General features: G+C 61.3%; 42 protein-coding genes, 1 tRNA gene and 1 riboswitch (2 of these 44 only partly in view). Of the genes, 26 read left to right on the top strand and 17 right to left on the bottom strand.

Annotated features, from left to right (window positions below; all coding sequences use genetic code 11):
* From HND55_13830 to HND55_13820, 3 genes are all read right to left on the bottom strand, one after another.
* Positions 1-478: the 5' end (the start) of a hypothetical protein gene (locus tag HND55_13830; GenBank protein ID QKK03646.1), read on the bottom strand. It extends 1,562 nt beyond the left edge of the window; only the first 478 of its 2,040 coding nucleotides appear in the window; the start codon lies at positions 476-478; the stop codon falls past the left edge of the window.
* 123 nt (positions 479-601) lie between these two features.
* On the bottom strand, positions 602-1,180 hold the full coding sequence (locus tag HND55_13825; GenBank protein QKK03645.1) for a purine-binding chemotaxis protein CheW: 579 nt from the start codon (positions 1,178-1,180) through the stop codon (positions 602-604).
* Positions 1,181-1,211: 31 nt separating this feature from the next.
* Positions 1,212-1,643, bottom strand: a complete 432-nt coding sequence (locus HND55_13820; GenBank protein ID QKK03644.1) for a response regulator — start codon at positions 1,641-1,643, stop codon at positions 1,212-1,214.
* Positions 1,644-1,826: 183 nt separating this feature from the next.
* Here HND55_13820 and gshB point away from each other — a divergent pair, with 183 nt between their 5' ends.
* From gshB to HND55_13795, 5 genes are read left to right on the top strand one after another with little or no spacing between them, the layout of a single operon-like run.
* Positions 1,827-2,765, top strand: coding sequence for a glutathione synthase (gshB, locus tag HND55_13815; GenBank protein ID QKK03643.1), 939 nt, complete (start codon positions 1,827-1,829; stop codon positions 2,763-2,765).
* Complete coding sequence (locus HND55_13810) at positions 2,762-3,640, top strand: energy transducer TonB (GenBank protein ID QKK03642.1); 879 nt, start codon at positions 2,762-2,764, stop codon at positions 3,638-3,640. Before gshB ends, HND55_13810 begins: the two co-directional genes overlap by 4 nt.
* Positions 3,641-3,676: 36 nt before the next feature.
* Positions 3,677-4,231, top strand: coding sequence for a YqgE/AlgH family protein (locus HND55_13805; protein ID QKK03641.1), 555 nt, complete (start codon positions 3,677-3,679; stop codon positions 4,229-4,231).
* Positions 4,224-4,667 (top strand): Holliday junction resolvase RuvX, encoded by a 444-nt coding sequence (gene ruvX, locus HND55_13800; GenBank protein ID QKK03640.1) that lies wholly within the window; start codon positions 4,224-4,226, stop codon positions 4,665-4,667. The genes HND55_13805 and ruvX overlap by 8 nt, the downstream gene beginning before the upstream one ends.
* Positions 4,660-5,556 (top strand): aspartate carbamoyltransferase catalytic subunit, encoded by an 897-nt coding sequence (locus HND55_13795; GenBank protein QKK03639.1) that lies wholly within the window; start codon positions 4,660-4,662, stop codon positions 5,554-5,556. The genes ruvX and HND55_13795 overlap by 8 nt, the downstream gene beginning before the upstream one ends.
* A gap of 3 nt (positions 5,557-5,559) precedes the next feature.
* Here HND55_13795 and HND55_13790 read toward each other — a convergent pair whose 3' ends face one another.
* A complete protein-coding gene (locus HND55_13790) occupies positions 5,560-5,796 on the bottom strand; it encodes an accessory factor UbiK family protein (protein QKK03638.1) in 237 nt (78 codons plus the stop codon).
* A gap of 116 nt (positions 5,797-5,912) precedes the next feature.
* On the opposite strand from HND55_13790, the gene HND55_13785 reads away from it, so the two are divergent.
* From HND55_13785 to HND55_13770, 4 genes are all read left to right on the top strand, one after another.
* Positions 5,913-6,251: a P-II family nitrogen regulator gene (locus HND55_13785; GenBank protein ID QKK03637.1), complete on the top strand. Its 339-nt coding sequence runs from the start codon at positions 5,913-5,915 to the stop codon at positions 6,249-6,251.
* A 62-nt stretch (positions 6,252-6,313) separates the two neighbouring features.
* Entirely contained in the window at positions 6,314-8,215 is a 1,902-nt protein-coding gene (locus tag HND55_13780; GenBank protein ID QKK03636.1) for a M1 family metallopeptidase, read from the top strand.
* A 103-nt stretch (positions 8,216-8,318) separates the two neighbouring features.
* Positions 8,319-8,870 (top strand): putative Fe-S cluster assembly protein SufT, encoded by a 552-nt coding sequence (sufT, locus tag HND55_13775; GenBank protein QKK03635.1) that lies wholly within the window; start codon positions 8,319-8,321, stop codon positions 8,868-8,870.
* Positions 8,871-8,971: 101 nt separating this feature from the next.
* Complete coding sequence (locus HND55_13770) at positions 8,972-10,822, top strand: hypothetical protein (GenBank protein ID QKK03634.1); 1,851 nt, start codon at positions 8,972-8,974, stop codon at positions 10,820-10,822.
* On the opposite strand, the gene HND55_13765 is transcribed toward HND55_13770, so the two are convergent.
* The 3 genes from HND55_13765 to HND55_13755 form a co-directional block, all read right to left on the bottom strand.
* Positions 10,823-12,601 carry a TonB-dependent receptor gene (locus HND55_13765; GenBank protein QKK03633.1) on the bottom strand — a complete coding sequence of 593 codons (1,779 nt, stop codon included), beginning with the start codon at positions 12,599-12,601 and terminating at the stop codon, positions 10,823-10,825.
* Between the two features lie 110 nt (positions 12,602-12,711).
* Positions 12,712-12,945: riboswitch (cobalamin riboswitch) on the bottom strand.
* Between the two features lie 24 nt (positions 12,946-12,969).
* Positions 12,970-15,453 carry an acyl-CoA dehydrogenase gene (locus tag HND55_13760; protein ID QKK03632.1) on the bottom strand — a complete coding sequence of 828 codons (2,484 nt, stop codon included), beginning with the start codon at positions 15,451-15,453 and terminating at the stop codon, positions 12,970-12,972.
* Complete coding sequence (locus HND55_13755; protein ID QKK03631.1) at positions 15,450-16,334, bottom strand: alpha/beta fold hydrolase; 885 nt, start codon at positions 16,332-16,334, stop codon at positions 15,450-15,452. Before HND55_13755 ends, HND55_13760 begins: the two co-directional genes overlap by 4 nt.
* A gap of 125 nt (positions 16,335-16,459) precedes the next feature.
* Between HND55_13755 and HND55_13750 the strand changes: the two genes are divergently transcribed.
* Complete coding sequence (locus HND55_13750; protein ID QKK03630.1) at positions 16,460-17,059, top strand: TetR/AcrR family transcriptional regulator; 600 nt, start codon at positions 16,460-16,462, stop codon at positions 17,057-17,059.
* 205 nt (positions 17,060-17,264) lie between these two features.
* On the opposite strand, the gene HND55_13745 is transcribed toward HND55_13750, so the two are convergent.
* Genes HND55_13745 through HND55_13735 form a run of 3 tightly spaced genes read right to left on the bottom strand, consistent with a single transcriptional unit; the run spans position 17,265 to position 19,500 of the window.
* Positions 17,265-18,803: an IS66 family transposase gene (locus HND55_13745; protein QKK03629.1), complete on the bottom strand. Its 1,539-nt coding sequence runs from the start codon at positions 18,801-18,803 to the stop codon at positions 17,265-17,267.
* Between the two features lie 18 nt (positions 18,804-18,821).
* The gene (gene tnpB, locus HND55_13740; GenBank protein ID QKK03628.1) at positions 18,822-19,205 is read right to left on the bottom strand and encodes an IS66 family insertion sequence element accessory protein TnpB; all 384 of its coding nucleotides are present in this window, start codon (positions 19,203-19,205) and stop codon (positions 18,822-18,824) included.
* Entirely contained in the window at positions 19,189-19,500 is a 312-nt protein-coding gene (locus tag HND55_13735) for a hypothetical protein (GenBank protein QKK03627.1), read from the bottom strand. The genes tnpB and HND55_13735 overlap by 17 nt, the downstream gene beginning before the upstream one ends.
* 132 nt (positions 19,501-19,632) lie before the next feature.
* Between HND55_13735 and HND55_13730 the strand changes: the two genes are divergently transcribed.
* Positions 19,633-23,061, top strand: a complete 3,429-nt coding sequence (locus tag HND55_13730) for a CHRD domain-containing protein (GenBank protein ID QKK03626.1) — start codon at positions 19,633-19,635, stop codon at positions 23,059-23,061.
* Between the two features lie 197 nt (positions 23,062-23,258).
* On the opposite strand, the gene HND55_13725 is transcribed toward HND55_13730, so the two are convergent.
* Together HND55_13725 and HND55_13720 are read right to left on the bottom strand one after the other, a co-directional pair.
* The gene (locus tag HND55_13725; protein ID QKK03625.1) at positions 23,259-24,353 is read right to left on the bottom strand and encodes a cell division protein ZapE; all 1,095 of its coding nucleotides are present in this window, start codon (positions 24,351-24,353) and stop codon (positions 23,259-23,261) included.
* The gene (locus HND55_13720; protein ID QKK03624.1) at positions 24,350-25,009 is read right to left on the bottom strand and encodes an alpha/beta fold hydrolase; all 660 of its coding nucleotides are present in this window, start codon (positions 25,007-25,009) and stop codon (positions 24,350-24,352) included. The genes HND55_13725 and HND55_13720 overlap by 4 nt, the downstream gene beginning before the upstream one ends.
* An 86-nt stretch (positions 25,010-25,095) precedes the next feature.
* Between HND55_13720 and HND55_13715 the strand changes: the two genes are divergently transcribed.
* Positions 25,096-25,692: a DUF479 domain-containing protein gene (locus tag HND55_13715; protein ID QKK03623.1), complete on the top strand. Its 597-nt coding sequence runs from the start codon at positions 25,096-25,098 to the stop codon at positions 25,690-25,692.
* Here the strand turns inward: HND55_13715 and HND55_13710 are convergent.
* Complete coding sequence (locus HND55_13710; protein QKK04119.1) at positions 25,680-26,147, bottom strand: cytochrome c5 family protein; 468 nt, start codon at positions 26,145-26,147, stop codon at positions 25,680-25,682. The genes HND55_13715 and HND55_13710 overlap by 13 nt on opposite strands.
* 104 nt (positions 26,148-26,251) lie before the next feature.
* Positions 26,252-26,656, bottom strand: coding sequence for a hypothetical protein (locus tag HND55_13705; GenBank protein ID QKK03622.1), 405 nt, complete (start codon positions 26,654-26,656; stop codon positions 26,252-26,254).
* Positions 26,657-26,872: 216 nt separating this feature from the next.
* On the opposite strand from HND55_13705, the gene HND55_13700 reads away from it, so the two are divergent.
* The 13 genes from HND55_13700 (at position 26,873) to HND55_13640 (ending at position 49,852) form a co-directional block, all read left to right on the top strand.
* A complete protein-coding gene (locus HND55_13700; protein QKK03621.1) occupies positions 26,873-29,149 on the top strand; it encodes an EAL domain-containing protein in 2,277 nt (758 codons plus the stop codon).
* Between the two features lie 118 nt (positions 29,150-29,267).
* A tRNA-Arg gene (locus HND55_13695) sits at positions 29,268-29,344 on the top strand.
* A 401-nt stretch (positions 29,345-29,745) separates the two neighbouring features.
* Positions 29,746-32,598 (top strand): DEAD/DEAH box helicase, encoded by a 2,853-nt coding sequence (locus tag HND55_13690; protein ID QKK04118.1) that lies wholly within the window; start codon positions 29,746-29,748, stop codon positions 32,596-32,598.
* Between the two features lie 146 nt (positions 32,599-32,744).
* Positions 32,745-33,467: an NYN domain-containing protein gene (locus tag HND55_13685; GenBank protein ID QKK04117.1), complete on the top strand. Its 723-nt coding sequence runs from the start codon at positions 32,745-32,747 to the stop codon at positions 33,465-33,467.
* Entirely contained in the window at positions 33,464-38,284 is a 4,821-nt protein-coding gene (locus HND55_13680; GenBank protein QKK03620.1) for a hypothetical protein, read from the top strand. Before HND55_13685 ends, HND55_13680 begins: the two co-directional genes overlap by 4 nt.
* Positions 38,285-38,384: 100 nt before the next feature.
* Positions 38,385-41,600, top strand: a complete 3,216-nt coding sequence (locus HND55_13675) for a helicase (protein QKK03619.1) — start codon at positions 38,385-38,387, stop codon at positions 41,598-41,600.
* Positions 41,597-43,414, top strand: a complete 1,818-nt coding sequence (locus HND55_13670) for a DUF1998 domain-containing protein (GenBank protein QKK03618.1) — start codon at positions 41,597-41,599, stop codon at positions 43,412-43,414. Before HND55_13675 ends, HND55_13670 begins: the two co-directional genes overlap by 4 nt.
* A gap of 14 nt (positions 43,415-43,428) precedes the next feature.
* Complete coding sequence (locus HND55_13665; GenBank protein ID QKK03617.1) at positions 43,429-44,601, top strand: hypothetical protein; 1,173 nt, start codon at positions 43,429-43,431, stop codon at positions 44,599-44,601.
* Positions 44,598-46,130 (top strand): hypothetical protein, encoded by a 1,533-nt coding sequence (locus HND55_13660; protein ID QKK03616.1) that lies wholly within the window; start codon positions 44,598-44,600, stop codon positions 46,128-46,130. The genes HND55_13665 and HND55_13660 overlap by 4 nt, the downstream gene beginning before the upstream one ends.
* A gap of 5 nt (positions 46,131-46,135) precedes the next feature.
* Complete coding sequence (locus HND55_13655; GenBank protein ID QKK03615.1) at positions 46,136-47,728, top strand: nuclease; 1,593 nt, start codon at positions 46,136-46,138, stop codon at positions 47,726-47,728.
* A 66-nt stretch (positions 47,729-47,794) separates the two neighbouring features.
* A complete protein-coding gene (ssb, locus tag HND55_13650) occupies positions 47,795-48,202 on the top strand; it encodes a single-stranded DNA-binding protein (GenBank protein QKK04116.1) in 408 nt (135 codons plus the stop codon).
* A 36-nt stretch (positions 48,203-48,238) separates the two neighbouring features.
* On the top strand, positions 48,239-48,553 hold the full coding sequence (locus HND55_13645) for a hypothetical protein (GenBank protein QKK03614.1): 315 nt from the start codon (positions 48,239-48,241) through the stop codon (positions 48,551-48,553).
* Between the two features lie 24 nt (positions 48,554-48,577).
* A complete protein-coding gene (locus HND55_13640; GenBank protein ID QKK03613.1) occupies positions 48,578-49,852 on the top strand; it encodes a DNA-protecting protein DprA in 1,275 nt (424 codons plus the stop codon).
* 56 nt (positions 49,853-49,908) lie between these two features.
* On the opposite strand, the gene HND55_13635 is transcribed toward HND55_13640, so the two are convergent.
* From HND55_13635 to HND55_13625, 3 genes are all read right to left on the bottom strand, one after another.
* Complete coding sequence (locus HND55_13635) at positions 49,909-50,601, bottom strand: hypothetical protein (GenBank protein QKK03612.1); 693 nt, start codon at positions 50,599-50,601, stop codon at positions 49,909-49,911.
* Between the two features lie 132 nt (positions 50,602-50,733).
* Entirely contained in the window at positions 50,734-51,294 is a 561-nt protein-coding gene (locus tag HND55_13630) for a helix-turn-helix transcriptional regulator (GenBank protein ID QKK03611.1), read from the bottom strand.
* On the bottom strand, positions 51,285-52,088 hold the full coding sequence (locus HND55_13625; protein ID QKK03610.1) for a TIGR04255 family protein: 804 nt from the start codon (positions 52,086-52,088) through the stop codon (positions 51,285-51,287). Before HND55_13625 ends, HND55_13630 begins: the two co-directional genes overlap by 10 nt.
* 235 nt (positions 52,089-52,323) lie before the next feature.
* On the opposite strand from HND55_13625, the gene HND55_13620 reads away from it, so the two are divergent.
* On the top strand, positions 52,324-57,671 hold the 5' portion of the coding sequence (locus HND55_13620; protein ID QKK03609.1) for a DEAD/DEAH box helicase. The gene runs 1,021 nt beyond the window's last position; only the first 5,348 of its 6,369 coding nucleotides appear in the window; the start codon lies at positions 52,324-52,326; its stop codon lies off the right edge, out of view.

Below are 57,671 nucleotides of genomic sequence, written 5' to 3'. Positions count from 1 at the left end.
CCGAAAGCGCCTGCAGCCGAGGAATGTTGTTGGAGAACGCTGTGGCACTATCAGCCAGCTCGATGACCAGGTCCGTTCGATCCAGAATGCGACTGGCGTTGGCGTTGATGGTGTCCCACAGATCCTCCAGCGTGGACAGCGGCGCATCGACCCGGTCGGGTGAGGGCGGCAGATTGGTGGCCGGGTTGCCGTTGCGCAGCTGACCGATCGCGTTGCTGATGATGTCGCGGGTCTCGCGCAGCTCATCGAATGCATCGAAGTTGCCGACCGCGGATTCGCCTGCAGCCTTGGCCAGCTGCTGAGCGCGCACCTGAATTTCAGTGGTCAGTCCGAGGTACTGGGTTTCCTGCTGGTTGCGCTCGTTGAGCAGGTAAAAGTTGTATGCCACCAGGCCCAGGAGCAAAACGAGCAGGATAAACAGCAGCAGTTGCAGGGGGGACAAACGCTGTTGCGTTGCTTGGCTCACGACGCTACTCATGCCTTCACCTCATTGTTGATTCTCGCGGTGCGATTCACCGCGCCGTCCCGGCACGGCGCCGTTGCGGCGGGTCTGCCGTTTTCAAACCCTTTTACGCCCGCTGTTGCTGGATATCGTGTCATGTCAGTCTGCCTTGGCACCATTGATAAACTCCCGATTGCGCTGCAGCTCCTCTAGCTTGAGGACTCCCCAGTTGCGCTCATTGGTTTCGAACTGATGGGTGACCAGTCCGGCAAGCTCGGTGGTTTGCCATCCGGGCTCGCGCTTGAGGTTGTCGGTGTGGAAATGCCGCTGTCCGAACACCTCGTCGACCATCAGGCCGGCCAGCCTGCCTTGCAGGCGGGTCATGATCAGTCGCGTCCGGTTGGTCACCGGCGTGCGGGTGTTGAACAGATACCACCCGAGATCCGAAACCGGTGCGAGGTTGCCGCGTACATTGGCCAGACCGAGCAGCCAGTCCTTGGCGCCCGGAATCTGGGTGTAGGGCGGGAAGGCGATGATCTCATCGATCTGGTCGATGCGGCAGGTCAGGAAGTAATCGCCAAGACGGAATACCACACCGTCCCAGTTGCTGATCTGCTGCTGTTGGGAAGCCTCGCCGACGTCATGGGCCAGGCTGCGCTGTTCATAGTCGACGAACCGGGCCAGCAGTGTTGACTGGCCGGTTTCCTTGACGAGGTCTGTTTGCTGCTCCCCTTGCATTGTCCCTCTCGTGTGCGAAAGGCGGCCCGACTCAGGCAGCCTCGCTTCTGTGTCGTTGTTCACGCACTGTATCAAGCAGTTCATCGCGGGTGAACGGCTTGGTCAGGTAGTGGTCCGAACCGACGATGCGTCCTCGCGCCTTGTCAAACAGTCCGTCCTTGCTCGTCAGCATGATGACGGGAACGCGCTTGAAGCGCTGGTTGTTCTTGATGATGGCGCAGGTCTGGTAGCCGTCGAGCCGCGGCATCATGATATCGACAAAGATCAGGTCAGGCTCGTGCTTGTGAATCAGCGACAAGGCCTCGAAGCCGTCGTTAGCGGTGATCACCTCGCAGCCCTCGCGGCTGAGCATGGTTTCCGCCGATCGCCGAATCGTCCGGCTGTCATCGATCAGCATGATCTTCAGTCCACTGATGTCAATATCGGCCTGGTTGCCGCTGTCTGTTTTCTGGTCTGCACTCATCGCTAGGCTCTACTGCTGGTCCGGGTCACCGAAGTGCACTCCGGCGTAGGTTAGTCTATCTTCACCGGATTTGCCAATCCAGTAGAATTGTGTCACAGAAGTCTATGGGAAAACAGAGTTTTCTCGCGGTTTCCGGCTTTGCGGCGGCTGCTGGCGCATGATTTGGACCCTGACGGAGGGGGCATGCGAAAGAATCTCGTGATGGTGATGGACGATATTTCGAAGATCACCGTGGCCAAGGATACTTCGCTGGCGATGCTGCTCGAAGCGCAGCGGCGCGGCTATGCGCTGTACTATCTCAATGACACCGACTTGTATCTGGAAGGCAGTGCCGCGCGGGCGATCATGCGCTTGCTGACGGTGCGCGACGACGCTTCGGACTGGTTTGCGCTCGGTGATTCGCTGGACCGTGCGCTGGGACATGATGACCTGGTGCTGATGCGCGCCGACCCGCCGGTCGACAGCGCCTATCTGTATGCGACCTATCTGCTTGAACAGGCTGAACTGGCCGGTGCACGAGTGATCAACCGACCACGGGCACTGCGCGATTTCAACGAAAAGCTGGCCATTGCCCGGTTCGAGCGCTGGATGCCTGCGACCGTGGTCACGGCCAGCGCTGAGCGCCTGCGCGGCTTTGTCGAACAGCATCGCCGTACGGTGCTCAAGCCGCTCGACGGCATGGGCGGGAAGGGCATCTTTCTGCTGGACGCCGCTGACCTCAACCTCAATGTGGTGATCGAGACCCTGACCGACGGTGGTGCTCGCCTGGCCATGGCCCAGGCGTATCTGCCGGCGATTGCCGATGGCGACAAGCGGGTGCTGGTCATCCACGGTCGCCCGGTGCCGTACATGCTGGCGCGAATTCCCGGCAGCCATGACTTTCGCGGCAACCTGGCGCGCGGCGGGCGCGGTGAGGGCCGGGCGCTGGGCGAGGTGGAACGACGCATCGGAGAGGCCGTCGGCCCGGTCCTCCTCGAGCATGGCATCGAATTTGCCGGACTCGACATCATCGGGGATCGACTCACCGAGATCAACGTCACCAGTCCGACCTGCGTGCGGGAACTGGACGGGCAGTTCGGGATCAATATTCTTGCCGATCTGTTTGACGCCATCGACCCGTGAGAAGCGTTCGCACCGCAACCGTCAGCCAGGATACCCTGGCGCTGGCAGTCGCCTTCGCGCTGGCGCTGCATGCCGTGGTCATCGGGCTGGTGCATTTCGAGTTCCTTGGGCAGCGGCCGGATCGTGTGCCCAGCAGCCTGGATGTCATCCTGGTGGACTGGGCCACCGAGGAGGCGCCCGAGGAAGCCGATTTCCTGGCTCAGGCCAGCCAGCGCGGCAGCGGCGACAACCCCGAGCTGGAGCGACCGGCCGAGCGTGCTGCAGCCCAGGTCGCCCAGGCTTTCGATGCGGTCGAGCAGCAGGCTCAGCCACAGGATCGACGTGATCAGCCGGAACAGCACCTTGAGCAGATCCAGGTCAGCGACGAACAGCGGACACCGCTTGATCGCGACGCCACCGAGCCCGATGAGAATCCCGAGATCGACAGCTCACAGCTGGTCGAGAGTGCGCGCGCGCTGGCCCGCGTGTCTCCCGAACGGGTTGAGTACACGCGCGATTTTGCCGAACGGCCGCGGCGCAAGTTCGTGTCTGCCAATACCCGTGAGCACCTGTACGCGGCCTACATGCGCTCCTGGGTGGCCAAGGTCGAGCGGGTAGGCAACCTTAACTATCCGGAGCGGGCGCGACGTCGCAACCTGGCCGGCAGTCTGGTGCTCAGCGTCGACGTGATGGCAGATGGCAGTGTCGGTCGTATCCGCGTATTGCGTTCATCCGGCCAGGAGGTGCTCGACGAGGCAGCCGTGCGCATCGTGCGGCTGTCGGCGCCGTTCTCGCCGCTGCCTGCGGATATCCGGCAGGAAGCTGATATGCTCACGATCACGCGAACCTGGCAGTTTTCCAGCACGGGTCAGCTGCGCAGTGGACGGTCAGGATGAAGCGTCTGTTTTGAGCGGGGCTGGTAATATAGGACCATGAGCTACCTTGAACAGCAGTTTCTGATCGCCATGCCGGGCATGCAGGATCCGAACTTTGCGCGCGGGGTGACCCTGCTGTGTCAGCACAACGACGAGGGTGCGCTTGGTATCACCATCAACCGGGTTTCGGACTTCACGCTCAAGGATGTGCTCGAGCAGCTCGACATCGAATGCGACGACGAGGCGATCGCCGGATTGCCGGTGTTTGCCGGGGGACCGGTACAGCCCGAACGCGGCTTCGTGCTGCACAGCAAGGACAGCAGCTGGGACGCGACGGTGGCGGTTGGCAGCGATATACTTGTGACCACGTCGCGTGACGTGCTCGAGGCCATTGCGGGTGGTCGCGGACCGGAGAAGTACCTGGTTGCGCTGGGCTATGCAGGCTGGGAATCCGGGCAGCTCGAAACCGAGATGCGCGAGAACGCCTGGCTCAACGTGATGGCGTCATCGGAAATCGTGTTCGACCTGCCGGTCGAGCGGCGCTGGGAGCAGGCCGTGGCGCGGCTGGGTATCGACATCTCCAGCCTGCAGCCTGCCGGTGGTCATGCCTGAACGCGCCGGTGGCGCACTGCTGGGCATTGATTTCGGCCAGCGCACCGTCGGCGTTGCGCTTGCACATCCGATGACCGGTTCGGCCCGACCCCTGTCCCCCATCCGCCACCGCGATCGCGATACGCTCCTTGCTCAGCTTGGCGCCGTGATCAGGCAGTGGCGACCGAAATGCCTGATCATTGGTCTGCCGCTGGCCGGTGATGGCGGCGAGACAGAAATGAGCCGACAGGTGCGCCGACTGGCGCGTGACTGCGGCGACCGTTTCCCCGATCTGCGCGTGTGTCTGCACGACGAGCGACTGACCTCGCAGGCTGCAGCAGCACAGCATGCCAGCCGACGGCAGGCCGGTCGCGCCCGGCGGCGCGATGCGGTGCGGCTCGACAGCGTGGCGGCGGCGCTGATTCTCGAATCGTGGATGGCTGAAGCCCATGACTGATGGCCACCTGATCGACATTGACCGACTTGATGATGGCGACATCAGCCGCCTGCTCGGCCGGGCCTGCGCGCTCGCGGCCGGCGCCGATGCCGCCACGCTCGGGGCGACCGTCGCCAATCTGTTCTACGAGCCCAGCACGCGCACGCGGGTGTCGTTCGAGCTGGCTGCGCAGCGGCTCGGCATGCGGGTGATCAATATCGAGCTGGAGCGGTCTTCAACAACCAAGGGCGAATCGCTCGAAGACACGGTGGCCACGCTGACCGCGATGGGTGTCGATGCGGTCGTGCTGCGCCATCCCGATGATCAGCGACCCGCTGGCCTGACCCGACAGGTTTCAGGCGTACGGCTCATCAATGCTGGCGACGGCAGCAACGCCCATCCCAGTCAGGCACTGCTGGATGCCGCCACCCTGATGTCGAAAGGGGTTGACTTCGCCCGACTTCGCCTGGCGATGGTCGGTGACATTCGGCATTCGCGGGTCGCGCGATCGGGCCTGCATCTGTGGCAGCGCCTGGGGGTGGCCGATATCCGGCTGGCCGGTCCTGCGCAGTGGCTTCCCGCTGCGCCGCCGTGTGCGGCTGCCAGTCTGCACGAGTCCCTGGCCGACGCGATCGCCGGCGCGGACGTGATCATGATGCTGCGCGTTCAGCACGAGCGCATGGATCACACGGCCTGGCCGGATCGCGCCGCTTATTTCAGCCAATGGGGCCTGAAACCGTCTGACCTCGAGCGCGCCGCGCCGGACTGCGTTGTGATGCATCCGGGGCCGATCAATCGCGGCATGGAAATCGATGGTGACGTGGCCGACGGCGAGCGCTCCCTGATTCTCGAGCAGGTGCGGATGGGCGTGTTTGCCCGGATGGCCATTTTCGAGTGGCTGCTTGGCTGAGGCCTATGATTCCGGTTCCAGGCGTTGCTCGAGCGACTCAAGCTTCTCGCGCGTTCGCTCAAGTACCTTTTTCTGGATCTCGAACTCCTCGCGCGTGACCAGATCCATCCGTTCGAAGGCCGATTCGAGCACGGCGCGGAACTGCTCGTGAAGCTCGGTGCGAGCGGTTCTGAGTTCCGCAGGCAGGATGGTCGCCAGCTTGCGGGTGATTTCATCGAGGGTTCTGAAGTCGGGCTGCATGGTCAATCTCGGGCGGAGTGATTTCAAACCTGAAGAGTAACGCAGATTGCCGTTCCGGTATGATTCAGCGTGAGTCTGATTTCAACTGTCGATCCAACCTGAGGTGTAGTCCACGCATGAAGCTGATAACCGCCATCATCAAACCGTTCAAGCTCGACGATGTGCGCGACGCGCTCGGTGAGGTGGGCGTGACCGGCATGACGGTTTCCGAGGTCAAGGGCTTCGGGCGTCAGAAGGGGCACACCGAACTCTATCGGGGTGCTGAGTACGTGGTCGACTTTCTGCCCAAGCTCAAACTGGAGATTGCCGTGCCGGATGACGACGCCGAGCGGGTCGTCGAGACCATCGTCGAGACCGCCTCGTCGGGGCGCATCGGCGACGGCAAGATCTTTGTCAGCCCGATCGAACGCGCAGTTCGCATTCGTACTGGCGAAGAGGGCGACGACGTGCTGTAGTCGCGGGACACGAGCCACCGAGTCCGGCCACGCCGGATTGAACCGACCTGAGGAATATCCAGATGAGAAGAATGCCCTTACTGGTGATTGTCCTGCTGTGCCTGGCCGGCTGCCAGGAGCAGGTGCCGGAGCGGACCGAATCCCTGCCGCCGCTGCCGGAACAAGCGATCGCAACCGGCCCCGATCCGCACAGTTTTGCCGAATACGACAGAGTGCGCGTCGGCCACATGCAGCTGGTGCTCGATGCCGACATGCAGGCACGAACCCTGTCGGGACATGTGCTGCTCGAGCTGGAGCGCATCGACCCCGGCCATCCCCGCCTGGTGCTCGACAGTCGCGGGCTTGATATCCACGACGTGACCGCGCCGAAGCGCGACGGTAGTCATCAGCCGCTGTCGTGGCGGCTTGCCGGGGCGCACGGTGACCTTGGTGAACCGCTAATCGTCGTTCTGCCGGACGGGGTTGACCAAGTGCGAATCGACTACGCCAGCCGCCCCGGCGCGTTTGGCCTGCAGTGGCTAGACGGCGAGCAGACCTCGTCGGGGCAGCCGTTCATGTTCTCGCAGAGCCAGCCGCACTACGCGCGCACCTGGGTGCCGCTGCAGGATACGCCTGCCGTGCGCTACACCTTCGATGCCACGGTGCGTGTGCCCGATCGGCTGATGGCGGTCATGGGTGCGGCCGGCAACGCTTTCGAGCGCAATGCCAGCGGGGACTATCACTTCCACATGCCAGAGCCCATTCCCTCGTATTTGATGGCCATTGCCGTGGGCGATCTCGAGTTCGCCGAGATCGGCGAGCGCTCGGGCGTGTACGCGGAGCCGCAGTGGATCGAGGCCGCCGCGGAGGAATTCGACGTGCTCGAGGAGATGATCGACATCGGCGTCGATCTCTATGGCGAGTACCGCTGGGGCCGCTACGACTTGCTGGTGCTGCCGCCGAGTTTCCCCTTCGGTGGCATGGAGAATCCGCGCCTGAGCTTCGTGACGCCGACCATCATCGCCGGCGACGGCAGTCTGCTGGCCCTGGTCGCACATGAACTGGCGCATTCCTGGTCGGGCAACCTGGTGACCAACGCCGCCTGGCGCGACCTGTGGCTCAATGAAGGCTTCACCGTCTACTTCGAGTCGCGCATCATGGAGGCACTCTACGGCGAGGAAATCGAGCGCCAGCTCGCCGTGCTGGAATGGCAGGGCCTGGTTGAAGAACTGGAGATTACCGATGCAGGCATGGCCAGCCTGGTGCTCGATGTCGACGGCAAGGATCCGGAGAAGGCCTTCACCGGCGTGCCGTACGCCAAGGGACGATTCTTTCTGGACTGGATTGAGCACCGGGTGGGCCGCGAGTCCATCGATGCGTTTCTGCGAGCCTACTTCGATCACTTTGCGTTCCGGTCGATCACGACCCGTGTTTTCCGCGCATACCTGCAGGAAAACCTGGTCGCGCTGCATCCGGATGACCTGAGCATGGACGAGGTTGACCAGTGGCTCTATCAGGCGGGCCTGCCGGACTTCGCGGTGGTGCCGGAGTCGGACGCCTTCGACCGGGTCGACGTCTGGCGCGAGCGCTGGCTGGCCGATGAGGTGTCAACCGCCGAATTGCCGGCCGACCAGTGGTCGGTCTACCAGTGGCTGCATTTCATCATCGGGCTGGAGAACCGCCTGAACCTGGAGCGCATGTCCGAACTCGACGCGACCTTCGAACTGACGGCGTCGGACAACTACGAAATCCTCTTCCAGTGGCTGATGCGCTCGGTCGAGGCGCGCTACGAGCCGGGCATCGAGCGGCTTGAGCCGTTCCTGCTCGAGGTCGGACGCAACAAGTTCACGCGGCCGCTCTACAGCGCGCTGGCCAGCACCGACTGGGGCCGCGACTGGGCAATCGATGTCTACGAGCGCGCCCGGCCGGGCTACCACCCGCTCACCCGCCAGGCCACGGAACGTGCGCTGGGGCTCGAGGAATAGCCCGACGGCAGGGCATGTTTTGCGCGACCCGAAGCATCGTTGAATCATCCCGGGTTCAGCCGGATATAATAGGGACCAATTCAATCCTGTTTTCGGGTGAGTCATGTTTGGCAACGCCTACACGCCGGTCAAGTTCGAACGCGACTGCGGGGTCGTGATGGTGCCAGAGGGCGCCCCGGTCGAGCTGCCTGCCGGCACGGTCGGTTACATCACCCAGCAGATGGGCGGTAGCTTCACGATCTACGTCGACGGCCGCCTGTTCCGGCTGGCCGGCGACGATGCCGACGCGATCGGCAAGGAGCCGCCGCCGCGCCCCGAACTGCCTGAAGATGCCACTGACGAGGATGTCGAGGCGTTGGTGCTCGATCAGCTGAAAACGGTCTTCGACCCCGAAATTCCCATCAACATCGTCGATCTCGGGCTGATTTACGACTGCAGGATCGACATGATGGAGCAGGGTGCGCGCCATGTGTCGATCGACATGACGCTGACCGCGCCGGGCTGCGGCATGGGCGAGGTTCTGGTGGCCGACGTCCAGGAACGCCTCCGGCGCATACCCACGATCGAGCGCGTCGATGTCGAGCTGGTCTTCGACCCGCCGTGGGGACCGGCAATGATGAGCGAGGAGGCGCGGCTCGAAACCGGCATGTTCTGAGCTGAGCATATCGCCCTGACGGGGTAATCGTCCGGGTCATGGACCTGCGCCAACGTGCTCGCTACACTCATGGCTGGATCTGGAGCTGAGCCGGAATGGCCATGAAATCCATCAACCGGACTCGTCTATCAACAAAGCTGCGGGGTCGGGTGGCCGCGGGCATGCTGCTGGCCGGTCTGCTTCCCGTCGCTGTTGCCCTCGCCCAGGTGCCCGAGCTGATATTGAGAGACGCCGTGACCGGGCTGGGTGTGACCGGCCGAGTCACCCTGGCGCCGATCGAGGGTCAGCTGGCGCCGTTCCGCGAATTGATTGACGCGCATCTCTCTGGCGGCCAGCCGATACAGAAGCTTGCAGTGGAGACGCGCGTTGCGCTGGCGATCGAACAGCCGCATGCGCTGCGGGTCAAGGCGATGGGATACCGTCCGCTCCACACCGTATTGCGGCCGTCGGCAGATCATCGAGGCTGGACGCTGTTGCTCGAACCGCTCGAGGCTCCGGGAGCCATGGCGGCTCGTGCGGACGATCGCCTGGTGATCGATGGCTGGGTCCACGACCACCAGACATTCGAGCCGCTGGCCGGCGTGGCCGTTTCGGTCGGGCCGGGTTCTGCACTTGCATTGAGCGACCCGGGCGGCTATTTCAGGCTGGCGCTGGACTCGACCGAAACCGATCGGCGGCGCCCGGAACTGATCACCGTTCAGGCCGGAAAAAGCGGGTATCCGGACTGGACGCGGACCGACCTGTTGCCGGCACAGGGCCGCACGACGCTTCGAATCAGCCTGGGCGCGCCATCGCCAAAGGTGCCGTCACACCGACAGCTTGGTCGAGAGCCGGTTTGGCCAGCTGCCGATCCGTCGGGGCACCGGGCTCCTGCCGCTGCCGGCGGTCGGGCCGACCAGCCGCCGGTGAGCATTTCGGTCGGTTTCGGTGATGCCGGCTGCTCCCAGCCGTGCTGCACCGGCAACTGCCCGTACAGCTGCACCATGCCGCTCGAGACCTATGTCCGCCGCGGCATCGGTGACGAGTGGATCGCATCATGGAGCCACGACGCTCTGGCTGCTGGCGCGGTGGCCTACCGCAGCTATGGCGCATGGCACGTGCTCAATCCGCCCGCGCATGGTGCTTACGACATCTGCTCGTCGCCCTGCTGTCAGATGAACGACCCCGATACGCATACCGCAACCGAAGCGGCGGCCGCAGCCACCGCCGGCGTGATGCTGATCCACCAGGGCGGCGTATTCCGGTCGGAGTATTCAGCGCAGAACAACTGTCTGCAGGGCGAGATGTCGTGCAGCAACGCCGATCTGTCCTGCGGTGACGGCTATGCCGGCTCGCCGGTCACCGGCTGGCCCTGTCTGGCCGATCCGGTCGGTGCCGGACAGGACTGCTTCGGTCATGGCCGCGGCATGAGTCAGTGGGGCAATCATTTCTGGACCCAGGCCAGTCCGGCCCGAAACTGGAAGTGGCAGCTCAATCACTACTATAACGATCACGGCAACGGCAGCGATCTGCGCACCGCGGTCATTTCACAAGTGCTGTCGATCGAGGGGCTGTCTGTCAGTCCGGCCACGATCCAGCCCGGTCAGTCATTCACCATCGAGATCGATGGCCGCAACCTGGCTGCCGATACCCACGAGCAGGTGATGATCGGTGCCAGCCTCAGGCGCGGCACCGATCCGTTTATCGACGACCCGGACAACGATGAGCCGGTTGCGCTGCCGCCCGGGCTGTCGAGCGTGTCTCGCCCGTTCGATCTGCCGGCCCAGGCCCCCGCCGGCAGCTATGCGCTGTGGGTAGCACTGTGGATTGACGTCGACCGCAACGGCCAGATTAGTGGTGAGGATCTGTCCCAGCACCTGGTCATTGCCGAGAATGCCGTCACCGTAGGCGGTGACGACGTGTTCCGCGATCGCTTCGAGTGGGCTGCGGCACGCTTCGGCGCCGGATGGTGATCATCCACGCCAGCCAAGCGCCACGAACAGCGAGCGGTCGTGGGCGTTGAAGCCGAGCAGGGGCTCGTAGTCCTCGCCGGCGGCGTTTTCCAGCCGACCCTCCAGCCGGAAGCCGTGTCCCAGCGGCCAGCCAGCGCGCAGGTTGATCAGCGTGTAGCTTGCCAGGCGCACGCCGCCAACGTCCTGGCGACGGCCGACATGCACCAGCTCGACGCCCAGCCAGCCGTCGTTGGCCAATCGGTAGTCGGCGCTCAGCGATGCCTTGCCACGGGCGCGCCGCAGCAGCGCTGCACCGGTATCACGGTCCTCCGCGTCCTGCCAGGTATAGCCGCTCCGTGCGCTCAGACGACCGAGCTCAAGGGTATGCGACAGTTCGGCGCCGCGAATCCGGGCCTGGCCGATGTTGATCGCCTGGAACCCCTCGCCCGCGAAATCGATCAGGTCATCGATCCGGGTTTGGAAGACGCTCAGCGCGACGCGTTGCCTGGGGCTTGGCGTCCAGTCGGCGCCCAGCTCGAGCGACCAGGAGGTCTCCGGGTCGAGGGTCGGATTGCCGGCAAACAGCCCGCCGAATCCAGGTGAGTAGAGCTGGCTGAAAGTGGGTGCACGGAAGGCCCGGCCGAGACTTGCAAACAGGCGCCAGTCGCCGCGCGGTTGCCATCCTGCCGCGATGCTGCCGGTCACTGCGCTACCGAACTGCTGGTCTTCGTCCAAGCGCAGGCTGGCTTCCCAGTCGTTGTCCTGACGGCTGCCCTGCAGGCCGGTCCAGACGCCGATGTTGTGGCGGCTGTTCGACCAGCTGTTGCGATTGACGCCGGAAACACGCCAGGCGTCGATCCCGACCAGCCAGGTTCCGAGTTGCTCAAGCGAGCGCTCGGCCTGGACGGCCGCCTGGGTGCGGCGGGTCACGGTCTCGGTCTGACCGAACGCGGTCTCGGTGTCGAGGCGGTCGCGGTAGAGTCCGGCCGAAGCCTGCCAGCGCCAGCGCGATCCGGTGCGATGGTGGTAGACGGTCCGCAGGGCATAGTCGAGCATGTCCGACTCGCCCTGATCGAATTCCACCGCGCCGTCGCTGATCCGACCGGTCCAGGACCAGCTGCCCGAGCCGGTCTCCAGCGCGCCGCGGGCGGCGAGGCTGAGGTTGTCGAAGCCGTCGTCGTCGGGATCGTATGCGAAACCGCGCGTGTTCTGGGCCGAGAAGCCCCCGACCTGCCGCCAGGCCGCGGTCACCGAGAGCGTGTCATTGCCCAGCGCCGCCGACAGGCTGGTGTCGTCGTAACGTCCGTAAGCGGCGCGCAGCATTGCGCCGCTGGCCTGACGGGTAAAGATCTGGATGACGCCACCGATTGCATCGGAGCCCCAGCGCGCCGCGCGCGGGCCGCGCACGATTTCGATGCGGTCGATCAGCGCCGGGTCGAGCTTTTCCCAGGCAAAGGCACCGCTGCCGGCAGCGGCCACCCGCACGCCATCGATCAGCACCAGCACGTGATTGGAATTCGTCCCGCGCATGAACAGACTGGTCTGGCCGCCCGGTCCGCCGGTTCGCGCAATGTCGATACCGACCTCCAGGCGCAGCAGTTCGAGCAGGTCCGGCGCCTGGCTGCGGCTGATCTGCTCGCGGTCGATAATACTGACCCGTGCCAGGGTTTCGCTGCCTGCCTGTTCCGTTCGGCTGGCGGTGACAACCAGGGGCTGGATTTCAAGGGTATCGGACCGGGCCGGTGCCGCGGCATGGATCAGGCCGACGGCCGCCAGGCCGACGAGAAGAGATGGTTTCATGTTGTTCGCTCCTTGCGCTCACCCGCGCATTGCTGGGGTGCAGATGAGGCAGAGCGTCAACACGACAGACCAGGCTGTCTGTCAGCGTCCCCGGCTGCCCGCCGCAACCCAAGTGAGTCATGACAGCAGGCCGGTCTCCTGACTTCCGGCATCAGCGCAGTGCTGACGGGTCGCAGCCTTCCCCCGCGTGCCGCGGAGTGACTGTCTGGGCGACCACCTCGCCGTCGGGCGAGGCCGGTTACAGTTGCGGGGGCAGTACCGGACTTGCACCGGTTTCCCGAAACACCTGTTGCCGTGGCTGATTGTCGGCCGGCCCGAGTCGGGCCGGCGCGAAGAAAGTATAGCCGATCGTGCGGCGGCCTGGGTGCTCAGGCGGCCTTGCGGCTGCCAGCTGAGCGGATCTTCTTGCCGGTATCGCTCAGCCCGGCCTGGAGTTCTTCGAGGTCGAAATCGTCCACGCTGATGATCTCGAGCACGCGCTGTCGGACGTCGGTGAGGAATTCGACTTCGCGTTCGCTTAACACATCGTTACTGCGGGCTGTTTCAAGTTTCTCCTCGAAGGTGTAGCCGGCTACCTTGCCGCTGCGTTCGGCCTTGGCCAGCTTGCGCTCGAGCGGTTCGGCGGCGATCACGTCCGGTAGCAGCTTCTCCATCACGCCAATCCAGTGGCCGGCACGATCGGATCGATAGACGCCCCGGGTGAGGCGATCACGCGTCTCGGATGGCGACAGCAGCAGGGCGGCGACCTTGTGCCCCAGCCGGTCGTTCGGTGCACGCTCGAGGCGCCCGAGCGGGAAGATGATCATGCGCAGAAACGGCCTGGCCCAGGCCAGTGGATAGTTGTCGATCACGCCGCGCATGGCGGTCTGGATCTTGAAGATCGCATCGTGAAAGGCCCAGGCCAGAATCGGCTGATCGGATGCGGGCCGGCCTTCGTGCTCGAAGCGGCGCAGCGCGGAGGCGCAGATGTAGAGCTGACTGAGCACGTCGCCGAGGCGACCGGAAATCTTTTCTTTCTGCTTGAGCTTGCCCCCGTAAGTGAGCATGGCGATATCGGCCAGAAAGGCGAAGCCGGCGCTGTAGCGACTGAGCTTGCGATAGTACTTGCGCGTCTTGCGGTCGCCAGGGACGGCCGCGAATCGAGCAAAGCTCAGCCCCAGCACGAAAGCCCGCACGGCGTTGGAGATGGAATGACCGATGTGCGCGAACAGCAGCGTGTCAAACTCGGCCAGCCGCTCATCCTCGTCGTCGATCCGTAGTGCCTCGAGCTCCTTGAGCACGTAAGGATGACAGCGGATGGCGCCCTGCCCAAAAATCATCAGCGAGCGCGTGAGAATGTTGGCCCCCTCGACCGTGATCCAGATCGGCGCGCCCTGCCAGCCGCGCCCCAGATAGTTCTTCGGACCAAGAATGATGCCCTTGCCGCCGTGAATGTCCATCGCGTCCTTGATGACCTCGCGGCTCATCTCGGTGGTGTGATACTTGGCGATGGCGCCGGGTACGGCCGGTTTCTCGCCGTCATCGACGGCCGAGGCCGTTTGGCGGCTGAGCGCGCTGATGGCATAGGTGTAACCGGCCATCCGTGCCAGTGCCTCCTCGACGCCCTCGAAGCGACCGATCGGCAGATTGAACTGCTTGCGAATGCGGGCATAGGCGCCGGTGACCAGTGTGGCAGCCTTGGCGCCGCCGGTCGTCGAGGAAGGCAGGGAGATGGCGCGACCGACCGAAAGCGACTCGATCAGCATCCGCCAGCCCTTGCCGGCGTATTCGACCCCGCCGAGCAGGTAGTCGAGCGGCACGAACAGATCCTTGCCGCGAATCGGGCCATTGGGGAAGGGTATGTTCAGCGGCATGTGCCGTCGGCCGATATCAAGCCCGGGCGTGTCGGCCGGCAGCAGGGCCACGGAGATACCGATATCCTCTGTATCGCCGATCAGGCCGTCGGGGTCGTACAGACGAAAGGCCAGGCCAACCACGGTGGCACAGGGCGCCAGCGTGATGTAGCGCTTTTCGAAATTGAGCCTGATACCGAGCGTCTGCTTGCCGTTGTATTGACCCTTGCAGACCACGCCGTAATCGGCGATCGAGGTGGCGTCGGATCCGGCCACGGTGCTGGTCAGCCCGAAGCACGGCACCTCCTCGCCGCTTGCCAGCCGCGGCAGGTAATGGTTCTTCTGCTCATCGGTGCCGTAGTGCAGCAACAGTTCCGCCGGGCCGAGCGAGTTGGGTACCGCGATGATCGAACCGACCTGGGCGCTCATGCCGCCGACCTTTTCGAGCACGGCGCGGTGAGCGACCGCCGAAAAACCGAGACCGCCGTAGCCCTTCGGAATGATCATGCCGAAGTACTTGTGCTTGCGCAGGTGCTCCCACACCTGGTCGGATACGCCGGCACGGTAGTGGGTGAATTCCCACTCGTCGATCATGTCGCACAGTTCCTCGACCGGACCGTCCAGGAACGCCTGTTCCTCGGTGCTCAGCTCGTGCAGCGGCTTGTTGATGAAACGCCCCCAGCGCGGATTGCCGGTAAACAGCTCCCCTTCGAACCCGACCGTGCCGGCGTCCAGCGCCACCTGTTCAGTTTCGGAAATCTGCGGCGTCATTTTTTCGAATATCGCCAGCACTGGCCGGGTCAGGAATTCGCGGCGCCAGCTGCGGTTGTTGAGCGCCACAGCAACGGCGGCAAACGCCAGCCAGGCAACGGTCAGGCTGATCCAGCCCGGCGCACCGAAGATGGTAAACGTCAGCAGGACGGCAGCCGTAACGCCAGTCCATACGGCAATGGGTGTCTTGAAATACGCGCAACCCAGCCCCGCAACCAGCAGGGCCAGCAAAAACACGGCAATCATCATGACTGGGTGGCTCCTTGCGCAGTCTGGCGCTTCAGAAAGGGCGTGACCGCGCCCATGAAGTGATCGTTGCGGTCGCCGGCGACCATGTGCCCGGCATCCTCGATGGTGGCCTGTTCGGCATGCGGAGCGAGCTTGAGGAATTCCTGGATATGCGCCTCACCGATCATTTCGCTCTGCCCGCCGGCCACCAGCAAGGTCGGGATCTTGAGTCGCCGGGACGCCGACTTCAGCCGGGTCTGCAGGTTGGAGCCCTTCTCGGCCAGGGCCAGCATGGCCGGATCCCAGTGCCAGTACCAGCGGCCGTCATCCCCCTGGCGGAGGTTGCGGTCGACGCTGCTGCCCGAGCCGTTGTGGCGACGATGCGGCAGAAAGCCGCGGATCGCCTCGGTGGCGGCTTCCAGCGTTGGGAAACCCTTGGGGTTCTGGCGCATGAAGGCAAGCATGGCTTCGACCCCGTTGTCGTCCCAGCGCGGTGCAATATCCACCAGCACCAGCGACGACAGGTCGACCTTGGGCTTTTCCGAATGCGCCAGCAGCGCGGTCAGCCCGCCCATCGAAGCGCCGATGACCGCCGGTCGATTGGGTAGCGAGGCGCACACGCGCCGGAAATCCTCGATGAACTGCTCGAAATCGTATTCCCCGCTCGGGGCCCGATCACTCTCGCCGTGCCCGCGCGCATCGTAGCTGACCGCCTGCCAGCCGGCGGCGGCGAGCTGCCAGCCCGTTTTCTCCCAGGCATACTGGGTCTGGCCGAATCCATGCGCCATGAGCACGCAGGGCGCCCGCTCATGGCCGTAATAGCGCAGGCTCAGTCGAATCCCGTCATCGGTCCAGATCTGGCGGCGCCGAATATCGTCGTTGAGTTTGCGAACAGCTTCCATACGGCAGAGTATGGGTTGAGGTACCCATTTAGTCAATTAGTCTCACATATTGGTTCATTGTGAACCACAGACAAGGGCGTTACCACCCCTTTTGAGGGACAGAATGCAGTACCATCGGTTCCATCATGGTCAATCTGAAGACAGGCGCGTCCCCGGCGGGGGAGCGCGTGCCGCTGACGCCGGCGGACTGGGAGCGGGCAGCACTGGAGCTGATTGCCGAGGCCGGCATCGGTGCGCTGCGGGTCGAGCCCCTGGCCCGCCGCCTGAAAATCACCAAGGGCAGTTTCTACTGGCATTTTCCCGGGCGCGACGAGCTGCTGGCGCGCGCGCTGGATCGCTGGGAAAACCAGGACCGGCAGCATATCCGGCAGGCGCTCCGGGCCGACACGCAGCCGGCCGAGCGCCTGGCCGAGTTTGTCTGGCGCACCAGCCGCCAGACGCTGACTCACCGCATCTACGTGGCGCTGTGCGCAACGCCCGACGATCCGCGCATCGGGCCGGTGCTGCGGCGGGTGACGCGCCGTCGCATCAGCTACCTGGCCGGTACACTCGGGGAGCTGGGTCTGGACAGGGATGCGGCCCGCCAGCGCGCCAACCTGATGTATTCGTCCTATGTCGGCTATTTGCACCTGCAGGCCCAGCGGCTGGTGCCGGACAAGGACGACCCGGCGTTCGACGCCTATGTGCGCCATGTCATCGATACGCTGATCGAGCAGCACGATTGACCGGGCGGCAAGGCGCATCACATTCAGCCGCTGTGCCGGCTGTGACTGCACGGCCGCACCATGGACCGCATGGAGTCGTGGCGCCCACGCAGGGTGATTTCCGAGTTTCCCCAGGACAGGGCAGAATCCGGAGAAGTCCGGGTCGATGAGCATTTCGGGCACAGTCCGGGATCTTGCTGGAATTCAGCGGATTGGGCGTAAGCGCCTACAAATCCCCACCCTTGACGTTGCCCGGCAGTAATGCGTCAATATCGTCGATGGTTTCGGCCAGTGGCAGCTCTTGAAAAACCTGACGCAGGTAGGCATAGGGCTCGATGGCGTGGCCCTTGGCGGTTTCGATCAGGCTGTAGAGGTTGGCGCTGGCGCGAGCGCCCGCTGGTGACTTGGAGAACAGCCAGTTCTTGCGGCCGATGGCGAACGGCCGGATGGCGTTTTCGATGGCGTTGTTGTCGATCGGGTAGCGGCCATCGTCGAGGTAGCGCACCAGCGCTGGCCATTGGTTGTGCAGGTACTGAAGCGCTTCGCCCAGCTTGGTCTTTGGCGCGACACGCGGCAGTGTCGTGGTCAACCAGGCGTTCAGCTGGTCGATGACGGGCTGTGACTTGTCCTGGCGCAAGCGGTGGCGCTCGGTCGGGTTCAGCGCCTGGGCTTCGCGCTCGATCCGGTAGAGCTTGCCGATCAGCGCCAGGGCCTGATCCGGGCGTCCGATCTTGCCCTTTGGCTGGAGCTTGGCGGCATCGAAGAACTTGCGCCGGGCATGGGCCCAGCAGCCCAGACGGGTGATGCCATGGTCTCGACAGGCCGCGCCATAGCCGGAATAGGCGTCGGCCATCAGGGCACCGGAGAAGCCTTCCAGGCGCGCCACGGGCACATCGCCGGCACGACTGGCTTCGTAGTGATAGACCCGCAGCCGCTGCCCTGGTGGGCCAGATCCCATGACCCACATGTAGCTGTTGCTTCGTGCCGGCTTGCCGGGTTCGTCGAGGACCTGGACGGTGGTCTCGTCCATGCCGATGACCGGGGCTTCGAGGATCTGCTCGGTCAGACGATTGATCAGGGGCTGGACCAGCTTGCCGCAGCGGATCATCCAGTTGGCCAGGGTGGTGCGGTCGAGCTCGACGCCCAGCCGCGCGAACTGCTGAATCTGTCGGTACAGCGGCAGGGCGTCGACGTACTTGGCCGTGGCGATGTAGGCCAGCAGGCCCGGTGCGGCCATCGACTTGCCCAGCGGCTGGGCGGGCTTGGTGGCGGTGGCCACATGCCCTTCGCAGCAGGGGCAGGCGTACTTCAGCCGGACGTGGCGGATGACCTTGACGCTCGCCGGAATGATATCGAGCTGCTCGGAGGTCTCCTCGCCGATGCGCTCCAGAACCGCACCATCGTGCGGACAGACCTTGTCGGCCTCGGGCAGGTCGTGAATGACTTCCTCGCGCGGCAGCTCCGGCGGCAGGGCCGGCCGGCCCCGACGCTGGCGAGAGTGCGGCTTGACAGCGACCTCGGGGGGCTCGCTTGCCGCGATCTCCTCGGCTTCGTTGAACAGGCCCAGCTGATCTGCACTGGCCTGCTCGCTGGTGCCGGCAAAGGTCTTGCGCTGGAAAGTGCGGATGATCTCTTCGAGCTGATGAATGCGCGCTTCGCGCGCCTCGAGGGTTGCCTGCTGGCTGGCCAGCTGCGCCTGGAGAGCGGCGATCTGATCGGCCGTTGAGGGATCTGCAACAGAGGCTTTGTTGACGGCCGACGACATGCAGAAAGTATAGCATAATCAATAGCATGAAGCACCACCAATCAACGAATTAGTGGCCGAAAAGTGCAGTTGTTGATGGCCCTGCATGCGCATCACATCAAAACCCTCGAGCAGCCAGTTGAACTCACGCTCGCCCCAGCGGATCACGCCGTCGGCATGCTTGCGCGGCCACTGGAACTTCGCCTTCTCCAGGCGCTTGTACCAGAGGCAAAAGCCGGTCTGGTCCCAGTAGAGCACCTTGAGCCGGTCGCGGTGGCGGTTGCAGAACACGTACAGCGCATCGGCGAACGGATCCAGGGCCATCTGCTGCTCGACGATGGCCGCCAGGCCGTCAATGGACTTGCGAAAGTCCACCACGTCGCGGTGCAGGTAAACCTTGGGCAGGTCACGAAACAGACGCATCGGCCAGCTCCCGCATCAGTTGGGCGACCCAGGCCGGACAAGCCGAGCTTGGAAGCTCCAGCGCGACACCGCGCCACGACACCGCTATCTGGCCGGTGAGCTGAGACGGCATCGGCGGCGCGACCGCGACCAGGCCCTGATGCGTATCCGCCTCGCGCAGCGCCTTGCGGCGCCGGTAGAAGGACTTCGGTGTCAGGCCATGGCGCTGACAGAACTCAGCCACCGACTCTGCGCCGGCAGCCTGCTGCGCGATCAGCTCTCGCCACTGATCGGCTTTGAGGTAACGTCTGCTCACTTGCTTGCTCCATCCTGAAAATCGATGGAATCAGCATAGTGATCTATGCGTCGTTGAGAAGAGTGTCGGTTCGTAGGCGCTTACGATTGGGCGTGTAAGGTAGGGCCAACCTACCTCGGCCGGTGTTTGCTGATGCCGTACCTTCTCAGCCGAAACCTGTTCATCGCCGCGTTGTTGCTCAGTGTCCAGCCGGCAGGGCTTGCCGCCGAACTGCAGACCTCTGAAGTCATATCGCTGCAGCCCGGCAACGGGGTGACTTTCAGCCAGGTCGATTGGCCTGGCTTGCCGCAACCGGTCAGCGACACCGGGACGGGGATCATGGCTGTGGACCTGGCAATGGTCCGCCAAAGCGCCGGATCCGAAAGCGGTTTCCTCAACGTGGTGCGCAACGACAGCTGGCTGATCCGCAACATGCCGGTTTTCAGCGAGGAAGACTATCCCTACCCCGAGATGATGTCCTTTTTCCCGCTGGAAGCGCAGACCGGTACCGACGTGGTGTCGCTCGAGCTCTCCGTGACTTTCTCGTCTGGCATTATTACGAGCAACGCAGATGTGATGCTGGATTTCTATACCTACGAGGTGACCCCTGCACCGCTGAGTGTCGGCGGGCTGCCCGAGCCGGTCGTCGAGCCACCGCCCGACCCGGCGGTTGCCGCCATTCCCCAGCCGGTACTGGATCGCGCCAGCGTTCAGGTGATCCAGCGCGGTCATCCGAACGTCAATGCGGCCCGTAATCAGTGCATGCCGATGGCCATTGCCAACAGCTTGCAGTATCTGGAAAACACCACCGGACTCAACCTGCCTCAATCACACGTGCCGGGCCTGGCGCCCAACGGCAACAGCGATGGTTCGCTGGTCGGTGATGTCGAAGCCGAAACGACCCGGGCGCCGTCAGTGACCAGCCGAACCAACGCCGGGGCCACGGGCACCTGGGGACTGAAGGGTAAGCTGAAATTCCTGGCCAGGAACGGCCTGCACGAGGACATCCAGACGCGCCATTTCGGCAAATCCGGCAGTTCGCCGAACGGGGATTTCACTTCCGGTGATCTGACCGAAACGGTCAATGGCAATACGGCCCGCTCCAAGCCCTTTGGCAAGACCCTCGGCATTGCCGACCTGGTGAACTCCATGCGCGACGGTCAGGACTGCGAAGTCGTCTACACCTATCCCAACGGCGGCTCGCATGCCGTGGAGCTGGTGGCGGCAGGCATCTCTGGCGGGTTGCCGTGGACAGTGACGGCGTCTGATCTGGCGCAAACCCACCAGGGCGATGCCAACGATTCCTCGCTTGGCGCAGGCCAGGGGTTCGAGTTCAGCCTGATGTCGGACAAGGACGGTGACGGTTTTCTCGAGTTCCCCGACGGACGTGAACTCGTGACCGCGTATTGCCAGAAATATGTAGGCACACCTCCGCAGACAGTCACTGAGCCGGTTACGGTCGTTGAGATTGATGATCCTGCCGGCCACAGTTGCTGTGTCCAGCCGCCCGGATTCGGTATGACCATCACTCGTGACGGTTCCGATTTGCTGATCGAAGGCAGTGGCGATGGATTCCCGCTGCGCGGCTGGGTGGAATCAAACGGGGATTTTTTTGCCACCAGCATTACACCGGTTGCCGGCTTTCCGGCTGTTTACTCGACGATTCAGGGTCGCTTCAGCACCGACGGCAGCGCGCAGGGTGTTGAGCTCACCATCGGCGTGTTTGGCGAGTTGTTCGGAACGCCCATCACCTATATCCTCGACATTGGTGAGGCAGCGGATCAGGCCAGGATCGGGGGGTTGAAGTCTGCCGCCGCCAGCCAGGGCGATTTATTGAGGGTCAACGAAGGCGAAACGCTAACGGTTGATTCCGGAAACAGGCTGCTTGTCAACGGGCTCCTCTACAACGAGGGCAGCATCGTGATCTCCACCAATGCCGTGCTGCGCAACACCGGTTTGATCGACAACCGCGGCAGCATTTCGATTCAGGGCCGGCTCGAAGGAGGGGGTGCTGTGGAGAGCAAGGGGCAGATCACCAACGACGGCGTGATCGAGCAGACCGGCGCGATCCACCTCCATCAGTCTTCAGCCACCACGAATAGCGGCACCTGGAACATCGCCGACAGTGCTGGCCTGGCGAATGCCGGTTCATTGCGCAACAACGCCACGTTGAACCTTTTTGGCCGGCTGTCCAATCGCGGTCTGCTCGACGGTCCGGGGCAGACCGAAGTCAAAGAGGGTGGTCGCCTGGATAACTACGGTGAGCTCGACAGCGAGGTGGACAACGCGGGTCGTGTATTTAATGTCTGCGATGCCGTAATCCGGGGGCCGTTGGTCGGTAGCGGCGCGGTGCCGGCTTGTGGGCTTGCCGCGGTGCCCAGTGGACAGCAGGTGGTGCCGGGAGTCGTTTCGCAGAATATCGGCAAGGCGTGGTTTGGTCTGGATGTGGACGGTCGTGTGCTGGACTATGTCATCAAGCTGCCCGGTCTTGATCTCGACGGCACCCAAACCCCGGCAGACAGCGAAGATGATGTGATCGGTATCGAGATTCGCCGCGGTTCCTATCTGGACAATGGCTCGGTGGCATGGACCATCATGGACGAAAGCGGCACCGCGCCTGATCTGTCCGTCAATGCCGGGCACCATACCCTGATCGGGAGCTGGACCGGCTCGGACGAGGCGCCGCTGACGCCTTCGCTGGTCGGGCGGCTGCTCGACAGCACGCTTTATCTGCTGGTTCGCACCAACGCACATCCCGACGGTGAGCTGCGTGGTCAGATCCTGGCAGACAACGATGCCAGTTCGAGCGCCGATGAGCCGGTGCTAGGCATGCTGTTCGATCGCTCCAGAAATGGTCACGGCATGGATTTCCAGCGCTCCGGCGAGCTCTATTTCCTGACCTTCTATTCCTACGGTGACGACGGCACGCCAGAGTGGTTCATTGCCATTGGCAAGGTCGTGGGTGACGTATTCAGCGGCGAGTTGCTGCGGGTCAGCTACGATGCTGCCGATTCGCCGCCTCAGACCGCAACAGGTGTCGGCAGGGTCGAGCTGGAGTTTGGTGTGGAGGAGGACTCTGCTGCCTGCGCCGACGGCACCGATCGCTCGACTGCGCTATCGCTGGCCCGGTTCGGCTGGGAAATCGACGGCGAGTCCGGCGACTGGTGCGTGGAACCCCTGATTGTGGGCGGTGCACCGCCGAGTCCCGACTTCACCGGCCATTGGTTCGCAGGTCCTGCCGATGAAGGCTGGGGTCTGACGGTCTACCAGCAGGGGGATGTGCTGTTTGCAGTGTTGTATTTCTACGATGCGACGGGCAAGCCGCGATGGCTGATCGGCTCCACGCAGTCGTTTACCAACGGTGATACGCTGACTATGGACCAGATTAGCGGCTATTGTCGTGACTGCCCGACCGCCTTTGAGGGGACTGACGCGGGCACGCTCACGCTGACATTTGTCGAGCCAAGCCAGACGGAGGCCAGTAATCGAGTCAGCGTGGATGTGGAATACCAGGGCCCGGAAGGCGGCGAGTGGCTGCGTGAGGAAGCATCCATCCGCTTGTTGTCCGATCCGGCCGACTGATCAACGCCGACGCCTGGACTGAGAGCGGCCCACTAGCCCGCATTATTCATGAATTCACTCGCGCCCTTGCTTGCGCCTTGTCCGCACAGCGGATTTTCCTCCCTCGGAAATACAGCCTGGTATTCCGCTCGGTCGGAAAATCCGCTGTGCGAACAATCCCCTGCGCAATCATCGCGGCGATTCATGAATAATGCGGGCTAGGGCCGGTGGGGGCGGGCGAGATAATCGTGGCTCTGCATCTCGATCAGGCGTGAGGTCGTGCGTTCGAACGATGCAGAAAGCCGCGTACCGCAATACAGCGATTGCGGCGGGGCGGCGGCCAGCACGATCAGCTTGACGGCACGGTCGTAGCACTCGTCGACCAGATGAATGAATCGTCGAGCCGCATTGTCGTCGCTGGCGTCGAGTTGCGGGACATCGCTGACAATCAGGGTGCCGAAGCGCCGTGCCAGCTCGATGTAGTCCTCGCTGGCCCGCGGACCCCGGCACAGGGTGTCGAAATCGAACCAGACCACCGAACCGGCCCGATACAAGGGCCGGATACGGCGCTGGCGCACGTTCAGTGGTTCGCTCGAGCGGTCCTCGCCGGCCGCCAGGGCGCGGAATTCAGCCTCCAGCTCCGAGCGGTTTTCGGTGTTGACCGGGTGGCGGTAGACGCGATGGCGGCTGAGTTCGCGCAAGCGAAAATCCTCGCCGTCGCCAAACCGGACCACGTCGCAGTGTTGTTTGATCGCCTCGATTGCCGGCAGGAATCGCTCTCGCTGCAGGCCGTCGGCATATAGATCATCCGGTGCGGTATTGCTGGTGGCCACCAGCGTGACGCCGCGAGCAAACAGGCGTTGCAGCAGGCCGCCGAGAATCATCGCGTCGGCGATGTCGCTGACATGAAACTCGTCGAAGCACAGCACCCGGGCCCGGCCCCCGATCCGGCGCGCAATTGGCGAGAGCGGATCCTCGCCATGATGGTGCCGCAGCCCGTCGTGCACGAAGGCCATGAAACGGTGAAAGTGAATGCGCCAGCCCTTGCTGCGGGGATCGGACAGGCTTTGCGCCAGCAGATCCATCAACAGAGTCTTGCCGCGGCCGACGCCCCCGTGCAGGTACAGGCCGCGGACCGGTGGATGGCGCTTGCGCAGGCGGTCGATCCAGCCGGTCGGCCGGCGATCGATGCGCTCGAACAGCGCCTGCATGCGATCGGCAATCGCTCGCTGTTCAGGGTCCGGAATCAGCTGACCTGCCGCCAGCAGGTCGGAGTAGCGTGAACCCGGCCCGGCTGGCGTCTCCGCGCTCAAGGCAGGTTGGGCTGGACGTGGTTCTTGATCAGGCCGCGCAGATCCATCAGGCGGCGGTGGAAGAAGTGGCCGGTGCCTTCCATGACCACCAGGTCAGCGTCCTGGCCCAGGGTCTCGGCCCACGCGAGCACGGCCTCGGGCGAGACGACTTCGTCTTCGTCGCCCTGAACGACCAGCCACGGGCAGTTCGGCGGCTGCAGTTGATCAAAGCCGTAGCGCTCGACCGGTGGCGCGATCGTGATCAGCTGTCGAATCGGCAGGTCCTGGGCCGCCTTGAGCGCAATGTAGGCACCGAACGAAAACCCGCCCAGCCAGAGATCGTCGTCGGGCCGGACCTGGCGCACCCAGTCGACGATGGCCCTCAGATCCTCGATCTCTCCGTTGCCGTCGTCGAACGTACCCTCGCTGTCGCCGACACCGCGGAAGTTGAAACGCACGGTCCGCAGGCCGAGCTCCCGCAGGCTGCGCTCCATGATCGTGACGACCTTGTTGCGCAGGGTGCCGCCGTGCTGCGGATGCGGATGGCACAGGACTGCCGTGGCCGGGCGCTCGGCATTGGCTTCAGGGCCGTCAACCAGGCACTCAAGCCGGCCGGCGGGCCCCGAGATGAAGATTTCGGTCGACTCGTCGGGAAATTGGCCGGGATCCAGCTGCATGAGTCTTCCTCGGCGGTTGCCAGCACCCAGTGGGCGAGCGCATCATCATAACTCAGCCCCCGTACCCGATGCACAGAGCTGTTGCGATGAATCATCTGGCCCATATCGTACTTGCCGGAACCGACGAGGGGCTCCGCCTGGGCGCCTTTTTGGGTGATCACGTCAAGGGCCAGTCAGCGCTGGCCGACTGGCCCGATGCCTGGGCTGCCGGAATCCGCCTGCATCGGCGCATCGACGTGCTCAGTGACGCTCACCCGGCGGTTATCGCGCTGCGCAAGCGGCTTGACCCGCCCTGGCGACGCTATGGCGGCGTGATTCTGGATGTCCTGTTTGATCACATGCTCTCACGCCACTGGGCGGATTTCGGGCCGCAGCGGCTCGATCGGCTGGCAGACGCCATCGACGCTTTGCTGGCACGTCATCGCCACTGCCTGCCGCCGCGGCTGGCGCTATTCAGTCGCTGGGCGGCGGCGCAGCGTTTGTGGTTGCGCTACGGCGAACGGGCCATGCTCGAGGAGATCTTCCAGCGAATGGCGCAGCGCCACGGCCATCCCTGGCCACTGGCTGAAGGCCGGCGGCTGCTCGATGAACTGGATGGCGAGATCGAGTCGGCCTTTCTCGGGCTGTTTCCCGATCTGCTCGCCGAAACCGCCGATTGGCGCGATGCCGCTCAGTCGAGCTGATCGAGCATGTAGTCGACCGAGGCGGCAACCTGTTCGTCACCTAGATCGGCGCGACCGCCGCGTGCGGGCATGGCGTTGATGCCGTTGATGGCGTTGGCGATCAGCTTTTCGCGTCCCTTGTCGAGTCGTGCCTCCCAGTCGGCGGCGACCAGGCGCGGTGCGCCGGCCACGCCGGCATCGTGGCATACTGCGCAGACCCGGGCGTAAATCATCTCGCCATCCATGGAGCCGTCAAAGGCCAGCGCCGGGCCGTCATCGGCATCTTCTTCGACCTGTTCTTCCTGCGCGGCAGCGGCCTGCGACGCTTCGGTGTAGACGCCGGCGACCGGTCTGAGCCGCTCGACCTTGGCGGCCTCGCGTGCCGCGCTGGGCTCGATGTCCTGGTGACGATTGTGAATGACCAGCGACAGGCCGATGATGATGATGGCGAAGGCAACCAGCCCGACCAGCACCATGCTGAACGTGTGGATGAATTGTCGATCGTGTTCTTCGGACATGCCGCGCAGACCTCGTATCAATTGGGGCAATGACGCCCGACGACGGGCTTCAAAGCGACCGATTATACCGTGTGCCTGTTGTCCGCGCCGTTGCAGTCTTCGCAGCGCCGCGCCAGACCGGAACCAACCAGTGCGCCGCTGAGCGGCCATGCCGGCGCGATCAGCGCAAGCACGCTGCCGGGATCGTTGAGATTGACGACCAGCAGCATCGACAGGCCGAGCAGGGTGCCGCACAGCCAGCCCGGCAGACGCCGGCCTGTCACGGCGCTGGCCATGCATCCGGCCAGCAGGCCACCGCCGAACCAGGCAGCTGCGACTGCGAGTGCCGAAACCGCATCGAGTGGCAACCGGCTGATCAGCGGTTGGGGTGCCGCCGGGTCAAGCAGCAGCGTGATCATGGCGCAGACCGCTTCAATCGTGACGATTCCGATGAGCAGGCCGGCAGCAAGCGCGCCGAGTGTTCGCATGGTCGATTGACCCGGTCGGGCAAAGGCAGTTGCAGGCAGTGTAGCAACCGCGGGGCCGGGGCGCACCCGGCCGGCCCCTGCGCTATACTGGCGCGGTTGCAAGCACCGGCCGATCCGGTCATTACCGCCAAACGTGAAACTGACTGTGCCTCTTAGCGTGTCGCGTCTACCGGTCAGGCCAGGCCGTGCGGTTCGATGAGTTTTGGTGGGTTGTTCATGACAGGTGTTCGCCGGACGGCATCGCAGCGGCGCATGCTGCTGGCAGCCGCGCTTCTGCTGGCGGGTATCAGCGGGTCCATGGTGCTTTACCAGGGCTTGCAGCAAGCCGAGCAGCAGGCCCAGGCGCGCTATATCGAGAACATGGCGCGCTACATGAAAGCCGACATGCTCGGGAACCTGCAGGAGCAGATCAACGCGCTGCAGCGCATGAGCGTGCGGCTGGCCCACTACGGCTTCGAGGGCGATAGCGGCTGGCGCGTCAACGCCGATCTTTACCTGTCTCACTACAGCTACTACGAAGCGCTGGCCGTGCTTGATCGGGATCTGCGGGTGAGCCGGGTCCGTAATCGGCACCAGCCGCTGGTGCAGCGCGATGCGCTGTTTCCGGTCGGTGCCATTCCGACCGGCACGCTCGATGCGGTAAACAGGGGCGCGAGGCTGGGCGTCACGCAGCCGTTCCAGCTGTCCGATCAGCGCCCGGCCGTTACCTTTCTGACCCCGATCGGCGACGGTCAGGCGCATTTCGGGTACCTGGCCGCGGTGCTGGTGATTCCCGAGGCGGTGGACGCCATGATCCCGGCCATGTTCCGCGACGAGATCGTGCTGCGGGTCGAGGGCCGTGGCGAGCCGCTATTCGGTTCGGCCGCGTCCTCGGGCGACGGCGCGCAACCATCCTGGGACGCAAGCTTCACGGTTGACGTTGACGGCGACGGCGAGGGATTTCTGTTCAACTTTGCCGTCAGCGATGCGCTTCGCTCGCAGTTGACCACCGGGCTGCCCGAGGTCGTGCTCGGTAGCGGAATCGTAGTCTCGCTGCTGCTGGCTGCCATCGCGCTGCTGGGCATGAACGCCGTCGGCCAGGCGCGCGTGCTCACGGCATCCAATCGGCGGCTGGAGCAGGAGGTTGGGGAGCGCCAGGCCGCCGAGCGCGAGCTGGCGTTTCTGGTTCACAACGACGCACTCACCGGCATACCGAACCGGGCCGGCATTACGCTGTATCTGGAAGACGTGATCCGTGACCAGGGCGGAGGCGAGACGCAGTTGGCGCTGCTTTTCCTGGACCTCGACCAGTTCAAGGACATCAACGATTCGCTCGGTCATCAGCTCGGTGACGAACTGCTGTGTGAGGTGCCGCAGCGGCTCAAGGGCGTGCTCAAGGAGCGTGATTTCGTCGGTCGCCACGGTGGTGACGAGTTCCTGATCGCCGTCGAACGGGACAACCGGCAACAGGTCGAGCAGCTCGCCGGTAATATCCTGCGTTCCATGGATTCCGGCTTTGCCATCGGCGAGCATCGGCTGTTCGTCTCGGCCAGCATCGGGATTGCCTATTATCCCGAGTCCGGACATACCGTCAGCGAACTCATCCAGAATGCCGATACGGCCCTGTTCAAGGCCAAGAACGCCGGGCGCAACCAGTTCGCCGTATTCACTCGCGAGATGTTTGCCCAGGCCCAGCACAGGCTCAATCTCAGTCGCGATATACGGCATGCCCTCGAGCGAGAGGAGTTTCGTGTCGTCTACCAACCGATCATCAACCTGCGCAATCTGTCGCTTTGCGGGGTTGAAGCACTGCTTCGCTGGCAGCATGAAAAGGGCTACATGGTGCCGCCGCAGGAGTTCATTCGGGTGGCCGAGGAAACCGGCATCATCGGCCGCCTCGGCGCCTTTGTGCTGGATCAGGCGCTGGCCGATCTGGCCGCCTGGTCAAAACTGCCCGGCAAGCTGCCGTGGCTGGCAGTCAACGTGTCGGGCGCGCAAATTCAGGAGCACAGCTTCGCCGAGCAGCTCAGCGTACTGCTGCACCAGTACCGCATCGATCCGCAGCTGCTGCATCTCGAGATCACCGAAGAAATTCTGATCGAAAACCTGATGCGCAACCGGCGCATGTTGCACCGTCTTGATGAAATCGGCATGCGCATCGTTGTTGATGATTTCGGCGTTGGTTATTCATCACTGAGCTATCTGAAGAACTTCCCCATCTCGGTGGTCAAGATCGATCGCGGGTTCATTCGTGATCTGTCATTCGACCCGGAGGATCAGGCCATCACCCGCACCATTTGCAGCCTGGCTTCCGACCTTGGCATGTTGACCGTTGCCGAAGGCGTTGAAAGCGTTGACCAGCTCCATTTGCTGCGCAACTATCGCTGCTCGTTTGCCCAGGGTTTCCTGTTCTCGCGTCCGGTCGAGGCCGACAGCGTGGCTGCCATGATTGGGGAGCCCCGGCAATGGCGCGAAATCGCCGAGGCTGTGGAAGCCGGATCCGGGCTGGTATAATCGAAGGCCACGCGCAGCTTACAATACGATTTCAAGCGCCCGTAGCTCAGCTGGATAGAGTACCGCCCTCCGAAGACTGAGGTCAGGGCCGAAAACCGTTACAATCAGTTCCCCCAGTGCGCCCGTAGCTCAGCTGGATAGAGTACCGCCCTCCGAAGGCGGGGGTCGCAGGTTCGAATCCTGCCGGGCGCGCCAAATATCCCTGTAAATCAATCGCTTACCGATCCTGCCGAGCAAGCCTCTCATTGTCTCATCGCCGTCCCACGGCCGGTTCGGAAGTCGTTGTGAAAAACCGGGCGTCCGATCCAGTCCTGTCTCTTGATCATCGAGAATCAATGCCTGGGACGTATCTGGGACGTAATCGGGCGGCCCAGTGGCCGGCGCTTACGAGCAATTGACCACAGCCCTGCGTTTGTCTCAGCTCGCCTTAGCAGGACCTGCTCGTCAACCATTTAGTTGCCGGTACTACCAGCCCAGAGTGTCGGCGCCTATTGCTTTGATCTGATCGGCTTACACCCGCTATCCTAGCCGGGGCTCTGGAGTGTTCTGGGTTAACTGAGGGAGACGGGCGAGTGGAGCAACAGTTGGCACCCGGCATGCGCGTGGAGATTCGCGACGCTGAATGGCGGATTCGTCGGGTCGATCACAGTTCCGACGGTGGCCATCAATTGGTCTGCGAAGGTCTGTCGGAATTGGTGAGAGGGCGCGAGGGGCGCTTTCTCACCCGGCTGGAAGAAGGTATTCGCGTACTCAGTCCTGAAGACACTCACCTGGTTGATGATTCATCCGAGGGATTCCGCGCCGGCTTTCTCTACCTCGACTCGATGATTCGAAAGGCTCCGGCCACAGGGCCCGCCATTCAGCTCGGCCATCGCGCGGCACTCGATCCATTGCCGTTCCAGCTTGATCCGGCTCGCCAGGCCCTGTCCCAACCGCGGCCACGGATTCTCATCGCCGATGCTGTCGGCCTGGGCAAGACGCTCGAGGCCGGCATTCTGGTCTCAGAACTGATCGCCCGCGGCCGCGGCAAGCGCATTCTGGTGCTGGCCGTCAAATCCATGCTGGCGCAGTTTCAGCAGGAATTCTGGAACCGTTTCACCATTCCACTGGTACGCCTTGATTCCACCGGGTTGCAGCGCGTGCGCAACCGCCTGCCGGCTAATCACAATCCGTTCCACTATTTCGATCGGGCAATCATTTCCATCGACACGCTCAAGCAGGACATCGAGTACGGCCATTACCTTGAGAATGCCTGGTGGGACATTATCGTCATCGACGAGGCGCACAACGTCGCCGAGCGCAGCGGCAGCTCTCAGCGGGCCCGTCTGGCCCGACGCCTGGCCACGAGATCGGATGCGCTGATCATGCTCTCCGCGACCCCGCATGACGGCAAGGCCGAGAGTTTCGCCAGCCTGATGAATATGCTCGACCCCACGGCAATCGCCAACCCGTCCGACTACGCGCACGAGGATTTCCGCGACAAGGGCCTGGTCATCCGACGCCTGAAACGGCACGTGCAGGATCAGCTTGGCGGCAATCTGCCCGAGCGAGAAATCGACATCATGCGTGCCGGTGCTTCATCGCCAGAAGAGGCGGTGTTTGAACAAATGGCCAACCTTCGCTTCCAGGCGCTCGATCGCAAGACCCGCAGCGGCGGACACCTGTTTCGCACCACGCTCAAGAAAGCGCTTTACTCCAGCCCGGCGGCCTGCCAGTCGACCATTGATAACCGCATCGCCCGGCTCAAACGCCGCGACTCCAGCAAGGAGGTCCAGGCCGACATGGCGGTCCTGAGCGATCTCAGGAACGCCATTGCTCAGATTACGGCCGAGCAGTTCAGCAAATATCAGCTGCTGCTCGAGCTGCTGGGTACGTGCGAGCACAGTCTTGGCTGGAACCCGAAGGACCCGGAAGACCGCTTGGTCATCTTCACCGAATCGATTCCCACCCTGGAATTCCTTGTCGAGCGATTGCCGGCTGATCTGCGCGGGCTGAGCAAATCACAGGTCAGCACCCTGTCGGGCCGCATGTCGGACAAGGAGCTGATGGCCGCCGTCGAGGGTTTCGGCCAGCGCGACAGCAAGACCCGCGTGCTGATCTGTTCCGATGTTGCCGCCGAGGGCATCAACCTGCACCACCTCTCGCACCGCCTGATCCATTTCGATGTGCCCTGGTCGCTGATGACCTTCCAGCAGCGCAACGGCCGCATCGATCGCTACGGGCAGACGCGCACGCCGCAGATTCGCTACCTGATCACCCAGTCGGACAATGCCCGCATCACCGACGAGCGGCGAGTGCTCGAAGTCCTCATCGAAAAGGACCATCAGGCATCAAAGAACATCGGCGACCCGTCCGAATTCATGGGCCTGCACTCGGTCGATCAGGAGGAGCAGCTGGTTGCCGATTTCATGGAGCGAGAAGGCGATGACCTGGCAGCTCTGTTTGCCGGCTTCCTGGACGAGAACGTCAGCGACAGCGAACAGCCTCTCGAGAACTTTCTGCCGACCAACGCCCCGAGCAAGATTCTGGATGACATCACCGCCGATCGCCCGACGCTATACGAGACCGACTTCGACTACGCCGCGGCGGCGCTGAGCTGGCTGCGCAGCGAGGGGGTGCGCATCCAGGAAGAAATCGACCGCCAGAACCAGCGTCTGGTGCTCACCGCACCGCCCGACTTGCAGAATCGCCTGCGCTTTCTGCCGAAGGAGGCTCGCCCGGAAGCCGACCGTTTCATTCTCACGCCTGATCGCAAGCTCATTGCCGAGGATCTGAAGATCCGCCGCGATGAGGACAGCAACTGGGCCCAGCGCCAGTATCTGTGGCCGCTGCACCCGGTGATGGAATGGCTGGGTGATCGGGCCCTGGGCACTTTCGGCAGGCACACCGCACCGCTATTCCGCATTCCGGGGCGTCTTGAGCCCAATCAGACGGCCTTCCTGCTGGTCGGGGGCTACCCCAACCGCCGCGGCCACACGCTCATTCAGGCCTGGCTGGGATTTGTCCTCGAAGACGGCAACATCACGGAAGAACTGGATCTGGCCGGATTCATCCACCGGCTGGATCTGCGCCCCGGCCAGGTACCCAACCGCAACCGGGGCGGCCCGACAGATGCGGTTGCGGCCCGATTGCCGGGCGTCGTCCGGCGCGCCGAGCAGCGTCTGGCCGAGCATCGCAGGTCTGAGGAAGCCGCCATCGAAGACCAGTTGCTCGAACAGCTCCAGGCCATGGACGATCTCAAAACCCGTCACCTGCAGCAACTCGAGCTGGAGTTCGATCGCAGCGACCAGCCCGAGCATTTCAAGCAGCGCCGCCGCGATGACCGCCTGGGCCACATCCAGCGCGTGTTCGACGACTACGACAACTGGCTGCGCGACACCCACACCCTTGACGACCAGCCCTACATCCAGGTGGCTGCGGCTTTCACCGGTCAGGAGGGCAACCAATGAAATTCCGCTTTTCAGCGGCGCTTGACATGCAAAGGCTTCGTCGCAATACTGGTATTACATCCGCCCCTTGGCAGTACGCCGAACCCCATCGCGATCATGGGTTGGCCGACCCCCTGGGGCTTTTTCTTTTCCGGGGGGGAGGGGGAATGAAGGCGGCGATTCTGATCGACGGGGGCTATCTGCTCAGACGCCTGCCATCCGTCCGCAAGGATCTCGATCCCAAGGACCCCGAAGCCGTCAACCAGGCCGTCGGCCAGCTCGTCAGCCGCCATCTCTACAAGCTCAACAAGACGGCGCAGGCTCCGAATCAGAATGCGCTGCTCTATCGATGCTTCTTCTATGACGCCAGGCCGTACATGGAGAAGGGTCATCTGCCGGTCAGCAGACGCTCGATCGACTACGCCCGCTCCGACGAAGCACGTTTTCGCCTCGATCTGTTCGATCGACTCCGCCGCCGGCCCAACTTCGCGGTCCGCCTGGGCGAGGTACGACGCGAGCGCGGGTGGGTGCTCAACGAGCCTGCGCAGAAGGCGCTTCTGGCAGGTAAAAGATCGGTGCCTGATCTGACCGACTCGGATTTCACGCCCGGCTTTCGACAGAAGGCGGTGGACATGCGAATCGGAATCGACATCGCCTCGCTGGCGTTGAAGCATCAGGTCGACACCATCGTGCTGGTCGCTGGAGATTCCGATTTCGTTCCCGCAGCCAAGCTGGCCCGGCGCGAGGGGGTCAAGATCGTGCTCGATCCATTGTGGCGCAATGTCGCACCGGAACTCTTCGAGCATATCGACGGCCTCCGAAGCGGCTTCAACAACCCCGACCTGGCGGAAGGCCGGGAGGAAGAGACGGACCTGGATCAACAGCGATGACCTTCGCCGGCATCACCAACGAAAACGAGTTCTACTCCGAACATTACCTGGCCGATATCTTCCAGCGCGATATCGGCGAGCTACTCGAGGAGTGGCAGCAGGCCGAGACCCGGGCCCGCGAACAGACCGACGGGCCGCTGCCCGACGACCAGCTTGCCCCCTGGAATCGTCTCAGGCGCTTAGGCCATGCCTACAACCAGCAGCTGGCCATCGTCGAACGTCAGCGCGACCCCCAAGCAAGGGTCGAGGGTCAGCGCGATCTGGTGGCCGAGCTGCTGGCCGTGTTCGGTTATGACCACCAGCCGCGCCGCTTGCCGGCGGGCCCCGACGCCGAATTCCCGGTGCTGGCCGAATACCGCGCCAGCTATGGTCATCCCTTGCTCTGGGTGGTGCAGGCGGTCAACATCGACGACCCCAAGACCGATCCCCTGGCCAGCCCGATACTGGCCGAACAGCTCACCAGCCTGCATGCCGCCCCACCGCCGAAGGCCATGCAGGCTGCCGAACAGTCCGGCCTGATCGACTGGCAGAGCGCCATCAGCCGTTTCGTCTTCGCCCAGCCCAATCCGCCGCGCTGGCTGCTGCTGGTCTCCACCCGCCAGTGGCTGCTGATTGATCGAACCAAGTTCGCCCAGGGGCGGGTGCTGCGCTTCGACTGGGTCGAGCTGTTCTCGCGCCGCGAAGCCGACACCCTCAAGGCCGCCTGCGCGCTGCTGCACAGCCGTTCGCTGACCGACGCCGACGGCGGCAGTTTCCTCGATCAGCTCGAAGAAAACGCCCACAAGCATGCCTATGCCGTCTCCGAAGATCTCAAATACGCCCTGCGCGAGTGCATCGAGCTGATCGGCAACGAGGCCGCGCAATACCTCATCGAGCGCGCCCGCGAGCGCAAGGAAGGCGCCTTCTCAGGCCAGCTCGACGGCCAGCAGATCTCGCTCGAAGCCCTGCGCTACATGTACCGCCTGTTGTTCCTGTTCTACATCGAGGCCCGGCCCGAACTGGGCTATGCCCCGGTCGGCAACCGCGCCTATCTGGCCAGCTACAGCCTGGAACACCTGCGCGAGCTCGAAATGGTCGAACTGACCAGTCCGGCCGAGCAGCAGGGCCGCTACATCCACGACAGCCTGCAGCAGCTCTTCGGCCTGGTCTTCGAAGGCTGCCGCGACGAGGGCAGCCTGCTGGCCAGCCGCTCGGACGCCGACGCCTTTACCATGGCGCCGCTGCCGTCCCATCTGTTCGACCCGGCCCGTACGCCCAATCTCAACAAGGTGGTCTTCACCAACGCCACCCTGCAGAAGGTGATCCGCCTGATGTCGCTCTCGCGCCCGGCGAAAGGACAGCGCCGGCGCGGGCGCATTTCCTACGCGCGGCTCGGCATCAATCAGCTCGGCGCCGTCTACGAGGCCCTGCTGTCCTACCGCGGCTTCTTCGCCCGGACCGATCTCTACGAGGTCAAGCCGGCCGGCAGCAACAACCCCGACCCGCTGGACACCGGCTACTTCGTCACCGCCGAACAGCTCGAACATTACAAGGATTCAGAGCGCGTCTACGACCGCGACGAGGCTGGCCGCAAGGTCTTGAGAAAACACCCCAAAGGTAGTTTCCTCTACCGCCTGGCCGGCCGCGACCGGCAGAAATCGGCCAGCTACTACACCCCCGAAGTGCTCACCCGCTCGCTGGTCAAGTACGCGCTGAAGGAACTGTTTGCCGAACAGCTCGACGATCTGGCCGACGATGCTGCCCGTGCACGACGCGTGCTCGAGATCAGCATCTGCGAGCCGGCCATGGGCTCGGCCGCCTTTCTGAATGAGGCCATCAGCCAGCTCGCCGACAAGTACCTGGAGCTGGCCCAGTCGGCCAAAGATGAGCGCATCCCCCAGGCCGACTACGCGGCTGAGAAGCAGCGGGTGATGATGTACATCGCCGACCACAACGTCTTCGGCGTGGACCTCAACCCCGTCGCTGTCGAGCTGGCCGAAGTCTCGCTGTGGCTCAACGCCCTGTCCGACGACCGCCACGTGCCCTGGTTCGGCCTGCAGCTCAAGAACGGCAATTCGCTCATCGGTGCCCGCCGAGAGGCCTTCGCGGCCAGCCAGCTCAAGCTCAAATCCGGTGACGACAAGAGCTGGCTCAAGTCCGCACCCGAGAAGATTCCGCTCGGCCAGGAACGCCCCGCCGGCCGCATCTGGCACTTCCTGCTGCCGGACAAGGGCATGGCCAGCTACAGCGACAAGGTCGCCAAAAAGCTCTACCCCGACCAGATCAAGGCGATTACCGAATGGCGCAAGGCCTTCATCAAGCCCTTCGACCAGGAAGAGATCGATCGCCTCGAACGCCTCTCGGCCCGGCTCGACGAACTCTGGCAGCAGCACGCCCGGGATCTTTCCCGCATGCGGGCTCGTACCACCGATCCCTATCCGGTCTACGGCCACGATGACGACGGCAAGGCCACCAGCCTTGACTACAAGGACCAGGTGCTAGCCGGCGAGCTCCACGCCCGCGACCAGAAGAACGCGCCGGCCTACCGCCGCCTGAAGCTGGCCATGGACTACTGGTGCGCGTTGTGGTTCTGGCCGATGGACGCACACGAGGACCTGCCCGAGCGCGACGACTATCTATTCGAGCTCGAAGCCCTACTGCTGGGAGATACCATCCCAACCGGCTCGGCCAACCGAATCCAGGACCTGTTCGCCCCCACCCAGGATGAGCAGGCCGGCAAGTCCTTTATCAACCGCTTCGGCGTGGTCGATTTCAACCAGCTCTTCCGCGCCTTCCCGCGCATGAAGCGGGCCCACGTGTTGGCCGAATCCCGCCGCTTCTTCCATTGGGAGCTGGAGTTTGCCGACCTGTTCATGGAAAACGGCGGCTTCGACCTCATCCTCGGCAACCCGCCCTGGCTGAAAGTCGAGTGGCAGGAAGGCGGCGTCATGGGCGACCACCAGCCCTTGTTCGCGCTGCGCAAGTTTTCGGCCAGCAGGCTCGACCAACTGCGCGAACAGACCTTCCACGAAAATCCCGAGCTGATCGGCGCCTGGAAAGCCGAGCTGGAAGAAGCCGAGGGCACCCAGGCCTTTCTCAACGCTCCGGTCAATTACCCGGAACTCAAGGGCGTGCAGACCAACCTTTACAAGTGTTTCCTGCCGCGCGCCTGGGCCATTAGCAACTCAAAGGGGATTTCTTCATTCTTATATGAATCAGGCGTATATAATGATGCAAAGGGTAAGGCTTTCAGGGCGCTCTGTTATCAGCACTTGAGGCGACATTACACCTACTTCAGGGCAATGAGCCTCTTCAACATCAAGGGCAACAACAAGACCGACTTTCACTGTTCTGTTTACGGTCATGCCCGGGATGAAGTTCGGTTCGATGCTGTTAGCTACTTAAAGCACCCATCTCATCTAGACCAGGCGTACTTAAAGCAACCGGAGCGGATTCTTCGGATTGATATAGATGATCTGAAGCTCTTTGCCGAGCTTTACGATGCCAAGGGTACGAGGCCAGTAGAAGCTCGCTTGCCCGCCTTGCATGATCGTCGATTGGTCGCCGTGCTCAAGAAATTCGCTGCCCAGCCGCGCCGCCTCGGCGATCTCAAGGGCGAGTATCTCTCACTGGAAATGTGGCACGAGACCAACGCCCAGAAAGACGGCACCATCCGCCGCGAAACTCGCTTCCCGGAAAGCGCGGAGGAGTGGATCCTCTCCGGCCCCCACTTCTTCGTCGGCACGCCGCTCTACAAGACCCCGCGCGCCGAGTGCACCCAGAACAGCCACTACGACAACCTCGACCTCGAAACCCTGCCCGACGACTACCTGCCGCGCAGCAACTACCTCCCCGCATGCGACCGCGACACCTACCTCGGGCGCACACCGAAGGTGCCTTGGGCAGATCAAGCGACTGAAACTGATTCTAGGGTCACCGACTACTACAGGCTTTTCTGTCGGCGGCAGTTGAGCCAGTCCGGAGAGCGCACCCTATTGGCCTCGATCGCCCCAAAAGATGTGGCGCATATCCATCCAGTCATATCTACGACTTTCAGAGACCCCAACCAGCTTCTGGATTTTGCGACGGCTTGCATGTCGCTGGTCTTCGATTTCTGGATCAAGACCACCGGTAAGGGTGATCTATATGAATCCCTACTTCGTTTGCTGCCCCTGATTGAAACACCGCAGATGCGAGCTCGTGGGTTGGCGCTGGTAGGCATTACCAGCCACTACGCCGAACTCTGGCAACAGTCCTGGCAAGACGATTTCCGCAAGCAGCACTGGACGATCACCTCCGACAGTAAGCGCACCGGCGCCAACGCCGTACCGCAGGAGTTCTTCCAGCGGCTCACTCCCGACTGGCAGCGCCACTGCGCCCTCAGAACCGACTACGCCCGCCGCCAGGCCCTGCTTGAAATCGACGTCCTCGTCGCCCAGGCCCTGGGGCTCACCCTGGAAGAACTGCTCACCCTCTACCGCGTCCAGTTCCCCGTCATGCGCCAGTACGAAGCCGAAACCCACTACGACCAGAATGGCCGCATCGTCTTCACCCCCAGCAAGGGCCTCAGCGGCGTCGGCCTGCCCCGAAAAGCCCGCAAGGCCGACCTCGACAACGAAATCGAATACGCCATCCACACCCCGGGCCGTCAAGAAACCGGCATCGCCCTGGGCTGGGAAGACATCCAGCACCTGGAGGAAGGAAAAGTCACCAAGACCTTCTGGAACCACACCCTCCCCACCGGCCCCTGGCGCCAGACCATCGAATACCACGCCCCCTTCTTCCGCCCCGACCGTGAAGAAGACTACCGAGTCGCCTGGAGGGTGTTTCAGTCATGATTCCAGGGTTTGTCGCACGACTGCCGCTCAGCTATTCTGCGCTGGCCAGTGTGCAATTCGCGAGTGGGCAGATAAAGAGAGAGGGCAAGGGGTAACCGGAATGGATTATGCAAAGGAGCGCAAAAGGCTAGTCGAATGGGTCCGACAGAATCTGACCGGCGAGGGTTTGCCGGTTGAGCTGGTTGGCATCAATCCCCTGGAGCGCTTTCCGACAGCTATCCTTTTCCCTGTCTCCGAGCTCGATGAGGGTATCGATCCAGCCTCCGAAGACGAGGCAGAAGATGAACTGCCGGATATTGGCGGACCGGATCACGCCCCCTCCGAAGTCAAACCTGCCGCCATTCGCAGACGGTACATCCCACCTTCATCGGTCGGATTTTCCTTCTATGCAACGGGCCCGGACCTGAGCTTCCAGGTCCAGGCATCTGCGAAAATCTATGAAAAACCCGGTCGCGGAAAGACATGGATAAAAACCACCATTGGTGGCGAGCAGTCCGCAAGACGTATCACAGGGCCAGTTAGATTCCCGGATTTCCTTGCCCAGGAAACTGGACATAATGGTATTCAGACCCCGAGAGGCGGTCTTGATGTGCGCTGGCGCGAGCACCGAAAAGGCGAGCATACAAGAGGTTGGATCGTCACTGTGACCCTGTTCAATACGGAACGTTTGCCACGAGATATCGACCGGAACAGAGTGCTCGAGCAACGTGCATCGATGTCATTGTTCGAGGTGAAGTTGAAGTGCACCTTCGACGCCGGCACTATCGGTGACTACCCGCGGGTCGAATACAGCCTGCTTGACGAGGAAGAGCAAGAGCTGGAGCTTCGTTACAGGAACCGCCGCATCTATGCAGTAGGGCATGGGGCTGCCGTGGATTGGAAGGGAGAAAACGGCAAGGTAAAGTCCATCTTCACCGATTTTATCCCTCGCACCGAAGTCCCGCAAATGACTGCCGATGTGGGTAGCGGTTCTGAGCAAGCTTTGTCAATCGAGCATTTGGCGACTATCGATGACCACAAGCAGCAAGCGATGGATCATCTCACCCGATTTGTCGATGGCTATGGAGACTGGAGCCGACAGCAAACTAAAGACTGCAGCCAATTGCAAGGAGAAGAAAGGCAGGCCGCGGAGCGTATCGCTACCCGCATCGATCTCGCCGTCAGTCGGATGCGTGGCGGTATTGCCCTGCTCGACTCAGACGAGACAGCACGCCGGGCATTTGCCCTGGCCAACCAGGCCATGCTGGACCAGATGATGCAGAGTGGACGGATCAACCAAGCTGCGAAGGAGCCTGCCCACTACTGCTGGCGCCCCTTCCAGTTGGGCTTCTTGTTGACCACGATCCATTCTGCAATCGATGAACAAGACCCGTTTCGGGATACCGTTGATCTGATCTGGTTTCCTACCGGCGGCGGCAAAACCGAAGCCTATCTCGGGTTGATCGCCTTCCTCGCTTTCTATCGTCGTTTACGCTATCCGACAAACGGAGCAGGAACAGTGGTCCTGATGCGCTATACCCTGCGCTTGTTGACTACTCAGCAGTTCGTTCGCGCCGCACGCATGATATTTGCCATGGAACTGCTCCGCCGCAAATCCCCAGCCGAACTGGGCCAGGAACCCTTCACTGTCGGACTTTGGGCCGGTGGCGCATTGAGCCCGAACACGCTCGACCAGGCTGAAAAGGTCCTTGGCCGTATGCGTGGCGGAATTGAAGAGGCCAAGCAAGCTCTTGTGCTGCACCAGTGCCCCTGGTGCGCGACCCCGCTGGATCCAGCTCGGGGATATGAACTCACGAGCACAAGATTCACTTTCAAATGTCGCAACGAACAATGTGACTTTGGCGGAGGGAATGCCGACGCCCTCCCGGCCGATGTCGTTGACGAGAGCTTGTATCAGAACCCACCAACCCTGCTGTTTTCAACCATAGACAAATACGCTCGCCTGGCCTGGGATGAGCGTCCGGGTGCATTTCTGGGCAGCGACGGTATGCTTCCACCGTCACTGATAATTCAGGACGAACTACACCTGTTATCCAGCGATCTTGGCTCTATCGCTGGAGTGTACGAGGCTGCCTTGGATGCGGTGCTAAGGAGTAAGGGGCAGTATCCCAAATATATTGCCTCCACCGCGACAATTCGCAACGCCAAGGCCCAGGTAAAGAAAATGTACGGGCGCGAGTTGTCGGTGTTCCCGCCACCAGGACTGGACGCGGATAACTCCTATTTTTCTCGTGTCGTGCCCCTAGATAAACGCCCCGGCCGTTTTTATCTCGGTTACCTGGCACCAGCGCTTGATCGCGCCCGCTGCATGGGGCCGTTGGCTGCGACTCTGGCAGCAGCGCCGGAAAGTGTATTCAGATCGGGGTATGAGAACCGCGAGGATTTGCTGGATGCCTGGTGGACGATGGTGGTCTACCACGGCAGCCTACGTGGTGTTGGCAACAGTAAGAATGCCTTCTACAACCATGTTCGAGACTTTCTGTCGCGACTAAGCGAAGAGCAAGAAAAACCGCAGCTGGACGATACAGGCGAGCCACGTGACGAAAGGATTATATCCAGGCAAAGGCCGTCCACCGGCCAACTCACGAGTCTGATGAGTGCCGCGGAAAACGCTGCCACGTTCGGCCGACTCGAACAACCAAAAGGCCAACCTGAATGCCTGGATGCAGTACTGGCGACCAACATGATCTCGGTGGGCCTCGATGTCGCCCGTCTGGCTTTGATGATCATCAATGGCCAGCCCCTGACCACGGCGGAATACATCCAGGCCAGTAGTCGCGTGGGCCGGTCTGAAGTCCCAGGCATTGTTTTCGTCAACTATTACCGTGACCAGGCCCGGAGCCTATCCCACTACGAGAATTTCCGTGCCTATCACGAGTCTTTCTACCGATTCGTCGAACCTGGCAGCATTACCCCGTTCACGCATCAAGCCCGGAAAAGGGCACTGCACGCAGCGCTGGTCATTGCAGTGCGCCATTCCCTGTCGACGATGGCCGCCAATGACAAGGCCGGTACATTCGACCCTGAGAATCCAGCCATCGCAAAGGTGATTGAAACCCTTTCCGAGCGTTGCGGAAAAGCCAGCGGGGAAATGGCTGAGACCGTTCAATTGCAATTGGATGGCCTGGCAGCTGAATGGAAACGATTTGCTGAGATTTGCCAAAGCAATCGGCAGCGCCTCTGCTACGAGGAAAGAGATGACCGCAAAAATTCGGAGCGCCTTCTGTTTACGCACGAAGCACGAATTCGTGGCTTATGGCCGACCCTGAATTCAATGCGCCAAGTCCAGCAATCAGGGCTTCTGAAAGTGCTATGACCAAGCAAGTCTACTTTCCGGTCCGCCTGCACCATTTGCTGCGTCATTGCTCGCCAGGGGCCATTGTCCGAACCGACGACGAGCTTGTGGTGGTCAAGGACATTTGTTTCTGGACTGACAAGTACGGCAATCCTGCCGGTCAATTCATACCGTATGCCGAAGCGGTGAAATCGGCGTTACAGATTGATAAGCACAAGAAACTCATCGCACCGCCGGTCGCAAGGCAACTTGACAATGGCCAGATTCAAGGGGTTTGTGTGCCAGGTCAATGTTTTCCCACCTGGTATGTATGCACCGACCAACGCTGTGGTCGGCTCGTGCGGTTGTTCCGGAAACCGGATGACCACAATAAGCCCCGCTGCACTTGTGACCGCTACTCGGACTTAAAAAAAGCGCCATTGCTGGAGCAGGTGTCCTGGGTCATGGTGCATTCAGAGGGCTATCTGGCGGATCTGGACTTTCATTTCCTTGCCCACCGAGACCAGCGAGGAAAGAAGTGCGAAGATCGCGATAATTTGAGCCTGAAGGTGCTTCCAGAAGGAACCTTCGTGACTTGTGGTAGTAAGGGCTGCGGCGCACGAGGCATGCTTGAGGAACGCGTCCCGATTTCTTTTGGACGAAACAACAAGCAGCCCTGGCTGCGGGATTCTGTCACGCCACAAGACCCAGCCTTGGCCGTACTGGTCAATGATCCTGGCGTGCACATGCCAGTCACGAAGTCCGGGCTGGTGGTGCCACCAGAATCACGCGCTATCCGCGGCGGGGTTCTCGACCGTCTGTATCAGAACACGCGCTTGCTGAGGGATTTGGAAGCTGCAAGAAACTCCTTTCAACGAAGGAGCGTAGAAGCCAGAGCAGCGCGTGAGCTTCAGTGTACAACGGAAGAGTTGGAAAACTGTTTCAAGGCGCTCGAGAACGGATATCCCCTCTACGGAGAGGTAACTTCGGACGACTTGGTTGTGCGTGAATGGCAGGCTTTTCAGAATGAAATCCCCAATCTCGATGAGGATGAAGATTTTGTCCCCCGAGAAAAGACTCAAGAGTTAAAAGAGCTGCTTAATCGAAAGTATGAGCTTGCCGTCAAATATCCGTTGCTAAATCATATTCGCCTTGTTTCTGTCCAGCGACTGAGGAAGATCGAGGTGCTACGAGGCTTTTTCCGCGCTGAACCCTCGCATCCGGATCCTATACCCCCTGATCTCGATGGTCAACTGGACTGGCTGCCGGCGATCGAACTTTTTGGTGAAGGGGTATTCTTTTCGCTTGCCGAAGCATCTCTTCGGCGCTGGGAAAGTCAACCCGTGTTGCAGAAGTATGTCGATGTGGTCAAGCGCCGCTATGGAAACATGAAATTCAACTTGGAGCTTGAACCCGTCCAGACACCAAGATTCCTGCTTCTGCATACTCTCGCCCACCTGCTCATGCGGCAGCTTGAGTCCAGCGTGGGGTATCCAGCCGCTTCGTTTCAGGAGCGGATCTATACAACAGTCCAACTCGACCGGCCTATGGCTGGAATCCTGATCTATATTGCCGTGCCCGATCAGGTTGGTACGCTAGGTGGATTGTCCAGGATGGCGGAGCCAGAGAAGTTCGTGAAGTTGATGGCGGCTGCCGCTAGGAGGTCTAAATGGTGCTCGTTGGATCCGGTTTGCTCAGAACACGAGGGCCAGGGGCCCGGACTGCTCAATCGTGCTGCCTGCCATGCTTGTTGCCTGGTTCCAGATCCGTCGTGTGCCTACGGCAATGTATTGCTTGACCGGACCATGCTAATCGGCAGCGATGCCCACGGCTTCAAAGGATTTCTCGAATACTAGTGCCAGGGTGAAAAGTGGCTAAGCGGCGATTTCAATTACCAGGGATTCACGAGCTCAGCAAGGAGCAGGAGTTGGTGCGGGCCTGGCCGCTGGAGGGTCGCTTTTTCCTCACTGGTGGCCCCGGAACTGGCAAGTCGGTCATGTGCCTGCTGCGGGCTCGTCGGCTTCATGAAGCGAACAAGAAATACTGTTTCCTGGTCTTCAATCACTTGTTGCGATTTGCCAGCCACCAGCTATTTGGAATTGATCTACAGGCTGTTCAGTGGCAGGCGTGGTTTTACAAGGTTTTTGAGGAAATTACCGGCCGAAAGGTCCCATATCTCGATGTAGGCACGGGAGAGAGTTGGCGGCCTGTTGATTGGAATACCTGTCTTGACCTGGTTGGCGAGCAATCTGCTGACGCCTTGGAGAAGCGATACAAAGACCAATATCTGATTATTGACGAAGGTCAGGATATGCCTCCCGGCTTCTATCAGTTTTTGAACGCGATTCCCTTCGAAAATGTTTTTGTTGCAGCGGATTTCAATCAAGCTATTGGTCACGAAAATAGTAAGTTTGACGAAATTCATGGTGAGATCATTCCTGATTCTGAGCATGAGTTGAAGAGTAACTACCGGAACAAATATGGAGTTGCCCGTCTGGCGCGAGATTTCTGTTCTGGAACGCCTGGGACTAATCCGCCGTTGCTTCCGACCCGGGGCAAAGGTTCAACTCGACAGCCTGTGCTTTTCACCTATACCAAAGACCATGAAGGCCGGATTTTTCGTCGCTTGCTTCTCTATGCTGGCCGGAATCCGCGGTTCTTGATAGGCGTAATTGCTCCCAACAACAAGGTTCGAGAAAGGTTCCTTGCTAAGCTGAGAGCGGCAGGAAACAATATTGAAGATCTCGCCTGCCCCATATCGACCTATTCAACCGAAGAAAGAAATCAATTGGATTTCAGCGAAGGGGGATTCATCGTCATCAACGCTCAGAGTTGCAAAGGTCTAGAGTTCGATGTGGTTTTTATTGCTGACATCAACGAGTTTCCTTGTTGGCGATCTATTGTGGATGAAAAGAAGATGCTTTTCTATGTCATGACAGCACGTGCAATTCATCAGGTCTTCATGCTGAGAAAAGCCGATCAAAAATGCCCCATTGAGGTGATCCTGCCGGACGACCCTGAGATTCTGGAGAGACTCCCATGAAAAGCAGTGATTTATTCGACAAGGCCGGCGACGAGGAATCGTCGCAGAAAATTACAGAATGGCGATTGGCCACCAATCACCTCAACCTGTTCTTCATGCTGGGGGCGGGTCTGATTCTTCCATCGAACGCTTTTGGCGACAAGTATTACAGCGACTCGCTCTCAGTGGCACCCGGGTGGCTGCCCCTGTTTACTGCAAAGCCTGCGGATGGCCTTATAGAGCACTGCTGCAGCGAAGCGTCTCATCTGATTCCTTGCATCGTTGTGCTTGATCTTTCTTCGCTCTCCGGCCCGGTTCACCGCTGGGCTGCTGACGGATCAGTTCAGTCGGAGATGTTCGAATCTGCAGAATTTGACGATTCTGATTGGCTCATGCTGAAAGCGCCGCTGCCTTTAGGCTGCATAGAAAGAATCGAGGTCAGAGACATGGCTGCAAAAAAGGCGTTGTTGGACTCGGCGAAGGATCTGCGAAATGTAAATTTAGGCGTTTTTGACATACGAGCCAGAAAACCATCCTTTTCCCCAAGCAGAGAGAGAGTTTGGTCGGAAGACCCTACTGATCTGGAACGCGTAGAGCTGAACATGTCGGAGCTGGGTGCTGTTGGAGCCTTTCTGGCGTTGTGTGCAAAGCTAGCCGATCGCTCTGAGAATCTTTCCTACATATATGATTGTTTTGTCGGCGGGGAGTTTAAAGCTGAAATCGCTCCATTGCTGTCTGTTATCGGAAATTGGCTCCATTGCGGTTCACCGGGGGAGGATCTGAGCCAGTCAGCCAAATTGCTATGGGATCTACACAGTGCCATTCAGGGAGATGAAGATGATTCCTTGAATGGTGCCGTGGTGACCTATCTTGAGAGGCTCGTTCCCGGTATGGACGGAATAGCACAGGTCGCAACCCAGTCTCTTGTTGATGATCTTCGCGGTATCGAACGATTGACCGATAAAACCGAGCAGGAGCTGCTTGCTGCCCATAACAAGCCTCTTTCTCGAGCCTTGATCCTGGCCTTCCTGCATACGGATTTCATTGATTTTCTGGAGTTCAACAAAGTTTCTTTGGGTGATGAGGAGTTCGTGATTGCTGCGTTTCTGCTGGCCTCCAACCAGGGGTGGATTCAAGTGCCAGAACAATTGCGAAACATTCCGGGATTGCAACCGGCAATCTCCGGCAGGATGGCCAAGATTGCCCATCTAAAGCTGGGCTCCGGCCTGGAATTGGGCCCGGCGCCTGCTTTCCCCCGGGGGCTTCGCAAGCTGTTCGAGCCTGGCAAGTCAGGACTTTCAAAGTCTCAAAGACAGGCTGCTATCAAGATTGCCAAGGAAATGAACTGGGAGATTATTCAGACCCATATCCGATTGCCAAAGGGCAGCTACGACCTGCAGGTCACGCCAAGTGGACTTCATCTAAGCATCCCTGGAGAAGCTGACGTAGTTGAGTTGGTGGTTGACGGAGACGAGCTTATTGAAAGGCTTGGGAGTACAGTCCTGCCGAGCTCTCTGGAAGCTGATTCCCGTTCGAAACTGGGTGCCTGACAATCATGAGAATGATCCCGGCTTCGCCCTATAATCGAAAGAGCCGTGCAGAGTTGCGCGTATTCGATGCCCTGAAGCGCAGCGTGCCGCAGGATACTCGGAACGAGTACGTTGCCTACCACTCCCTGAATCTGACCCGGCACGCACGCAAGCGCTTCGGAGAGCTTGATTTCGTCATTTGTTGCCCAAGGGGCATTTATGTCCTGGAGGTAAAAGGCGGAGGTATTGCCTGTCGGCAGGGTGTCTGGTATTCGACGGACGCGAGCGGCACTGAGCACCGCCTTTCAGAAAGCCCTTTTCGCCAGGCTGAAACGGGCTTGCACGGCTTGATCAAGAGACTCAAGGAGACGCTTTCTGCCCCGGTATTTGCAAAGCTTGTTTTTGGCTATGGGGTTGTCTTTCCGGATACGGACTGGCGAGATTCAGGCGTGGAATGGGATCGGGCAATGGTAGCCGACAGTCGGATCGTCAAGGATCTGGATAGATGGTTGCGGAGTCTCTTCGCTTATTGGGAAAAAAAACCTGGCGTTCAGGCGAGAAAAATCGACAGTTCCGCTCTTCAGGAACTCGGTTCTGTTATTCGGCCCGAGGTTGAGGCTATCGTTCCGTTGCATGTTCAGGCCAGCCAGGCGGCCGACCAGGTAATTCTGCTCACCCAAAGCCAGCTTGCGCTTGTTGACTGTTATTCCGAGAACCGCAGGGTGCTTTGCTCAGGCGGCGCAGGAACTGGGAAAACTCTGATGGCACTGGAGTTTGCGCGTCGCTGGACCGGTTCTGGTAAACAGGTTGCTCTGGTTTGCAAGTCTCCCTGGTTGCAAAGCTATCTGCGCATGCATTTCAGCATGCCGAATCTTGAAGTTTGCCGACTCTCTGGCCTTGAGGTAATGCTGCGCCGAAAAAATCTGGATGCTTTTGATGCCATCATTGTAGATGAGGGGCAGGACATGCTGCAAATGGCCAGCCTTGACCTGCTCGACAGGAGTCTGAAGGGTGGCTTGAGTGATGGTCGCTGGTGTTTCTTTTATGACATCAATAACCAAAGTGGCTTTTTTGGTGAAGCAGAGCCTGAGGCTTTTGAAATCCTCAGAACATACGGCGCGGCTCTGGCGACATTGACGAAGAATTGTCGAAATACACGGCTCATCCTGGAAGAGGTCAAGTCAGCTCTCGGTGCCGACATGGGAGTTCAGGGGGCCGGCGAGGGTCCGGCAGTACGGAAAAAACTGGTTGATGGCATCGAGCAGACGGTTGCTGAGCTGGAGGCGGAGCTGGAGTTTCTTGTCGAAGAAGGTGGATTGGCGCCCGCTCAAATTACCATTCTTTCAGGTCAGGAGTTCCGCCATTCGGTCGTCTCGGCTTTACCGGAACACTGGCGCCAACAGATCAAGCAGGTCGATGAATATTCACTGGCCAACTTTCCGCCAAGCACCATGACTTTCGCCCGAGTGGCTGATTTCAAGGGTCTGGAAAATGACGCGATCGTTGTGATTGACCTGCCAGAGCCGAATCCGAAGAACAAGCAAGATATTGCGACCCATTATGTGGCGATGAGCCGAGCGAAGGCTGTACTATCAGTGATTTACCATGGAACTGACTAGTAGGCCAAGTGGCTAGTAAGCTCATCAGGGGAAGGAGAAAAAGATGGCCGGGGAAACAGAGCATTTCTGATTGGAAATCTTGGGACTGATCCTGAGACGAGGACGACGCAATCAAACCCCATGGTGACCAATCTTCGATTGGCTACCAGCGAAAGTTGGCGTGATAGTAACACGGGGGAACGCCAGGAAAATACCGAGTGGCATGACGTTGTCCTGTTCGGCCGCCTTGCCGGGATCGCTAACGAATACCTTCGAAAAGGCAGCAAGGTGTATATCGACGGGAGAATTCAAACACGCAAATGGCAGGATCAGGAAGGGCGTGATCGCTATACCACCGAAATCGTAGCGCAGAATCTTCAGATGCTGGATACTGCCGGAGGTGTGCAGGGTGATCAACCCGAATCTGCGCGGACCGGCGCAACTAGAGAGGCGAGGAGTTTGAGTGAACACGACCCCAATGACATTCCGTTCTGACATCTGATGCAGAAAATTGGAAGAAGGCTCCTGTTCTTGGCGGCCGTCCTGCTCTGCCCAATCGAAGCGGCACAGGCCCAGCATGGTCGCTTCACCGATGAATTGCTTGATACAGGCGGCGGAGGGCTGGGGCCGGTTACAGCTGTTCTTGCTGTGCTGGCCACCGTGCTGATCGTCACGGCCTTACTCAAAGGATCTGACGAAACCAATCGCCGGGCCGCGAAGCCTGGCCTGATCGGTGCGGCGATTGGAGCTTTTCTGGGATTATTGATCGGCTGGCCTGTCGGAATGTTGATCTTGTGTGGAGTGATCGGGTTTTTCATCGGTTACGGGAACCAGAGCTCTTCGTAGACTTGATCGGAAACTGAACCCATCATGCGACTGGGTGACGAAACACAAGCAGTTCTCTTGCTCACTGCCCGTCTTGGTGCGCAAGACCCTAAGGATGCCAAGCCATTGGGGCCGACTGAGTGGGGTGACTTCGCCGAATGGTTGAAGCATCGAGGGTGTCGACCCGGAGAGCTGGTCAATGGGCAGGCGGCAAGCCTGCTGGCCGAGTGGCGCCACCCGAAAATTCCTCGCGAACGGCTGGACAAGTTGCTGCAACGCGGCAATGCCCTTGCCCTGGCGCTGGAGAAGTGGGAGCGGGCCGGTATCTGGATTTTGACACGGGCCGACAAACAGTACCCGACGCTACTCAAGAAACGTCTCGGAAAATCCGCCCCGCCGGTGTTTTTCGGCTGCGGCAATCGTGCCTTGTTGCAGAACGGCGGCCTGGCCGTGGTCGGTTCCCGCAAGGCCGGTGAAGCTGACTTGGCTTTCTGCCGCCAGATCGGCGCCAAAGCCGCGGCCGAGGGTTATTCGATCGTGTCCGGTGGGGCGCGGGGTGTGGATGAGACGGCCATGCTGGCGGCACTCGACCATGAAGGCACGGTTATCGGTGTACTTGCCGACAGCCTGATGCGGGCCGTCACCAGTCAGCGCTACCGCGGAGGTCTGCGCTCGGGCGACCTGGTGCTGGTTTCGCCCTATCAGCCGGAAGCTCGTTTTCTCGTTGACAACGCAATGGGCCGCAACAAGTACATCTACTGCCTCGCCAATGCAGGACTGATCGTGACCTGTGAGAAGGAGTCCGGCGGCACCTATGCCGGCGCCAAAGAGGCCCTGAAGCATGCCTGGGTCCCAGTCTGGACGCATCGCACCGCATCTGCGGCCGAGGGCATGGCCGCGTTGGAAGCGCTGGGAGCGGCCCGCTTGCCTGGGTCCGAGTTCCGGATTGAATCCCTTTTCGAACAGAAGCCACTCGCGCCGGAAGTCGCCCCAACTGACAGCCCCGAGGAGTCGGCTGCGTCGGCGCCGGAGCAGGTCCACGTCGAGTCGGAGGAACCGGTGCTCTACGCGGCATCCCCCAAGGAAGAGCCAGAGGCCCCAGCCGAAGCGCTGTTCCAGGCTTTTCTACAGAAGCTTCAGCCGATGATCCAGTCTGAACCCCTGAAGCCGGATGAGATCGCAGAGCGATTCGAGATCAAACCGGCCCAGGCCAGGGACTGGCTGCAGCAGGCCGAAGACGCGGGGTTGGTTGATCGAGTCAGCAAAAAGCCATTGGCCTATTCGTGGGTATCGCAAGGCAGGTTGACGCTAGGTGACTGAGTTGATTCACGTTCTCCGCCCCGACGGGACCCTTGCACTCTCGTTTGCTGCGGTGGCTACTGGTCAAACGGAGCCGGGTGCTCATCGCCTGCTGGCGAGAAGTGATCCAGCGGAAACCTTTTCATTCCTCTCACGGCATGAACGCTCACTTCCCTTTCCCTGAGAAGGCGAGCATTGACATCAATATCTGCCTGTTCGAATCTTGTGATCAGTGAGTCAAGGGATTTCCTTGCGGATTCCAAATGGCTCAATTTGTCCGCCGGTATCGTCGCCAGGAGATTGATCTGATACTTTTCGCGGGCCTCCAGATCTCGATCCGGAACAAGGCTGAAGTAAATAGCGGAGATATGGGGAGATAGGTTTTTCTGATCTTTCCTGACCTTTTTGTCTGATGGCGGGATCAGCTTGTTGAAATCATCTGGCAGCGCGGCTCGCCGGTAGCGCTGGCTTAGCCAGGTTGCAACAGTCTCGATGTCGCCGTCCAGCAAGAATCGGTCTGGATGAGGCTGTCTGTGCGCCAGCTCGCTACGGTTTATCCAGACCCGCTCATGACAGCAAAATTCGTACCAGGCGCTGTCTTCGAGATTGGACTGGATTTCCAGGCAGAGTCGGCGCGCGCTCTTGCCGTGGGTGAAATTTCCCCTTTGTGCCTGATCATTTGCCCGTTCAGTCATGTAGCCCACGATGAGTTCGACATGGGGTTCGGCTTCGATGCTGGGGTGGGTGAGGTCACAGGATTGGGTTACCACGATGCCTATTCGTGGTGCCGGTACCGAGTTCTTCCGGGGTACGAGTGCTGACAGGTCCTCGTCACACAGAACCCTTCCCTGCAGCCAACCGCTTTCCTTGATTGTCGCCCCTACATTCGACACTGATGGTTTCTACTCGAAAGGATCCGGAATCACCTCGGCGGTTTCATCCAGGTCTGCCAGCTTCAGGCGTTGTCCGGCAAAAAGAATTCGCTCAACATCCACTGGGTCTTCATTCAGCAGGTCGAGCAGCGTCTTTTTCCGCATGATGGGTTCGTGCAGGTGACTCTTTGGGTATGGATAGGCTTCGCGTCGCCAGTTCAATGCGGCCTCGCGGAGCCTGAAGATCCGCCTTTGGTGTTGACGGTTTGGTACAACGCCATCATCGAGCCATTTGTAAACTGCCTTTCGAGTGACACCGCATGCATCCGCAAGCATTTCCATGGTCAGCCCAAACGTCGTTCGAATCGACTGCAGGGCTTCCGTGATCGGGTTGGCCCGGGTTGATTCGCTTCGCGTCTGGGTGTGGACCAGAACCCGCAGTTGACATCCGGTTGCATCGAAGCTCGGCATTTCTGCGTGAGGTCCACCTGTGCTGTCCCAGGTAAACGGCGACACCCCGGACATGCAGGCGCTGGCCGCCATGAATCGCGCCATGCGTTTCGTTTGCGGTTTGCAGTGGCTTAGCGCCATTTTTCATTCCTCGCAAAATCCGTGGTGACGTTCCAGAATGCTTCTCGGGCAGGTTCGTGGAGCATATCAAGACGCTTGATCGCCTGATCTACGTTGAACTCGCTAGTTGCCTGGTTTGCATCCTGCCAATAGTGATCAAAATCCAGGACTGCGGTGGCACGATCGTCCGGGACCTCAATCGGCGACTTGAGTCCAAAAAGGTCTCTTACATCAGGCATGAAACTTTGGCCATGGCAGCCCAGTAGCGCTCGAATTGCAAGTGTTCCGGACGGTGTGCTGAATACGGTCTCGGTTGTATGTCGGGCCACTGGCAGCGGCTTTTCGCCAAACGATGGCCATGGCAGGAACGTGGCCTGCAGGTAATCGGACAAATCCTCGTCTGCTTCCGGCACGACTGCGTCGTTGAAGCGTAGTCCAACTCTTTTCAGGTCCTTCAATGGCATGGCCGCCCGAAGTGCAGCAAGCAGTTCCCTGACCTTCCTGGAAAAACCGGAGAAGCGCGGGTACCGGGTTGTTGAGAATATCAGCCGGTTGGCCTCCAGCTGAACAGATTCACCAGCCTCATCTGCATGCCAGCGCAGCAGCGGGCTGGCGGTGATGCGAAGTCCGTCGACCTCGAAGCGGGCATTCTGAACGGTGTTCTGCATCGCTCGACCGCCCATTCGGGCGTCCAGTTGCTCTCGGAAGGACCACAATTCCTCGCTATCGAGGTTGAGCGGGGCAAAGCGAAATTCAGCCACAACCAGTGTAAGTGGCTGTTTCCCAAGCTTCGGATACCCCTCTGTTTGGCTCACCTGATGCTCCATGGCTGCCTGGAGTATACACAAAAGTACACATTTGGTGTGAGTGTGGACAACGAAGTCTGTGTGCGGTTCGTTCGGGAACACCAGCGCGCCATCTTCCTGATGAGAGCGATGTCGGGCCAGCGGCCCTGGAGCGCGATCAGGCCCAAAGGATAAAGCAGTCCGCGATTGTGTAACATGGCTTGTATGTGCCGGATTCAGGGGAGGTCATAGTGAGGGGAGGGGTGTGTTCCCGTCGATAGTTGCCAGCGAATTGCAGCAAGCCATCCATGGCTTCCTGCACGCCACCTTCCCGATGACAACCCCCGGCTTTCGGCGGGATGACGGGCGCACGATGATCGACGATTTTCTCGATCAGCAAGGCGTGTTGTTCAAGGGTCCGTATGTCAGCCTCGGGTTGCCATTCCGAACAGGTGAAGGTGCCGAGCTGCCATTCAGCCGGATTGCGCCGGAGTTCAATCCTTATCGTCATCAGGTCAGTGCATTTCGCCGGCTGTGTGCCAGCCCGCCCCGGTCCACACTGGTCGCCACCGGCACCGGTTCGGGCAAGACTGAATGCTTCACCCTGCCGATCCTGGATCATTGCGCCGGGAATCAGGGCAAGGGCATCAAGGCGATCATCATCTACCCGATGAACGCGCTGGCCGGCGACCAGGCCCAGCGTCTGGCTAAAGCAGTCTTTCGATATCCCCAGACCCGAGGGCGCATCCGCGTAGGACTGTATACGGGTGACAGCGAAAGCTCCCTGCAGCGCCAGATGAGCAAGGACTCGGTGATTACCTGCAAGGAAACCCTGCGGGACAGCCCGCCCGATATTCTGCTGACAAACTACCGCATGCTGGATTTCCTGCTGATGCGCCCCGGTGATCAGGAACTGTGGAAGCACAACGATGGTGATCAATTACGGTTTCTGGTTGTCGATGAGCTACACACCTTCGATGGCGCGCAGGGCACCGATCTGGCTTGCCTGATTCGTCGTTTGAGAACGCGACTGGCGCCAACCGGTGATCTGGCCTGCGTCGGAACTTCGGCCACCATTGGCGGGGCCGAAAACGCTCGGGCATTGCTGGATTATGCCGGAGAGATCTTTGCGGCCGATTTCGATGATGACTCGCTGATACTCGAGGACCGGCAAAGCCCGGTTGAGTTTGCCGGATCGCAGAGTGCGGAGCTGCGAGAGTGGCCGACTACTGCGACCCTGCACCGGCTTTCTCCCGAGTTTGCGACCAGCCCGCTGGACTTTCTGCAGCGCCAGGCTGCGCTCTGGCTGGGTGAGGCAGCCCCTCGTCTGATTGATGGCGATGAAGGAATTGCTTCGCGGATTGAGCTTGGCGAACAATTGCGCCGCCATGAGGCGGTTCGCGATTTGCTCGAGCGCTGTCAGGGCGTCGCCTCGATGGCTGACCTAGTGAGGGCCTGGCAACATCGGCTGGACGTTGACGAGGAACGGGCCCGAGCCATGCTCGACAGCCTGCTGGCCCTGATCTCCTGGGCGCGTGCCGGCGGCGGTGAGGCCGGGCAAGCAGCGCCTTTCCTTCAGGTTCGACTCCAGCTGTGGCTGCGTGAACTCAATCGTCTGACTGCCCGAGTCGATGCCAAACCGGAACTGCTGTTCAGCGACGACCTCAGTGGCGAGGATGTGCCATTCAGCCTGCCGGTAGCGCATTGTCGGGAATGCCACACCAGCGGCTGGGTTGGGACGCGCAAGCCAGATGCGGACGAACTGGGCCATGACCTACAGAAGATCTACCGGGCATGGTTTGGCCGTCACCCCGATGTCTGTCTCATGATTCCGGCCGACCGGTCTGCTGATCTGCAGCGAATCAGCCATCTCTGCCCAGCCTGCCGCAAACTGGTCTCGGCCAGGGCCGAATGTTGTCCCGATTGCGCGAGCGATGCGTTGATCAGGGTCTGGCTGCCGATCATGACCCGGGAAGCCGCCAGCGATGAAGCGCGCTCGTTGCTGTTCGACAATCGCTGTCCGTCGTGTGATTCCCGAGACAGTCTGAGCCTGATGGGCTCGCGGGCCGCTTCCCTGGCCAGCGTCTGGATCGGTCGCCTGTACGCTTCGCGCTTCAACGATCACCATAAGTTGATCGCGTTTTCTGACTCGGTTCAGGACGCCGCGCACCGCGCCGGGTTTTTCGGTGCGCGCACCTACAACGATACCGTTCGGGCCGCGCTGGCGGAGCTGATCGAGGTCGAGGGCGAGGGCCAGCCCCTGAGCCTGCTGGCCGAACGGGCCCCGCGCTACTGGCGGGAACGCTTGCGTAGCGATGCCGACTTTGTCGGCACCTTCATTGCCCCCAACATGACCTGGCTGCGCGACTACGATGCGCTGAAGTCTTCGGAGGATGGCAAGCTGCCCCGTGCTTCCAACTTGCCGGAGCTGGTCGAGAGGCGCCTTGAGTGGGAGGTCTATCAGAGCTTCGGCCTGCGCGCCCGCATCGGCCGCACGCTGGAACGACAGGGCCGTGCCGCTGTCGGGCTGGAGGCTCGGCGGCTCGATGAAGTGGCGGAGCGGCTGCATGTGGTCTGGCGCGAGGAAATCGGGCAACTGACCGATCTGGAGCTGCGTCAGGTGCGCCGCTTTCTGGCCGGCTTTCTCTGGCGACTGCGCACTCAGGGCGCCTTCTATCACCACTTTCTCGACGGCCTGATCGAAAACAAGGGCAAGCCGTTCGTGCTGACCCGCTCGAACTTCATGCCGCATTACGGCATGGGCGTGCGTCCGCCTGCGCTGCTTACGCTCGAGCCGGTCAGCCACTACTTTTCCGCGCTGCATCGCGAAAAGGGCAGCTGGTTCTATCAATGGTTTTCTCGCCTGATCGCCAGTGGCGAGGCGGTACTGGCCACTGCCGAGTATCGCCAGGCCATGACGCTGCTCGTCAAGGTGCTTTCGCAGTCGAAGCTGCTGCTGGAGCGCTCGGTCGGCGGGCAGTCGGTGTGGGGATTGAGCGCAGAGGACTGGCTGGTGACTCGCCAGGTCCAGACCCTGGGATGCAGCGCTTGCGGGCATCGAATTCAGGTTCCGGCCGGCGACTTGGCGCGCTGGAACGAGCTGCCCTGCCTGCGCAATGACTGCGCCGGGTGCTACGGAATTCCGGAAGAAAGACAGGGGCAGCGACCCCCGTCCAGGGGCTTGCCGCGGCGGCTGGTGCCTGCCGAGCATACCGGTCTGCTCGACGCCGATACCCGCATGATCGTGGAGCGGTCATTCATGCAGGGCGAGCGCCCCTGGCATATCAACCTGCTCTCTGCGACGCCCACACTTGAGATGGGTATCGATATCGGTGATCTGTCGACGGTGCTTTTGTGCTCGGTGCCACCCGGGCAGGCGAACTATCTGCAGCGCATCGGCCGCGCCGGGCGCCGCGATGGCAACAGCCTGGCCCTGACGGTGGCCAACGGCCACCCGCACGACTTGTACTTCCATGCCGAGCCGGAGCGGATGATTGCCGGCCAGGTGGAACCGCCCGGGGTATTCCTGCGCGCCACGGCGGTGCTGGAGCGTCAGCTCATGGCCTGGTGCTTTGACCGATGGGTGGCAGAAGAGCCCGAAGACGCGAAGATACCGATGCGGCTCGGACAGGTGCTCAACCGCGTGGAGGTCCGCGGAAACGAGGATTTCCCGGTCAATTTTCTCGATTTTGTCGAGCGAAATGAAGCAGAGTTGTTCGAGCAGTTCCGCGCGCTGTTCCCCGATCTGGACGAAGCCGGCCAGCGGCATCTGAAAGCCTATCTTGGGGGCGACGGCAGCCAGCAGCAGCCCAGCCTGAGCTGGCGGCTGGACAATCGCCTCAAGGAGCTTGCCGCTACACGCCGGGAATGGTCGCGGCGTATCGAGGCGCTGAAGAAGCGCCTGCAGGCGCTTGAAAAAGAGCCTGAAGACGAGCGTGTGCTCGAAGAGCTCGAGCGGGTTCGATCCGAGCGCAGTGCGCTGATGGCGCTGCGGCGACGAACGAATGACCGCCATACTTTCAATTTCTTCACCGACGAAGGGCTTTTGCCCAACTACGCTTTTCCCGAGGAGGGTGTGACGCTGCAGTCGGTCGTGATCAGGCGCTTGAGCAAGGCCGAGCGAGAAGAGGACGGTCATACCAGGTCCTACCAGAAGATCAGCTACGAAATGCAGCGGCCCGCCCAATCGGCGCTGAGTGAGCTGGCGCCACTGAACCACTTCTACGCCGTCGGCAGGGCGGTGCAGATCGATCAGGTCGACCTTTCTGCCGGCAATGCCAGCCCGCAGAGCTGGCGCCTGTGCAACCAATGCCAGTTCATGGAAAACATCGACGCCAATGGCGATCGCCACGCTGCCTGTCCGCGCTGTGGCAGCAGCCAGTGGGCAGATACCGGCCAGCGTCAGTCCCTGCTCAAGCTGCGCCAGGTTTATGCGACGGCCGACGATCGCGCCAGCCGCATCGGCGACGACAGCGATCAGCGTACGCCGAAGTTCTATAACCAGCAGATGTTGGTCGATATCGATTCGAGCCAAACTGGTCCGGCCTGGCACATCAAGCAGGAAAGTCTGCCGTTCGGATTCGAGTATGTGCCGCTGGCCACGCTCAGGGAGGTCAATTTCGGGGAACAACGTGGCCAGGAGCGGGAAATTGCCGTGGCCGGCGAGCTGTCCTCGCGCCCGGGTTTCAAGGTCTGTCGGCATTGCGGAAAGGTACGCTCCCCTGATCCGCGCCAGCAGCGCAGGTTCGAACATGCCTTCGACTGCAAGTTGCGCCGGCCTGGGGCAGTCGAGAGCGACGACGACTACTTCGAAGCGTTGTACCTGTATCGCGAACTGAAGTCCGAGGCGGTGCGCATCCTGCTGCCGATGAGTGAGATCGGTTCGTCCGATGTGCGCCGGCGCTCGCTGATTGCCGCACTTCAGCTGGGCTTGCGCCGTTACTACCGCGGAAAGGTCGACCATATCCGCGTGACCAGCTATGCCGAGCCGGTCACCGGAGGAGCCGGTCACCGGCAGTACCTGGTGCTCTACGACAGCGTTCCCGGTGGGACCGGCTATCTCAAGGAATTGTTGAGCTACGGCGAGAAGCTGATGCGCGTGCTCGAACAGGCTTTGGAAGTGTTGCGCGATTGCGCCTGCCGCGAGAATCCTGATCTGGATGGCTGCTATCGCTGCATTCTGGCTTGGCGCGAAAGCCGCCACATGAAAGAGATCTCGCGCTCTGTGGCCGAGGATCTGCTAGGCAAGATCGTCGAGGCGCGCGATCGGCTCGAGGCCATCGAGCACCTCAACAAGGTGCCGATCAACGCCCTTCTCGAAAGTGAGCTGGAACAGCGCTTCCACGATGTGTTGGCGCATGACAGCGGTCTGAGCTTCAAGCGTCAGCGTGTCAACGAAACAGCCGGTGCATTCATCACCGTACCAGCGCCGGAAGGTGAATCGCCCATGGGCTGGAACCTGGAGTTGCAGGTTCGCCTGGGACGGGATCACGATGTGGCCGTCGGCACGGATGCCGACTTCGTGCTCTGGCCGGCCCGGGAGCGTCCGGGCTTTCTTCCTGTGGCGGTGTACCTCGATGGATTTCGCCATCACCATGACCGCAATGCCGACGA

The sequence above is a fragment of the Pseudomonadota bacterium genome (assembly GCA_013285445.1).
Taxonomy (GTDB): domain Bacteria; phylum Pseudomonadota; class Gammaproteobacteria; order Xanthomonadales; family Wenzhouxiangellaceae; genus Wenzhouxiangella.
This window is presented reverse-complemented; position numbering and strand designations above follow the sequence as displayed.

Coding starts and splice junctions, on each gene's coding strand:
- HND55_13825 (QKK03645.1), bottom strand. CDS start 1,180: ATGCAAGGGGAGCAGCAAACAGACCTCGTCAAGGAAACCGGCCAGTCA.
- HND55_13820 (QKK03644.1), bottom strand. CDS start 1,643: ATGAGTGCAGACCAGAAAACAGACAGCGGCAACCAGGCCGATATTGAC.
- gshB (QKK03643.1), top strand. CDS start 1,827: ATGCGAAAGAATCTCGTGATGGTGATGGACGATATTTCGAAGATCACC.
- HND55_13805 (QKK03641.1), top strand. CDS start 3,677: ATGAGCTACCTTGAACAGCAGTTTCTGATCGCCATGCCGGGCATGCAG.
- ruvX (QKK03640.1), top strand. CDS start 4,224: ATGCCTGAACGCGCCGGTGGCGCACTGCTGGGCATTGATTTCGGCCAG.
- HND55_13795 (QKK03639.1), top strand. CDS start 4,660: ATGACTGATGGCCACCTGATCGACATTGACCGACTTGATGATGGCGAC.
- HND55_13790 (QKK03638.1), bottom strand. CDS start 5,796: ATGCAGCCCGACTTCAGAACCCTCGATGAAATCACCCGCAAGCTGGCG.
- HND55_13785 (QKK03637.1), top strand. CDS start 5,913: ATGAAGCTGATAACCGCCATCATCAAACCGTTCAAGCTCGACGATGTG.
- HND55_13780 (QKK03636.1), top strand. CDS start 6,314: ATGAGAAGAATGCCCTTACTGGTGATTGTCCTGCTGTGCCTGGCCGGC.
- sufT (QKK03635.1), top strand. CDS start 8,319: ATGTTTGGCAACGCCTACACGCCGGTCAAGTTCGAACGCGACTGCGGG.
- HND55_13770 (QKK03634.1), top strand. CDS start 8,972: ATGAAATCCATCAACCGGACTCGTCTATCAACAAAGCTGCGGGGTCGG.
- HND55_13765 (QKK03633.1), bottom strand. CDS start 12,601: ATGAAACCATCTCTTCTCGTCGGCCTGGCGGCCGTCGGCCTGATCCAT.
- HND55_13760 (QKK03632.1), bottom strand. CDS start 15,453: ATGATGATTGCCGTGTTTTTGCTGGCCCTGCTGGTTGCGGGGCTGGGT.
- HND55_13755 (QKK03631.1), bottom strand. CDS start 16,334: ATGGAAGCTGTTCGCAAACTCAACGACGATATTCGGCGCCGCCAGATC.
- HND55_13750 (QKK03630.1), top strand. CDS start 16,460: ATGGTCAATCTGAAGACAGGCGCGTCCCCGGCGGGGGAGCGCGTGCCG.
- HND55_13745 (QKK03629.1), bottom strand. CDS start 18,803: ATGTCGTCGGCCGTCAACAAAGCCTCTGTTGCAGATCCCTCAACGGCC.
- tnpB (QKK03628.1), bottom strand. CDS start 19,205: ATGCGTCTGTTTCGTGACCTGCCCAAGGTTTACCTGCACCGCGACGTG.
- HND55_13730 (QKK03626.1), top strand. CDS start 19,633: ATGCCGTACCTTCTCAGCCGAAACCTGTTCATCGCCGCGTTGTTGCTC.
- HND55_13720 (QKK03624.1), bottom strand. CDS start 25,009: ATGCAGCTGGATCCCGGCCAATTTCCCGACGAGTCGACCGAAATCTTC.
- HND55_13715 (QKK03623.1), top strand. CDS start 25,096: ATGAATCATCTGGCCCATATCGTACTTGCCGGAACCGACGAGGGGCTC.
- HND55_13710 (QKK04119.1), bottom strand. CDS start 26,147: ATGGTGCTGGTCGGGCTGGTTGCCTTCGCCATCATCATCATCGGCCTG.
- HND55_13705 (QKK03622.1), bottom strand. CDS start 26,656: ATGCGAACACTCGGCGCGCTTGCTGCCGGCCTGCTCATCGGAATCGTC.
- HND55_13700 (QKK03621.1), top strand. CDS start 26,873: ATGACAGGTGTTCGCCGGACGGCATCGCAGCGGCGCATGCTGCTGGCA.
- HND55_13690 (QKK04118.1), top strand. CDS start 29,746: ATGCGCGTGGAGATTCGCGACGCTGAATGGCGGATTCGTCGGGTCGAT.
- HND55_13685 (QKK04117.1), top strand. CDS start 32,745: ATGAAGGCGGCGATTCTGATCGACGGGGGCTATCTGCTCAGACGCCTG.
- HND55_13680 (QKK03620.1), top strand. CDS start 33,464: ATGACCTTCGCCGGCATCACCAACGAAAACGAGTTCTACTCCGAACAT.
- HND55_13675 (QKK03619.1), top strand. CDS start 38,385: ATGGATTATGCAAAGGAGCGCAAAAGGCTAGTCGAATGGGTCCGACAG.
- HND55_13670 (QKK03618.1), top strand. CDS start 41,597: ATGACCAAGCAAGTCTACTTTCCGGTCCGCCTGCACCATTTGCTGCGT.
- HND55_13660 (QKK03616.1), top strand. CDS start 44,598: ATGAAAAGCAGTGATTTATTCGACAAGGCCGGCGACGAGGAATCGTCG.
- HND55_13655 (QKK03615.1), top strand. CDS start 46,136: ATGAGAATGATCCCGGCTTCGCCCTATAATCGAAAGAGCCGTGCAGAG.
- HND55_13640 (QKK03613.1), top strand. CDS start 48,578: ATGCGACTGGGTGACGAAACACAAGCAGTTCTCTTGCTCACTGCCCGT.
- HND55_13630 (QKK03611.1), bottom strand. CDS start 51,294: ATGGCGCTAAGCCACTGCAAACCGCAAACGAAACGCATGGCGCGATTC.